At 26.8% G+C, this 57,671-nt stretch carries 62 protein-coding genes, 1 other RNA gene, 1 pseudogene and 1 other annotated feature (2 of these 65 only partly in view); of the genes and pseudogenes, 40 read left to right on the top strand and 24 right to left on the bottom strand.

Annotated elements, in window-relative coordinates:
* Window positions 1-164, bottom strand: partial view of a hypothetical protein gene (locus ACOBWH_RS08665; RefSeq protein WP_424526501.1) — the 5' portion only. 46 nt of this gene lie to the left of the window's left edge; the window shows 164 of its 210 coding nt (coding positions 1-164); its start codon is at window positions 162-164; its stop codon lies beyond the left edge, outside the window.
* Window positions 165-223: 59 nt separating this feature from the next.
* Here ACOBWH_RS08665 and ACOBWH_RS08660 point away from each other — a divergent pair, with 59 nt between their 5' ends.
* On the top strand, window positions 224-1,636 hold the full coding sequence (locus tag ACOBWH_RS08660; RefSeq protein WP_424526500.1) for a hypothetical protein: 1,413 nt from the start codon (window positions 224-226) through the stop codon (window positions 1,634-1,636).
* On the top strand, window positions 1,636-2,001 hold the full coding sequence (locus ACOBWH_RS08655) for a hypothetical protein (RefSeq protein ID WP_424526499.1): 366 nt from the start codon (window positions 1,636-1,638) through the stop codon (window positions 1,999-2,001). Before ACOBWH_RS08660 ends, ACOBWH_RS08655 begins: the two co-directional genes overlap by 1 nt.
* On the opposite strand, the gene ACOBWH_RS08650 is transcribed toward ACOBWH_RS08655, so the two are convergent.
* The 4 genes from ACOBWH_RS08650 to ACOBWH_RS08635 all read right to left on the bottom strand — a co-directional run bounded on the left by ACOBWH_RS08650 (window position 1,994) and on the right by ACOBWH_RS08635 (window position 4,431).
* A protein-coding gene (locus ACOBWH_RS08650) for an IS3 family transposase (protein ID WP_424526498.1) occupies window positions 1,994-3,102 on the bottom strand; the annotation gives its coding sequence in 2 pieces (ribosomal slippage) (window positions 1,994-2,862 and window positions 2,862-3,102; 1,110 coding nt in all). The genes ACOBWH_RS08655 and ACOBWH_RS08650 overlap by 8 nt on opposite strands.
* Before the next feature lie 151 nt (window positions 3,103-3,253).
* Window positions 3,254-3,613: a hypothetical protein gene (locus ACOBWH_RS08645; protein ID WP_424526497.1), complete on the bottom strand. Its 360-nt coding sequence runs from the start codon at window positions 3,611-3,613 to the stop codon at window positions 3,254-3,256.
* Window positions 3,614-3,624: 11 nt separating this feature from the next.
* Window positions 3,625-4,140 carry a Panacea domain-containing protein gene (locus ACOBWH_RS08640; RefSeq protein ID WP_424526496.1) on the bottom strand — a complete coding sequence of 172 codons (516 nt, stop codon included), beginning with the start codon at window positions 4,138-4,140 and terminating at the stop codon, window positions 3,625-3,627.
* 165 nt (window positions 4,141-4,305) lie between these two features.
* Window positions 4,306-4,431, bottom strand: coding sequence for a hypothetical protein (locus ACOBWH_RS08635; RefSeq protein ID WP_424526495.1), 126 nt, complete (start codon window positions 4,429-4,431; stop codon window positions 4,306-4,308).
* A 117-nt stretch (window positions 4,432-4,548) separates the two neighbouring features.
* On the opposite strand from ACOBWH_RS08635, the gene ACOBWH_RS08630 reads away from it, so the two are divergent.
* Window positions 4,549-4,887 carry a hypothetical protein gene (locus ACOBWH_RS08630; protein ID WP_424526376.1) on the top strand — a complete coding sequence of 113 codons (339 nt, stop codon included), beginning with the start codon at window positions 4,549-4,551 and terminating at the stop codon, window positions 4,885-4,887.
* A gap of 46 nt (window positions 4,888-4,933) precedes the next feature.
* The gene (locus ACOBWH_RS08625) at window positions 4,934-6,220 is read left to right on the top strand and encodes a hypothetical protein (RefSeq protein ID WP_424526494.1); all 1,287 of its coding nucleotides are present in this window, start codon (window positions 4,934-4,936) and stop codon (window positions 6,218-6,220) included.
* Window positions 6,221-6,250: 30 nt separating this feature from the next.
* Here the strand turns inward: ACOBWH_RS08625 and ACOBWH_RS08620 are convergent, their stop codons facing one another.
* From ACOBWH_RS08620 to ACOBWH_RS08565, 12 genes are all read right to left on the bottom strand, one after another.
* On the bottom strand, window positions 6,251-6,436 hold the full coding sequence (locus ACOBWH_RS08620) for a hypothetical protein (RefSeq protein ID WP_424526493.1): 186 nt from the start codon (window positions 6,434-6,436) through the stop codon (window positions 6,251-6,253).
* Complete coding sequence (locus tag ACOBWH_RS08615) at window positions 6,429-6,584, bottom strand: hypothetical protein (protein ID WP_424526492.1); 156 nt, start codon at window positions 6,582-6,584, stop codon at window positions 6,429-6,431. The genes ACOBWH_RS08620 and ACOBWH_RS08615 overlap by 8 nt, the downstream gene beginning before the upstream one ends.
* 14 nt (window positions 6,585-6,598) lie before the next feature.
* A complete protein-coding gene (locus ACOBWH_RS08610) occupies window positions 6,599-6,871 on the bottom strand; it encodes a DNA methyltransferase (RefSeq protein ID WP_424526491.1) in 273 nt (90 codons plus the stop codon).
* A 133-nt stretch (window positions 6,872-7,004) separates the two neighbouring features.
* Window positions 7,005-7,373 carry a hypothetical protein gene (locus ACOBWH_RS08605; protein WP_424526490.1) on the bottom strand — a complete coding sequence of 123 codons (369 nt, stop codon included), beginning with the start codon at window positions 7,371-7,373 and terminating at the stop codon, window positions 7,005-7,007.
* Entirely contained in the window at window positions 7,373-7,855 is a 483-nt protein-coding gene (locus tag ACOBWH_RS08600; protein WP_424526489.1) for a hypothetical protein, read from the bottom strand. Before ACOBWH_RS08600 ends, ACOBWH_RS08605 begins: the two co-directional genes overlap by 1 nt.
* Window positions 7,856-7,915: 60 nt before the next feature.
* The gene (locus tag ACOBWH_RS08595) at window positions 7,916-8,755 is read right to left on the bottom strand and encodes a recombinase RecT (RefSeq protein ID WP_424526488.1); all 840 of its coding nucleotides are present in this window, start codon (window positions 8,753-8,755) and stop codon (window positions 7,916-7,918) included.
* 3 nt (window positions 8,756-8,758) lie between these two features.
* Complete coding sequence (locus tag ACOBWH_RS08590) at window positions 8,759-8,935, bottom strand: hypothetical protein (protein WP_424526487.1); 177 nt, start codon at window positions 8,933-8,935, stop codon at window positions 8,759-8,761.
* Between the two features lie 2 nt (window positions 8,936-8,937).
* On the bottom strand, window positions 8,938-9,726 hold the full coding sequence (locus tag ACOBWH_RS08585) for a hypothetical protein (RefSeq protein ID WP_424526486.1): 789 nt from the start codon (window positions 9,724-9,726) through the stop codon (window positions 8,938-8,940).
* Entirely contained in the window at window positions 9,726-9,881 is a 156-nt protein-coding gene (locus ACOBWH_RS08580; RefSeq protein ID WP_424526485.1) for a hypothetical protein, read from the bottom strand. Before ACOBWH_RS08580 ends, ACOBWH_RS08585 begins: the two co-directional genes overlap by 1 nt.
* 28 nt (window positions 9,882-9,909) lie before the next feature.
* Window positions 9,910-10,101, bottom strand: a complete 192-nt coding sequence (locus ACOBWH_RS08575) for a hypothetical protein (RefSeq protein WP_424525577.1) — start codon at window positions 10,099-10,101, stop codon at window positions 9,910-9,912.
* Between the two features lie 2 nt (window positions 10,102-10,103).
* Window positions 10,104-10,292 carry a hypothetical protein gene (locus tag ACOBWH_RS08570; RefSeq protein ID WP_424526484.1) on the bottom strand — a complete coding sequence of 63 codons (189 nt, stop codon included), beginning with the start codon at window positions 10,290-10,292 and terminating at the stop codon, window positions 10,104-10,106.
* Window positions 10,285-10,572: a hypothetical protein gene (locus ACOBWH_RS08565; protein WP_424526483.1), complete on the bottom strand. Its 288-nt coding sequence runs from the start codon at window positions 10,570-10,572 to the stop codon at window positions 10,285-10,287. The genes ACOBWH_RS08570 and ACOBWH_RS08565 overlap by 8 nt, the downstream gene beginning before the upstream one ends.
* 1,022 nt (window positions 10,573-11,594) lie before the next feature.
* Window positions 11,595-11,702: a sequence feature (ribosomal protein L10 leader region), on the top strand.
* 73 nt (window positions 11,703-11,775) lie between these two features.
* On the opposite strand from ACOBWH_RS08565, the gene rplJ reads away from it, so the two are divergent.
* From rplJ to ACOBWH_RS08520, 9 genes are all read left to right on the top strand, one after another.
* Complete coding sequence (gene rplJ, locus ACOBWH_RS08560; RefSeq protein WP_424526482.1) at window positions 11,776-12,267, top strand: 50S ribosomal protein L10; 492 nt, start codon at window positions 11,776-11,778, stop codon at window positions 12,265-12,267.
* A 55-nt stretch (window positions 12,268-12,322) separates the two neighbouring features.
* The gene (rplL, locus tag ACOBWH_RS08555; protein WP_424526481.1) at window positions 12,323-12,688 is read left to right on the top strand and encodes a 50S ribosomal protein L7/L12; all 366 of its coding nucleotides are present in this window, start codon (window positions 12,323-12,325) and stop codon (window positions 12,686-12,688) included.
* A 90-nt stretch (window positions 12,689-12,778) separates the two neighbouring features.
* On the top strand, window positions 12,779-13,618 hold the full coding sequence (locus ACOBWH_RS08550; protein ID WP_424526480.1) for a hypothetical protein: 840 nt from the start codon (window positions 12,779-12,781) through the stop codon (window positions 13,616-13,618).
* A gap of 73 nt (window positions 13,619-13,691) precedes the next feature.
* Window positions 13,692-16,022, top strand: a complete 2,331-nt coding sequence (locus tag ACOBWH_RS08545) for a lipoprotein (RefSeq protein ID WP_424526479.1) — start codon at window positions 13,692-13,694, stop codon at window positions 16,020-16,022.
* Window positions 16,023-16,052: 30 nt separating this feature from the next.
* Window positions 16,053-20,300, top strand: a complete 4,248-nt coding sequence (locus ACOBWH_RS08540; RefSeq protein WP_424526478.1) for an ABC transporter permease — start codon at window positions 16,053-16,055, stop codon at window positions 20,298-20,300.
* A 148-nt stretch (window positions 20,301-20,448) separates the two neighbouring features.
* Window positions 20,449-20,832 carry a hypothetical protein gene (locus tag ACOBWH_RS08535; protein ID WP_424526477.1) on the top strand — a complete coding sequence of 128 codons (384 nt, stop codon included), beginning with the start codon at window positions 20,449-20,451 and terminating at the stop codon, window positions 20,830-20,832.
* Window positions 20,833-20,924: 92 nt separating this feature from the next.
* On the top strand, window positions 20,925-21,113 hold the full coding sequence (locus tag ACOBWH_RS08530) for a lipoprotein (protein WP_424526476.1): 189 nt from the start codon (window positions 20,925-20,927) through the stop codon (window positions 21,111-21,113).
* 41 nt (window positions 21,114-21,154) lie between these two features.
* The gene (locus ACOBWH_RS08525) at window positions 21,155-21,430 is read left to right on the top strand and encodes a transposase (RefSeq protein ID WP_424526475.1); all 276 of its coding nucleotides are present in this window, start codon (window positions 21,155-21,157) and stop codon (window positions 21,428-21,430) included.
* Entirely contained in the window at window positions 21,373-22,263 is an 891-nt protein-coding gene (locus ACOBWH_RS08520) for an IS3 family transposase (protein ID WP_424527461.1), read from the top strand. Before ACOBWH_RS08525 ends, ACOBWH_RS08520 begins: the two co-directional genes overlap by 58 nt.
* 468 nt (window positions 22,264-22,731) lie before the next feature.
* On the opposite strand, the gene ACOBWH_RS08515 is transcribed toward ACOBWH_RS08520, so the two are convergent.
* The 3 genes from ACOBWH_RS08515 to ACOBWH_RS08505 all read right to left on the bottom strand — a co-directional run bounded on the left by ACOBWH_RS08515 (window position 22,732) and on the right by ACOBWH_RS08505 (window position 23,682).
* Entirely contained in the window at window positions 22,732-22,977 is a 246-nt protein-coding gene (locus ACOBWH_RS08515; RefSeq protein WP_424526474.1) for a hypothetical protein, read from the bottom strand.
* 88 nt (window positions 22,978-23,065) lie between these two features.
* Window positions 23,066-23,290, bottom strand: a complete 225-nt coding sequence (locus tag ACOBWH_RS08510) for a hypothetical protein (protein WP_424526473.1) — start codon at window positions 23,288-23,290, stop codon at window positions 23,066-23,068.
* A complete protein-coding gene (locus tag ACOBWH_RS08505; RefSeq protein WP_424526472.1) occupies window positions 23,269-23,682 on the bottom strand; it encodes an ATP-binding cassette domain-containing protein in 414 nt (137 codons plus the stop codon). The genes ACOBWH_RS08510 and ACOBWH_RS08505 overlap by 22 nt, the downstream gene beginning before the upstream one ends.
* A 550-nt stretch (window positions 23,683-24,232) precedes the next feature.
* On the opposite strand from ACOBWH_RS08505, the gene ACOBWH_RS08500 reads away from it, so the two are divergent.
* The 5 genes from ACOBWH_RS08500 (at window position 24,233) to trmB (ending at window position 29,083) form a co-directional block, all read left to right on the top strand.
* Entirely contained in the window at window positions 24,233-25,363 is a 1,131-nt protein-coding gene (locus ACOBWH_RS08500; RefSeq protein ID WP_424526471.1) for an Mbov_0401 family ICE element transposase-like protein, read from the top strand.
* Between the two features lie 142 nt (window positions 25,364-25,505).
* Window positions 25,506-25,631, top strand: a complete 126-nt coding sequence (locus tag ACOBWH_RS08495; protein ID WP_424526470.1) for a hypothetical protein — start codon at window positions 25,506-25,508, stop codon at window positions 25,629-25,631.
* 245 nt (window positions 25,632-25,876) lie between these two features.
* Window positions 25,877-26,302: a transfer-messenger RNA gene (ssrA, locus tag ACOBWH_RS08490) on the top strand.
* A gap of 116 nt (window positions 26,303-26,418) precedes the next feature.
* The gene (locus ACOBWH_RS08485) at window positions 26,419-28,458 is read left to right on the top strand and encodes an EAL domain-containing protein (RefSeq protein WP_424526469.1); all 2,040 of its coding nucleotides are present in this window, start codon (window positions 26,419-26,421) and stop codon (window positions 28,456-28,458) included.
* Complete coding sequence (trmB, locus tag ACOBWH_RS08480; protein ID WP_424526468.1) at window positions 28,442-29,083, top strand: tRNA (guanosine(46)-N7)-methyltransferase TrmB; 642 nt, start codon at window positions 28,442-28,444, stop codon at window positions 29,081-29,083. Before ACOBWH_RS08485 ends, trmB begins: the two co-directional genes overlap by 17 nt.
* On the opposite strand, the gene ACOBWH_RS08475 is transcribed toward trmB, so the two are convergent.
* Window positions 29,058-29,663 (bottom strand): IMPACT family protein, encoded by a 606-nt coding sequence (locus ACOBWH_RS08475; protein ID WP_424526467.1) that lies wholly within the window; start codon window positions 29,661-29,663, stop codon window positions 29,058-29,060. The two genes, trmB and ACOBWH_RS08475, sit on opposite strands and share 26 nt — an antisense overlap.
* A gap of 155 nt (window positions 29,664-29,818) precedes the next feature.
* On the opposite strand from ACOBWH_RS08475, the gene ACOBWH_RS08470 reads away from it, so the two are divergent.
* The 11 genes and pseudogenes from ACOBWH_RS08470 to tpx all read left to right on the top strand — a co-directional run bounded on the left by ACOBWH_RS08470 (window position 29,819) and on the right by tpx (window position 44,478).
* Entirely contained in the window at window positions 29,819-30,481 is a 663-nt protein-coding gene (locus ACOBWH_RS08470; protein WP_424526466.1) for a uracil-DNA glycosylase, read from the top strand.
* Window positions 30,482-30,555: 74 nt separating this feature from the next.
* A complete protein-coding gene (locus ACOBWH_RS08465; RefSeq protein ID WP_424526465.1) occupies window positions 30,556-31,512 on the top strand; it encodes a hypothetical protein in 957 nt (318 codons plus the stop codon).
* Window positions 31,513-31,591: 79 nt separating this feature from the next.
* A pseudogene (gene glyA / locus ACOBWH_RS08460) lies at window positions 31,592-32,843 on the top strand (serine hydroxymethyltransferase).
* A gap of 110 nt (window positions 32,844-32,953) precedes the next feature.
* On the top strand, window positions 32,954-33,394 hold the full coding sequence (gene rplM, locus ACOBWH_RS08455; RefSeq protein ID WP_070407194.1) for a 50S ribosomal protein L13: 441 nt from the start codon (window positions 32,954-32,956) through the stop codon (window positions 33,392-33,394).
* An 11-nt stretch (window positions 33,395-33,405) separates the two neighbouring features.
* Window positions 33,406-33,807, top strand: coding sequence for a 30S ribosomal protein S9 (rpsI, locus tag ACOBWH_RS08450; RefSeq protein ID WP_424526464.1), 402 nt, complete (start codon window positions 33,406-33,408; stop codon window positions 33,805-33,807).
* Between the two features lie 122 nt (window positions 33,808-33,929).
* Entirely contained in the window at window positions 33,930-37,805 is a 3,876-nt protein-coding gene (locus ACOBWH_RS08445; RefSeq protein WP_424526463.1) for an AAA domain-containing protein, read from the top strand.
* 16 nt (window positions 37,806-37,821) lie between these two features.
* Complete coding sequence (locus ACOBWH_RS08440) at window positions 37,822-40,197, top strand: hypothetical protein (RefSeq protein WP_424526462.1); 2,376 nt, start codon at window positions 37,822-37,824, stop codon at window positions 40,195-40,197.
* On the top strand, window positions 40,197-41,294 hold the full coding sequence (locus ACOBWH_RS08435; RefSeq protein WP_424526461.1) for a hypothetical protein: 1,098 nt from the start codon (window positions 40,197-40,199) through the stop codon (window positions 41,292-41,294). The genes ACOBWH_RS08440 and ACOBWH_RS08435 overlap by 1 nt, the downstream gene beginning before the upstream one ends.
* A 234-nt stretch (window positions 41,295-41,528) precedes the next feature.
* A complete protein-coding gene (locus ACOBWH_RS08430) occupies window positions 41,529-43,349 on the top strand; it encodes an AAA family ATPase (RefSeq protein ID WP_424526460.1) in 1,821 nt (606 codons plus the stop codon).
* A 3-nt stretch (window positions 43,350-43,352) separates the two neighbouring features.
* Complete coding sequence (locus ACOBWH_RS08425; RefSeq protein ID WP_070407188.1) at window positions 43,353-43,976, top strand: 4Fe-4S single cluster domain-containing protein; 624 nt, start codon at window positions 43,353-43,355, stop codon at window positions 43,974-43,976.
* Window positions 43,963-44,478 carry a thiol peroxidase gene (gene tpx / locus ACOBWH_RS08420; protein WP_424526459.1) on the top strand — a complete coding sequence of 172 codons (516 nt, stop codon included), beginning with the start codon at window positions 43,963-43,965 and terminating at the stop codon, window positions 44,476-44,478. Before ACOBWH_RS08425 ends, tpx begins: the two co-directional genes overlap by 14 nt.
* A 9-nt stretch (window positions 44,479-44,487) precedes the next feature.
* Here the strand turns inward: tpx and ACOBWH_RS08415 are convergent, their stop codons facing one another.
* Window positions 44,488-44,904: an HIT family protein gene (locus ACOBWH_RS08415; RefSeq protein ID WP_424526458.1), complete on the bottom strand. Its 417-nt coding sequence runs from the start codon at window positions 44,902-44,904 to the stop codon at window positions 44,488-44,490.
* 216 nt (window positions 44,905-45,120) lie between these two features.
* Here ACOBWH_RS08415 and ACOBWH_RS08410 point away from each other — a divergent pair, with 216 nt between their 5' ends.
* Window positions 45,121-45,270, top strand: a complete 150-nt coding sequence (locus ACOBWH_RS08410; protein ID WP_424526457.1) for a hypothetical protein — start codon at window positions 45,121-45,123, stop codon at window positions 45,268-45,270.
* Between the two features lie 136 nt (window positions 45,271-45,406).
* Here ACOBWH_RS08410 and ACOBWH_RS08405 read toward each other — a convergent pair whose 3' ends face one another.
* Together ACOBWH_RS08405 and ACOBWH_RS08400 are read right to left on the bottom strand one after the other, a co-directional pair.
* The gene (locus tag ACOBWH_RS08405; RefSeq protein ID WP_424526456.1) at window positions 45,407-47,107 is read right to left on the bottom strand and encodes a lipoprotein; all 1,701 of its coding nucleotides are present in this window, start codon (window positions 47,105-47,107) and stop codon (window positions 45,407-45,409) included.
* A complete protein-coding gene (locus tag ACOBWH_RS08400) occupies window positions 47,107-49,389 on the bottom strand; it encodes a lipoprotein (RefSeq protein ID WP_424526455.1) in 2,283 nt (760 codons plus the stop codon). The genes ACOBWH_RS08405 and ACOBWH_RS08400 overlap by 1 nt, the downstream gene beginning before the upstream one ends.
* A gap of 182 nt (window positions 49,390-49,571) precedes the next feature.
* On the opposite strand from ACOBWH_RS08400, the gene sufC reads away from it, so the two are divergent.
* From sufC to ACOBWH_RS08350, 10 genes are all read left to right on the top strand, one after another.
* Window positions 49,572-50,387 carry a Fe-S cluster assembly ATPase SufC gene (gene sufC, locus ACOBWH_RS08395; RefSeq protein ID WP_070407182.1) on the top strand — a complete coding sequence of 272 codons (816 nt, stop codon included), beginning with the start codon at window positions 49,572-49,574 and terminating at the stop codon, window positions 50,385-50,387.
* Window positions 50,388-50,389: 2 nt separating this feature from the next.
* Window positions 50,390-51,220: a SufB/SufD family protein gene (locus ACOBWH_RS08390; RefSeq protein WP_424526454.1), complete on the top strand. Its 831-nt coding sequence runs from the start codon at window positions 50,390-50,392 to the stop codon at window positions 51,218-51,220.
* 2 nt (window positions 51,221-51,222) lie between these two features.
* Complete coding sequence (locus ACOBWH_RS08385; protein ID WP_424526453.1) at window positions 51,223-52,452, top strand: aminotransferase class V-fold PLP-dependent enzyme; 1,230 nt, start codon at window positions 51,223-51,225, stop codon at window positions 52,450-52,452.
* Window positions 52,453-52,908, top strand: a complete 456-nt coding sequence (gene sufU / locus ACOBWH_RS08380; RefSeq protein ID WP_424526452.1) for a Fe-S cluster assembly sulfur transfer protein SufU — start codon at window positions 52,453-52,455, stop codon at window positions 52,906-52,908. It begins immediately after the preceding gene.
* Between the two features lie 14 nt (window positions 52,909-52,922).
* Window positions 52,923-54,335 carry a Fe-S cluster assembly protein SufB gene (gene sufB / locus ACOBWH_RS08375; protein WP_070407178.1) on the top strand — a complete coding sequence of 471 codons (1,413 nt, stop codon included), beginning with the start codon at window positions 52,923-52,925 and terminating at the stop codon, window positions 54,333-54,335.
* Complete coding sequence (locus tag ACOBWH_RS08370; protein ID WP_424526451.1) at window positions 54,335-54,769, top strand: 5-formyltetrahydrofolate cyclo-ligase; 435 nt, start codon at window positions 54,335-54,337, stop codon at window positions 54,767-54,769. The genes sufB and ACOBWH_RS08370 overlap by 1 nt, the downstream gene beginning before the upstream one ends.
* 17 nt (window positions 54,770-54,786) lie before the next feature.
* The gene (locus ACOBWH_RS08365; protein ID WP_424526450.1) at window positions 54,787-55,224 is read left to right on the top strand and encodes a hypothetical protein; all 438 of its coding nucleotides are present in this window, start codon (window positions 54,787-54,789) and stop codon (window positions 55,222-55,224) included.
* A gap of 589 nt (window positions 55,225-55,813) precedes the next feature.
* Window positions 55,814-56,749, top strand: coding sequence for a hypothetical protein (locus ACOBWH_RS08360; protein WP_424526449.1), 936 nt, complete (start codon window positions 55,814-55,816; stop codon window positions 56,747-56,749).
* 89 nt (window positions 56,750-56,838) lie between these two features.
* Window positions 56,839-57,189 (top strand): hypothetical protein, encoded by a 351-nt coding sequence (locus tag ACOBWH_RS08355; RefSeq protein ID WP_070407174.1) that lies wholly within the window; start codon window positions 56,839-56,841, stop codon window positions 57,187-57,189.
* Between the two features lie 142 nt (window positions 57,190-57,331).
* A protein-coding gene (locus ACOBWH_RS08350) for a hypothetical protein (protein WP_424526448.1) crosses the window boundary here: on the top strand, window positions 57,332-57,671 show its start. The gene runs 1,199 nt beyond the window's last position; only the first 340 of its 1,539 coding nucleotides appear in the window; the start codon lies at window positions 57,332-57,334; the stop codon falls past the right edge of the window.

Below are 57,671 nucleotides of genomic sequence, written 5' to 3'. Positions count from 1 at the left end.
TTTAAATAATATTGAATTTGTGCTAATTGATGTTCAATATCTTGAATACTTTGTAAAATTGCTTTTATTTTAGAATTACCATATTTTTCTAATAATTTTATAATTCTTAATGCTATTTTGGGGTTTTCTAAAATACTAGTAATTAATGTTAATAATTTTCACATTTTTTGACACTCTCCTTATGGTGATTATATAATGGGTGATGACAAAAAGAGGTGTAAAAATGCAAGATAAACAAGAAATAAATTTTAATGAATTAATTAATAAGCCTGAATATTTAAGTTATTTAGAAACAGGAAAATATAAAATATTGCAAGAACAAAAATATTATATTGATATTCCTTGAATTATTGCTAATAGAAAAGCGGCTCCGTTAACTATTGGGCAAGGCTTAATGTTTAATTGTGATAATGATGATACGCAAGATTGAATAGAAGAATGATATGAGAAAAACTATGTTTATTCAAAATTATATCAAAATGAATTAGCAAATAGTTTATACGGGCGTAGTGTAATGTATTTATTAAAAACAGAAACTGATGATTTAACGATTGATGTTGCCCCGATTGGTTCAAATGTTCGTATTGCTAAATATTTCGAAATAGAACAATATGCGGAAATGTGAATATTACCTGCACAATCTGATTATATGTGATATCAAAGAGTACAATTTTATCCTAGAAAAGCAAAAATAACTTACTATACAGCAAAAGATTTAGAAATTGGGGTATGACAAACTTATGGTGAATTAGAAAGTAAATTAAAACCAGTTTCTACAATGGAATATGATACTGGGATTGATATATTGCCTATTGTTGAATTTATTAATTTGCCTAAATTAGTGCATGGTACAAAAACAACAATAGATGCTATCCCTGATTGTTTACCTGTATTTAATTTAATTAAAGATATACAAGATAATATTTATTATAAAAGAATTGAAAGAATTATTAATCGTACTCATTTTGTAGGGCAAAAAGATACTACTCATTCACTTGTTGACAATGGTAAAGGTGATGAAGAATTAGTAAGTGCTGATGCTATTATTACTAGTACAGTTCAACAATATGCTATGACTGGTACTACTGGTGTTGGTTTAATTCATGCTCAACAAAATTATACTGAAATAACTATTGATAGTGATTATTCTATGAAAATGATATTTAATGGTGCAGGATATGATTATGATAATTTTACTGGTGAAACTTATACTAATAAAACTCAATCTTTAATGAATGGTAAAAATGATATTCAAACTACAAAAAATAAAAGAACATTAAGATTACCAAAATTATATCGATTATTTGATTATATATTTAGAGATTATAAAAAATGAGATAACTTAAATGATGATAATCCAAATAATGATAATGTTAGACCTTATACAATAGAATTTATAGATATTGATATTGTTGATGATATTACACAAGCTGATGTTATTGAAAAACGATTAAATAATGGAACTATTACTCATATTGAGGCAATTCATAAGCAAGATAAGGTGACAACTAAAAAAGCAAGAATGATGTATGAAGAAATTAAAACAGAGCAAAAAGAACAATTAGAGCAAGAAATGAGTTATATTGTTGATGATAATCAAACAAGAGAAGAAGATATTAAAGGAGATATACAATAATGCAATTACCTAATATTAATAGTATTTTTAAAAACTTAAATGAAAGAATAATGGATAATAGTGTTCGATTTGATTTAACTAAATTAGATATTGATATTAAAAGTAATTATTTCTTTTTCCCATTTATTATTAAAACTGGTTTAGTAAATATTACTGATAAAGGTTTTCAACCTAATAATGGAGTACCACAAAACTTTACACAAATGTCACAAATATTTACAGGTAAAGAGGGAATTATAGCACAATGAAAAAATGCAATTAAAATTAGATCTAGACATATCCCTGATATTTGAAATTATGATTTTTTACAAAAAGAAAAATATTGATTTGGAATAGCAACACTTTTTAGGACACTTTTTATATAGACTTCTGATTTCTAAATTCAACTGGAGTTAAGTAATTCAAACTACCATGAATTCGAATATTGTTGTATCAATTAATGAAATTAAATAGTTCCAACTTTAATTGTTCTAAATTTTTAAATTTTCGACCATTAATAAATTCAGTTTTAAAAGCTTTATAGGTTGTTTCAGCTACTGCGTTATCGTAAGGGCAACCTTTTGCACTTAATGATCTTTTAATATTAAATGTTAATAAAATTTCTTCAATAATTTTATTTTTAAATTCATTACCACGGTCTGTATGAAACAACCTAATTTGATTTAGTGGTCGTGTTATTTTATAAAATGCCTGCTGAACTAGTTCAGCAGTTTTATTTGTTCCAGCGCTATAGCCAATTACTTCACGGTTAAATAAATCAATTAGTAAGCAAATATAATGTCATTTTGAACCAACTTGAACATAGGTTAAATCGCTCACAATAACTTCATTTTGTCTTTTATTACTAAACTCACGATTTAGAATATTACTAATTTGATCATTATTTACAGGAGATTTATGATTGCGATATTTTAATTTAGTATATTTTGATACTAAATTATTTATTGCCATAATTCTTCTAATTTTTTGTCGAGATAAAATAATGTTCTTTCTTGCTAAAATAATTTTAATTTTTCTAGCACCATAAACTTTATAGCTTTCTTTAAATGCACTGATAACTTCATTTTCATAAATATTAATTTCAGTTTTAATGATCTTATTAATTTGATAATAATACTTTGATTTTGCTATCTTTAATATTTGACACATTTTCCTCACTGAATATTTGTCTTTATTGTTAGTAATTAATATTACTTTTTGCCGATTATCAGTGCTGCTTGCTTTAAAATATCATTTTCCATTCGTAATTGTTTGTTTTCTTTTCGCAACTGAATAAGTTCATTTTCTTCAACAGAGCGATTGTCTTTAGCTTTAAAAGAACCAGAATTCTCAAATTTTTTTACTCATTGATAAAGAACTGCCTTTGAAATTTTATATTCGTTAACAATTTCAATATTACTTTTACCATTTTTATATAACATTACGATTTGTTTCTTGAATTCATCGGTGTACTGGTTTTTTGCCATTTTTATATTCCTGCTTTCCTAATAATTTTAGCTTATTTTTTACAGTCTACATAAATATGGTCCAAGTTATTGTAACCTATCCAGAACAGAAATGTTATTAATTTTTGACTTATCTGTAATTAAATTATATAAAAATATAAATAATTGTAAACTATTTTTGTGCATCTTTCTTATAATCTAAGAATAAAGCTATAAAATAATTTTTTATAAGAAGACCATACATACGTTCAATTTTACCAACTCTAAAATAAATAAATTTTTTGGGATATGTATCAATTTTATAATCCATATGTTCTTTTAAGAAAAAAATAATATCTTGTGTTAAATTAAAAGGGATATTTGAATCTTTATCACTTATATAATTAAAACCCCCATATTCTCTTGGCATTTGTTTTCATTCTTGAATTGTATGTTGAGAAACTCTATATATTTTATCTAGTATTTTTTTATTTTCTTGCTTTTTTATATTATTTTTTAAAAATGTAAAATTAAAAAATGGTTTTTTAGACATATCCTTATCTGCTAAATAAAATTCTGGATTCTGCATAATTCTTTTGAAAAATATTCTTTAATTAATTCATCTTTAATTTCTTCATTTTCATTTGTTAATTGTCAAGGACCTTCATGAGATAAATTTACTAATTGATAAACTGAAAATTTAGAATAAAAATTAAATATTTTTTTAATAAATTTAATCTCTTCTTCATTAAAATGTTTAGAAAATTTATTTATAATTTTAATAATTTCATTGTCATTAATATCAATATAAATTTTATTATTTTTATTTTCTCTTAATCAATGATATATGTGTGGTATTACAGGACCATATTTTCATGCTTCAAATTTATCACTAATTAACTTTTTACCAAATTTGGCATAATAATTTCCATTTATAAAATATAATAATTTTTGAATTTCTAAATTTGATAATCGTACAATTTCTTCTTCATTAATATTATATGATTCTTGAATTTGTTTAAATTCAGAAAGCATTCAAATTATTAAATCTTTTGTTATTGTATTTTTTATTTTCTCCATATTTTCCACCCCTTATTAATATAATTATACAATAAAAAATGCTATAATTAAATAGCAAGTGATGTTGCGAGTTATTCTAGGTTCTACTTGCAAGTTTAAATAAAGAAAAGAAACCTTGCCAGTCAATAGTCTGTGCGATACTATAAATAAAAAAAGAGAAAATTGTTATTTTTCCTCTTTTTTTGTTTCTTTTTCGTATATTTTTAGAAAATTAATAGCTTCTTCACTATTGGTGAATTCAATTTCTATTTTAATTTTATTAGTTGCATAACTATTTTTAAAAGTACTCATTTTTATTACCTCTTTTCTTGATCGTCATCATCTTAACATGTTTTTTAAATAAGTGGTGGACAAATTTTATGGTGATGTTAAGATGGTGTCGTAAAATTAAAGAAAGGAAGATAAAATATGAGTTATGAAATTTTAATTGGTATTGGCGTTGGAATTGCTTTTGGTGGTATTTTAGGTTATAAAGGATTAGAACTTTTAATTAAAAAAGTAATGAAAAATAAACTTAAATTATCTACAAATAAAGTAGTAGGACAAGAAACATTAGATGCTATTCATTTAGGTTTAATTCAAACTGCTAATACTTTGGGTCTTGGTAATACAGAATGAGCACAAACATTAGAAACAAATAAACCTATTAGTGAAGATGAGTTTAATCAAATTGTTAAAGTACAAAGAGCCAAAAAATCAATTTCTAAAAAAGATATTAAGTTATCTAATAAAACAATTAAAGTCTAAAAAAAGACTTTTTTTGTTTATAATGGTGATGCAAAGAGGTGAAATTATGGCAGATATAACAAAATTAGAAAGTTTTAAATTAATAACATTAGAAGAGTTTAAAAATTGAGAGGGTTTTGATAAATTAGTAGCACAATATGGGAAAAAACTTTATGATGATAATATTTCAAATTATTTAATTGAGGGAATTACAAGAGCAAGTTTACAATTAGATAGTATTTGTGGTTATCGTTTAGAAACGGAGTTTCTTTTACTTGATCCAAATAGTGAAATTGATAAAAAACGCATTAATTATGTAAAAATTGCTTGTTGTTTACAAACTCAATATTTAATAAGAACTGGGATTGAATATTTTAGTGGTGGTGAAAATAGTAGTGATGGTGTCGCAAGTTATACATATCCTAGTAATATGAAAATTGAATTCTCCCCTGATGTTATAAGTTTATTAGAAAAAGCAAAGTTTTATAAATCACAAACTATAACTAAAATAAATCCTGATAATTATGGTTTTAAAAATGAATATCATACTTGATTTGGTCGCCCTGATACTAATCATAAAGATAGACCAATTATGTTAAGTGAAGCAGATGCTAAATATGTTTGAAAAAATAGTATATTTAGATCTAATACTTTATCTATTATTCCTTGAGTAGATACTGAAAAAAGTGGTATATGACAAATTGAAATATCACAAGAATTATTAGCAAAATATATTGATAATTATTTTAAAAATATTAAAATTGATAATAAATCAGTGATATATAATTCTAATAATGAATTATCAGTTCCATTTGATAATTATACAATTTATAATGAAAATGGTGTTTGAAAAACAAAACAAGGTGGTCAAATTCCATCAGATGTTATTAAAGATAGTGATTTAAATAAAGATTATATTGATAAAGTTAATAATAAATATATTGTAAAAACATCACAAGATATTAATACTAAACAAGATAAATTAGTAAGCGGTACAAATATTAAAACTATTAATGGTAATTCATTATTAGGTAATGGTGATATTTCAATTAGCGGTGGTAATGATTGAGAAGTAGTTGATATTAGTGATTTTATTCCAGATGGGTCACAATATTTTATTAAAGATTTTAATAAAACAAAATATCAATATAAATTATGAGCAATTTATAAGTATCAACAGAATATTACTTTAACTACAGCTATTGAAACACCCATAAATTATATTGGTGCTATTGAATGAACAAGATATATTCCAACACAAGATAATAATTTAATCGTAAGAAATATATCATTTGGAAATTTTGGTAAAGATATACTTCAAAATATAATACTTTATAGAAAATTGGTGAGTTAATTATTAAATTTAAAAAATAACCTTAATTGGTTATTTTTTATTTGTTTTTAATATAATTAAATTCTTTTTCCCATAAGTACTTTTATAATATTCTCAATATTCAGTTGATTTAATATTTATATCTTCAATATCTGATCCAGTAATATAATTACCTAATGGTGTTTTACAAGGCCTATTACCTTGTAAGGTTTTATAGCATAAAATATAGTTATTCATTATCTTTTTTCCTTTCATTTACAATATAATAATTAATAAAATGCTGTATTTTTTGACTATTAGTATATAATTCAGGTAATTCATTTCAAACTTTTTCTTGTTTTTCATTTAAATAAACATTAATATTACGAATTATTTTTTTTGCCATTTTATTTATCTCCTTTAAATAAATAATGTAGTTTGAATATTACTTAATCTTTGTTTTGATAATTTATAATATTTTTCATTAATTTCTATACCAATTCAACGCCGATTTAATTGTTCACAAGCAATAGCAGTTGTTCCACTCCCTAAAAAACAATCTAATATAATATCTCCAACTTTACTATGTTTATTAATTTGTAATTTAATTAAATTAATATCTTTAACAGTAGGGTGTTTAATTTCACCCGCATATTGATTATTACTATTAGTAATTTGATAAACAGTTTGCATATCTTGATTTCAAACATTACTATAAGAAATTGGTTTATTATAAATATATAAACATAATTCTTTATCTTTACGATATGCATTATTACTAGGTACATCATTTGTTTTTTTATAAATTATTAATTCAAACTTTAAATTATAATTTTCAATTTCAATTAAATATTTTTTTTAATTGTTGTTTTGATAAATAAATAATCATATTTGGTTTTTTACAAATTCGCATTCATTCTTTAAAATATGACTTTATATCAATATTATTTACAAATTCGCCCTCAAGAAATTCAATTTCTCTCTTTCTAATTTGATATTGAACATTTGATGTATTTGGGTTACTAATAATTCTTTTATTATATTCAATATGTTTTTCTTTATTTTCTAATTTTTTAGCAATATCAGGGTAAAGGTAAGGTGGATCAGTTAATATTAAATCAATACTTTTATCAGGTATTGTTTTTAATATTTCTAATGAATCACCAAGTATTAATTCACCTAAATTAGTTTTCATTATTTTTTACCATCATAATTAGCAATAATAATCGCATCTCGTAAATGATTACTTATTTTTTCATTATTATATTTTCAACCTTTACCATATTCATAAGTTAAATTAACATCTTTTCCAAATTCTCATAAACAATTATCATTATATTTACTTAAATTTTCCATATTTTTAACAACTGATTTAGTATGTTTTGGTGATACTCAATTAATACTATTTCAAAATTGTTTTTCAACAACACCTAATAATCTTAATAAATCATCGCGGTCTTTTGAACCATTAGCATTTGTATATAAGCAATTTTCAATATTTATAATTTCATTTTGATATAGATATTCTCAAATAATTTCAATAATATAAATAGCATGACATTTTCAATCTTTATTATCAAACAATTCTTTTCTAATAAGTTTATTATCTTCAAAAATAGCAATAGCGGTAGTACCAGTTCCTGATGGGTCAATACCAATTTTTATCAAGTTGCTCATTCTTCATCATTGTTATTAACTGCTGGTACTACATTTGATATATCTTCTTCTTTAACTACATTATCGTTTGTGTTCGCTATTTCTGTATAAGATGGGGTAATTTATATTATTTGATAATGGTTCATCGCTCATCTGCCCCTTATTTTTGACGACAGTAATATCATTATCAATATAAATCTTTTCATCATTAGTCGTAATAACGGCTTGATCTGATTTATATGCTTGTTGTAATTCAACAGACATAATACCTCATTTTCTTAATAAACTAGTTAATACTGTTTTTAATGCCATTTCATCAAAACTAGCAATATAAAATGATTTATTTTTAGCATAAGTTTTAGAGTATTTCATAAAATGATTTTCCATTTGTTCTTTTGTCATATATAAAGTTTTTTCAAAACCATTAACCATTTTAAAATATGCTACATAACCTATAATTGATAATTTTTCTCTTTCATCTTCATCTTGTATTCAATTAAAAGTAGTACCTTTTAAACGATCATAATTTACTAATTCACCATTTCTGACATCAGATACTGACATATCTAAATATTGACCACTTCTTTGTGCTAATTGAATATAACCTTTATAACCCATTTGAAATTGTGCTTGATTAACTCATTCTTGGATTTCACGACCATTAATAATTCTTGTTATTTTAGTATTATATGGAACGACATAAGCATAACCAAATTGCTTTTCCATAGGTAAATTTAATAAAACACCTTGATAACAAGCAGTCATAATTGTTGCAGGACTTGCTTTTTGTAATAAATCATTGCTGTTAGAAATAGCTACTAAATTACTTTTAAATCTAGCAATTTCACTTTCATTAGAAAATTTACTTTTAATTCATTGAGTTGCTTTTTCTTCTTTTAAAAAATCAATCATATTTGCCATATTTTAATCCTCCTTAATTATTTCTTCTAATTGGGTAATAATATTTATAAAACTTTTATATCAACCACCAAAATCCATATCTTCTGTTGTTTCTGCATCTTCGTAATAATCAATCTCATTTTTTAAAGTATCTATATCATCAATAATATTTTTTATTTCTCTTTTAGTATCTTCTAACATATTTATTTTTCTCCTTTATTTATTTTAAAATTAATACCTTTAACTCCAATAGTATTTACATCGGCATTACTATCTCATTGGTCTTTAATTTCATTTTTAACAATTTTTTCATCAATAATTAAATAATTTTTAATTAAATTAATAAGTTCTAATTTATCTGCATTTTGTAAAAAATCATCATTAATACCAATTAATTCAATATCTTTTACTAATAATTTTTCTTTAATTATATTAATACCAACTTTTTTTAATTGTTTTGAATCAAGTGATTTATCAATTTCTTCAATTTTTTCCATTACACGAACTTGTTCATCTTGAATTTGGTCTATGTCTAAACCCATATCAACAGTTAAATTATTTGCTTTTTCAATTAATTCTTGCTTTTTTAATTCTTGTTCTTTTAAAAACTCTTGTTGTTTTTGTTTGCGAGCTTGTGTCAAATTATTATTAATTTCAACTCTGTATCTTTCAATATAATTTCTATAATTAGTAATTATTTTACCAATTCTATTATGTTCATCTAATAATTTTTGAACAGGTTCTAATCATTCTTTAAAAACAAAATTATTTTTAGTAATAGCACTTGGAATATCTTTTAAATGAACATCTTGATAACCATTTAATGCATAATGATTAATATGTCTAAAAATATACTCAGTTAATTCTTGTTTATTTTCTTCTTTAATTTTTTGAATATTATACGCTAAAAGACTTGCATTTTTAAGGAAAAAATCATCTCCTTTTAATTGAAATGTAATATTATTTACTATATTTTTAACTACATCATTCATTATTTATCATCTTCAATCAATTTTTTTAAATCATTAATTACAACTTTTAACATTTTTCGATGAGTTGGACAAAAAATATAATTTTCATTATAACTTAGATATAATCCATCTTTTGAATGTTTCTTAATTCAATCTTTATTAGCATATTTACTCATTTTTTAATCATCCTTTCTAAAATAAGTATTAATCTTCATTTACAATATAATTATTTTTGGGTTTATCAAAATATAAATGAGTAAGATTATCAATTTCTTCAGGTGTTAATTTTTTCTTTTCAACTTCAATTTCATAACGATCCATAATTGCTAAACCATAATCTTTATAACAATCTGGATAATTATCAAACATTTCATTTAATAAATCTTTTAAATTCATAATTATTTATCTCCTTGTCATTTAATATTTTCATTTTCTAAATCAATAATAGTTGTTGACCATTTTTGTTTATTTTTAAACTCAGCAGTAATTTTTGCTTCTTCTAATGTATAAAAAAATGATGTTTGAAAAATATCTTCTTCACTAAAATTATCAAATCATCTCATTACTAATAAGTATCTTTTATTCATAATTTATCACCTCATAATCTCATTCTTCATCTTCTAAATAATCACTAATTAAACCTTTAGCCTCATCAATTTCATATCATTTCAAATTCAAGTCAAAATCTGTTGGCAACGAAACATTACCCACATATCGCTCTTCATTACCAAATTTAAGATATAAATTTAATTCTCAATTTTCATCATCATTATCAACTTGTGCATAAATAATATCTTTATTACTAATTTTTAATGCTTTATTATTAATTCATTTTTCATTTAAATAATCACTAATACAATATGACATTTTTTATTCCTCCTAATTTTGTTTACCTAATGCTCAATGTTCATCAGTCATATCTTCAAATGATACTGAATAACTTTTAAGCATTAATTCATTTAATTTATTAATAGTTTTTTTATTTAACTTTTTCATATATACCTCCTGTAATTTTTGGTAATTGTTGGTATATTAACTACAATGTTCTATAATTTGTAGTTACTTGTAGTTGTAAGTACCTCCTCATCAAGCCCCCACTAGTAGATTAATTAAGAAATCCTTGCCCAGTTCTTAAAAGTTCTTCAACCTCTACGCACACGATTTTATTTTTTTCTTGTTAATTAAAAGTTATGAATACAGCACTATCTGTTTATCTTAATCAAAGTTATTAATAATTTACAAAATCGCAAAAAAAAACAAGTTAACAGCTCTAATGATTTCATACCGGCAAAATGCCTTGCTGGGGAATCTTCCCTTAAAAAATATGTAATTGTAAATTAAATAATTGTAGAGCCAATATATTTAATTTTTAAAGTTGTTTTATTTCAAATAAAAAAACAACCCTTAATAAGAGTTGTTTTGTCCTACTTCATCCTTTATTCTACAATAAAAAAGATTTAGTTAGATACATTAGTAATCATAGGCGTGGCATTGAAAACCAAAAATTAGAATACAATATTGGAGTTTCAGCTGAAAGTGATATATCTTGATTTATTAAATCAACATTGGGTTATGGCGCAAAAGCATATGGATATAAAACATATAAAAACTTACTATACTTAAAATTAGCAAAAATAAATAAAATCAATGTAATAGCAAATATTAAAAAATTTTACACTTTTGAATAATTAAAATAAATTTAAAAATTTATTACTTTTTTGTCGTCCTATTAAAATAATGTGTTAATATAAATTTAACAAATAAAGAGGGGTTGTTTCATTTAGAAACAATAATTAATCCTTAAAAGAAAAAACCCGTATTCATTTTATTCACCCTATTATTTATTTGACTTTTAAGCAAAATTATAATATAATAATTATTGGTATTGTACCTTAGTCATCAAAATACCAGAGACAGCAACGGATTTTCTTAAATCTTAATTATGTTGCCGAGGCATTATTGATATATAGAACAACTATATGTTTTTATATTATTAAAATAATGTTTCAGGCAATTAATCTATTTGGTTAATTGTCTTTGTTTTATTGAATTATTATAGGGAGGCGAAGAATGAAGCCAGCAATGAAAATTAAAACAGCAGTTGTTAGTGAAATTGCTAATAACTTTAAAACTGCGAACTCAGCAGTTATTGTTGAATATCAAAAATTAACAGTTGCTGAATTTACAGAACTAAGAAGAATGCTTACAAAAGAAGATGTAAACATTAAAATATATAAAAATAACTTAGTGAGCTTGGCTGCCAAAGAAACGGGATTTGCAGAATTGGATCAATATTTAACAGGTCCTAATGCTTTTGCGTTTGGTGTAGGAGAACAGATGGCTGCCGCAAAAACTTTGGCAAAATTTGCAAAAAAACATCCAGCTTTGAAATTAAAAGCCGGAATTTATGAGGGTAAAGTCTTGGATACAAAAGCAATTATTGAAATTGCTTTATTACCAACAAAAGACGAATTACTTGCAATGTTTGCATCAAGCTTATTATACCCATTACTTATGTTCGCAATAGCAGGTAAAGAAATTGCTAAAGTGAAAAGTGAGTAATTAATTTATTCAATATTTTATAAAAATGTAATTCTTAACGAGGAGGAAAAATATTATGGCATTATCAAAAGATGATATTATTAAAGCATTAGAAGAAATGAAATTATCAGAATTAAATGAATTAGTAAAGGCAATTGAAGATCATTTTGGAGTTGTTGCTGCTGCAGCAGTTGCAGCAGCACCAGCAGAAGGCGGGGCAGCAGCCGGACCTTCAGAAGTTGATATTGTTTTAACAGATCCAGGAGCAAGTAAAGTTGCAATTATTAAATTAGTAAAAGAAATTACTGGAAAAGAATTAATGGAAGCGAAAGCAATTGTTGATAAACTACCAGCAGTAATTAAATCAAAAGTAAAATCTGAAGAAGCTGAACAAATTAAAGGACAATTAGTAGCAGCTGGTGCTTCAGTTGAACTTAAATAGTTTAATTTTATTAAAATAAAGCATGGGTACCCCTTTGCTTTTTTTTTTTTTTTTGTAAAATTATATTATGTATAAATGGGAGCGATAGAAATGTTAATAGATTTTTTATTTAATAGTAAATTTTATAAATTTATTATCTTAATGAATAATATTTTTTCATCAATAGCATTTTGAATTTTTATTTGTTTCAGTATTAGCATTTTTATTCGTATTACTTTTTTAAAAGCAAAATCTCTTAAAACTCTTAATAATAGTTTTAATAGAATTGAAATTATTGCTTTTATTTTTACTTTTATTAGTAATATTCTAATTTTAAGTGTTCTTAATATTCTTACACAGTTTTATCTAGTTTGAGTATCAGGGTCAACACTTGTTTTATTGAATATTATTTTTATTATTACAAAAACAAAATATTTTGATATTATTGTAATTTTTAATAAGATTATTGCTGTTTTCTTCTTAGTCGCTTTCGCCCCAATTATTTTTATCTTAATTCTTCAAACAATAGTGAAAACAAAACACCATTTATTTTATTTAATATTATGAGTGTTTTCGTATGTAGCCTTAATTGGTACTATCATTATTAATAACAATACAATAGAGTTAAAACAAATTTTTCGTCGTTTGTTTTTTGGTTTTATTTTAATTTTATTAATCTTAATTTTAAATTTTCAATTTATTGAAAATACAAAAGATATTAAATTGTCAACAATTTTTAGCAATATATTTATGTTTATTTTACTTTGAATTTGAGGTTGACATGTTGTGCTGATGAAAAGTAACGATTCAGAGGTTCAAAATGAAAAACAAAGTGAAGAGAATTTAAAGTTTTTTGTATTGGCAATTAAAAATGATACTTTAATAATGAATAAAACAATTAAATACACAACAATTATTCTTAATGGTTATAAGCAGGTTCTAACAATTTAATCTTTTATATTAATTTTTAATAAATTTATTATTTTAATAATTGTAACAATTCAATAAAAAGGAGTGAATAAAAATGAAAAAATTACTTTCTATTTTAGGAGTAACAACATTAACATCAACAAGCGTTTTTAGTGTAGCTGCTTGTTCAAAAGGAAAAGCAGGAATAAATAATGATTATTTTGATAGCGAAATTAATAAAATTGATCCAACAATTAGAAATCAGGTTAAATATACTAGTACAATTGCAAAAATTTTAATTGTTTCACGTCATGAGAATATGAATACATATGCTTTTCCAACTTTACAATATTTTTTAAATAATATTGGGAAAAATTTAAAAGGTACTTTTAAAACAAAAAGTGGAAAAGAAGTTCAAATCAAAGATTATGTTGAAGAATATAAGAAATTAAATAATATTTTTTATAATCCTTGAAGTGCAAGAAATACAAGTTATGAGCCAGAGCGAAATAATTATAATTTAATGTCTTCTCTTGTTGCAATGACAAATTTTGCAAAATGAAACACGAAAGAAAATGAAGGACACCCTAATAAAGATAAAGACCCGAAAACTAATCGTTATCCTGAATTTGAAGTAAATCAAAATTTAGGATGGGCTCAATATGATACTGGGGCGTTAGCAAACATCTTATCACAAAAGTCAGATTCAGTTAAGGCTTATATTCAGAGAACCAAAGGATGAAGTAATTATTATGATTCATCAACAGGACCATATGCGTCAAATATTCTGTATCATAACTCCTTGAGTAATCCACCAACTACATCAGAATTTTCATATAAAGATGGTGGAACAGAAACTGAATTTGGAAAAGCAATCGCGAACCAGTCAAGTTCGTTATATAACTTGTTTGGTTTAAAATATTTTGATGAAGCAATTACAATGTTAGGGCAATTTGGACCAGGTTTAGAATTACAAGTTTCATATTCTTTAGCACAATTATTGCCAATTGTTCAAAATAATCGTTATGGTGAAAAAACGGCAGGGATTTTCTTAGCTGCTCCTTTTGTTATTTTAAATACCATTAAAGGTGAATTATTTGATTCTAGTACTGGAAAAGTTAAAGATGGTAGTCCATTGTTAGAAGTATTTGATCGTGATACGATTGATAAGACAATGCTAAAAGTTGAAGCACAAAGTGATGGCGAGGTTGATAATCCTACTAAAACGATTGAAAATATGAATTTATATGATATTTTATCAAGTCCTGTTATGGGAACAGCAATGAAAGTTATTACAAGCCAAGCACCACAATATTTGGATTTAACAAGTAGTAATAAAGATCACAAAAATGCCTTTTTAAAATGATACTCAGTATTAGGCAATTGATTCACAGCAGCTTTAGCAAAAGAAGGCTCAAAATTTGATGTAAAAAAATTTAATACAGTAATGTCAAAAACAGTTTATAAAGGTCTTGAAGGATTACAAAAGATAATAGGATTGTTTTCAGAAGACACTGTTGTTGCCTTAATGCGAACATTATTACAAATGTTAAATTCAAGCAATTTTGATATGTTTAATTTATTAAAAGGTGTTGCTGGATTTGCAAACTGATTCTATACTAGTGATGATGAGGGACATTATAATTTAAATGTTGAAAATGTTCAGAAGATTGATGATGTTTACAATAAAGGTCCTGAGAAAGCTGGTTATAGTGATGATTTAATGGCTGTTGATAAAAAAAGTGAATATGCTAAATTTATTTTAGAGAACTATGGTTTTGATGAACAAACAAACCAATATAAATCAGGGTCATTATTTGATATGATTAATACTTGATCACATGGGGGGAATAACACTTATCCTGACCATGAAGCCATGCATAAATTTATTACTCAAATTTTAGATTCGCAAAATGGTTATATTGGAGTACTAACAAACCAAATTAATCAAGTTATGGCGGATGATTGATTTGATAATATCTTTTTGGATCGAAAATGATATATTACAGCTTCTGGTAAAGGTGCTGATGGAAAAACATTAGGGGCAGTAATAACTGACGGACGCGTAACGGGAGTTAGATATCAGTTAGACTATTACGGTCCAAAAGACGCTTCAACCAAGTTAGCTCGTCATACGAAACCGTTAGGATATAGTGATCCAGCATCAGGAAATTCACCAGAATATGTTGCACAACAAAATGACCCAACAAAACGTCATAATATTGCGCCCGAAGGGCAAACATGAGCTGACCAAGACTGATTTGATTATGATGGGTTAGGGGATACTTATTTAGAAAATAGTGAAAATATTAAATATAGTTATGTTGTTGAATTTGATAATCAGGCCCGCTTTTTATACAATCCAGGAATTAAAGATGATTTGACAAAGAATTCATATTTATTAAGTGATTTTGCCTGATATTATAACAGCACACGTTACTATTAGTAGTTAAACGAAAGAAGGAGAGGTTAAAAAATGCTGTTATTTTGGCAAACATTAAAAAGTATGTTTAAACAAAAAGCACAGCTAACTATTTTTATAGTATTAGCTGCTCTTTTAACATTGTTAGCCACTTCATCATGAATTGTTAACACTCGGTTAACGGATGCATATTCATTTATGGGACAAGGAACTTTTAACTATGATTATTTATTAAAGTTTAATGGTAAAAAGAAAACGGGGTCTAACGTTGAAACAATTACACCCTGATTTGCTTTTAGTAATGATTATCATTTAATCACTGATGTTAATGGTGAAAAAACAACGTTACCATATGTGCATCTTGGCTTAGATGGAGCCTTAAAAGCAATAGATGATAACGATGTTGAAGTCACATTTAATTATGCATTAACAAATAAGGTTAGTAGTATTGAATTTAAAGACTTAGATTCTAAAGCACCCGTTTTTTTAAATAATGGCTTATATCGTTTTAATTATCAAAGTGAAGTTTTTCAGAAATCTTTAATTGGACAATTATATGATCAAAACGGTAATCTTTTTGACCATAATAATTTAGGTTTAATTGAAGCATTTATGAATAATTTTACACATAGTGATATTTCTCAAAATACAGTAAATTTAATTATTGATTATTTAAATCAAAAATTTATTAATCCCAAAAGTGAGGGTTCAAAAAAATTAAAACAAGCAGTTCTTAACTTTGTTAATACTGGAACGAAACAATGAAATAAGGATGTTAATTTGCAACAAGGCGATCCACTTAATATTCCAAAAAGAGAAGATATTGAACAACAATTATTTACTAACGGATTAAATGGCGATTTAAGTTTTTTAACAAAAGATACATCACAATCTTTAATTAAAATTAATCTTTATTATTCACCAACTACCAATAATAATCTTGATGTTGGATATAATAACAATGTTGGGAATGCTGTTTTTAGTGTTAATGATTTTTATAACCAAAATAATAAGAATAATCTTTTTAAAAATCAACCATATGGACCCGATGGTTTTACAAAATCTTATTATGCTTTAGCTGCAAAAGTTTCTAATTTTTCACACCAATTGCGTGAAGAATATGAATATTGAGATTTAGTTTCTAATATTAAGTATAAAATAATTAATTGACAACCATTGTTAGAGTATAATCAATTAAAAATTATTGAACAATATTCATCATTTGATCCTGCTAATCCAACTAATGATGTTTATGTTGTTATAACACCACAATTTGCACGTAGTCAAAAGTTAAAAGTTGGGGATTCAATTAAAATTGGTGAAAATTCTAATTTCTTTGTTGGAACAATTGGTGGTGATCCCGCTAACATTTATCCAACAATTTATGACACCGATATTTTTCCTGACCCAAAAACAGATGTAATTATTTATGTTTCTGAAAATATTTATCGGGGAGAAAGTATTATTGCAAATGCAGAGATTGATGAAAGTTCAACTTTGTATCTTACACATACAGGAAAAGATGAAAATACAGATGTTGCAACTTTTAAAAAATTTTTAGCAGCTGATTTTTGGAGTCTGAATGAACCAAATGATAAAAATGCCGGTTTGCAAAGCCGTGATGAAACAAAATTAGTTTATCTTCGTTATAGTTTGTTAGGGACAGCAATTAGTGTTTATCGAACAATTACCATTGTTTTATCAGCAGTTTTCTTGATTATTTTAATTTTTACCTTAGTAATTTTAATTAAAAAAATTATTAACCAGCAAAAAATTGAAAATGGAATTTTAAAAGCAAACGGTTACAGTGGTTTAACAATTGCAAATTCGTATTTGGCGCATGCAATTGTTGTTACGGGAATTGGTGTTCCTCTTGGTTGAATTATTGGTGTTGTTCTCCAATTTTCAATTATGAGTGTTTTTAATAACTATTTTGTTATTCCAACAAACTACTCGTTTTCACTAATTCCGTTTGCCATTTGTTTTGGAATAATTGGTGTGGTTAGTGCTTTATCAATTTTGACAACAGCAATTCGTCAGTTAATTATTAGTCCATTAGATTTATTAAATCCAAATAAGAATGTTAAGACTTCAAAGTTAGTTAATTCAATTAGTAATCGTTTTTCATTCAAAAAATTTACAACTAAGTTTCGATTTGTCATGATGGCAGTATCAATGAAAAAGATTGGTTGGTTCTTCTTAACATTTTTTATTGCTAGTCTTTCATTAACATTTGCAACTTTAATTCCAACCGCAATCAATAAGTTTAGTAAAGATTATTATTCTAATTTAGATTATAACAACGAATATAATTATACTAATGTTGTTGGTAACATTCCGTTTAGTCGCTATGAAATGTATGACTGAAATGGTCCAGAGTATTCTAATAGTCCAGCATATCCACTTGCAAAAAACTCTTTAGTTAGTGATTATCTGTATAATGGGAATTGACTTTCAACAGCAAATGATATTAATGCTGATAATGCGCACTTATATGCGCAACAATTAAATAATATGATTATTTTTAATTTTATGGTTGGGAAGGGAGCTAGTTTATCAATTGGGACCTTTTATGATATGTATAATCGTTATGGCCAAAATGTTGATATTGGAAATCAAATTGATACATTATTATGTTCAACAATGTCTCGTGCGTTCGGAAAACAACCAGTTCATCCAACAGATCCAAATATTGTTGATCGCTGAACTTATTGTGCTCAATATGCGACAAGTGATATTATGCCTGGAAAAATTAGGGCGATGTGATTAAAAAATGAATTAGCAAAAGAACAATTTAATTTTACTTTTGGAACTTCAACTTATAATCCTAAAAATGAGGATGTTTATACGGGATATACGGCAAAAATATTAGATTCAAGTTTTGGTCTTTCAACATATGGAATTAATGCAAATAATAAAACAATTATTTTTCCTAATCAAAAACTTAAAAAAGCATTGGATGATAGTAAAAATTTAAATGTTAAATCTGATAAGATTCCAATGATTGTTAATAAAGCTGCGCAGAGTAAATATAATTTACAAGTAAATAACATCGTTAACACCACAACCAATGTTAAACAATTACAGTACTGTGAGAATGCAAATGATTGTGTTGTTCCTATTACAGCATGATCATATGAGCTTCCAACTGGTTTTGTTGATGACAATATTAATCCGTTTACACTTGATTTAACAAAATTAACAGTTGGTAAACAAAACCGCTTTGGTTTTACCGGTAAAAATGGTACAGTGCAAGATTACTATAATATTAAAAATTTTGTGTTAAAGTTGCCAGTTAACGCCTTTAAACCAGGAGAATTTTTAAATACGACAACTTCTGTTACAACAGGGCGAACTTTACCAGGATTATTGGACCCTAACCCGGCACAAAAAGACCAGCAAGTAGTGAAACTAAGTCCGACTGGGAATTACTATATTATTCATCCATTTGATAATAAATTTGATAAGGAGATTAATGGGATTGGTGATTTAACTAGTGGTTTTCCAACTAATTGATATCGTGAAGCACTACGACAGGGCTTGTTAAAAATTGGAACTACAACTAAAAATGTTAAATATCAAATCATTGGAATTCAAAATTCCTATGATGAACCACGAGCATATGTTAATCAAGTTTTAGCTAATAACATTCTTGGCTTTGCCACAAATAGTAGTCAAATGTATGATAAAACAAATGACAATCCATTATTATGATTTAATGGCAAATTTAGTAAGTATCAAGATCAAGTTGGCCAAACAACACGCTTTAATCTTTCTTCACCAGATGGTTCCTACTCAATGATTGACTTTATGAATGATCAGTTAAGTGGCGGAGTTGGTGACACCGATTATTTAATTATTAAAGCACAAGTTATCCAAAAACTTGCTTGAATTTCAAGTATTTTATCGGTCATTTTTGTTGTAATTACAACTATTACTGCGGTTATTATTGTCTATATTATGACAGAATCTTTTGTTAATACATTTTTAAAATTTATTGCAGTAATGAAAGCATTGGGTTATTCAAACCGTGAAATTAACAGTTTAACATTAGGGATTTTTACTCCTTTTGCTTTCTTAGCATGAATGTTAGGGGTTGCTATTATGTGATTAATCTTGTGGTTGGGAGTTTATGGTTTTACTTCAATTTCCAAAATAATTATTCCGTTTGGTTTCCCATGAATAGCACTACCAATTACCTTTATTTTAATGGCAGCGATTTACTTAGTTACTTATTGGATTTCGACTTATAAAATTAATCATATGAGTATTCAAGAACAAGTTAATGCTAATGAAGTATAAATCTAAGATTTTCTTAGATTTTTTATTTTGTTATTTTTTAAGTTTTTTCTGATATTTTCCCACTTATTACAGAAAAAGCCCTTTGCCCTTGTTTTTTAAAAAATAGTTGTTATAAATATAATAAATAGTAAAAAGGGAAGAAAAACTAATGAAAAGTAAATTATTTAAAGGGTATTTAATTTTATATTTTATTTTGGTTGTTATTTATGTTGTTTACAATTCAACCGTTTTTGATGATGATTTAGCAATTGATAATCATCTTTACTATTCATCAGTTATAATGTTTCTTTTTATGTGTTGTCTTAAAACTAAGATTGAGTTTTTTACATATATTAAAAAAAGTACTGAACAATTTCAAGTTTTTTTCTTCCAATGTTTGGCGATTAGAAATCAAATAACATTAGCAATTATTTTAAATATTTTTTTATCAAGAATTTTTAAATTTCGAATTAAGTTATTATTTACTAATTTTCGCAATTCTAAGTATATTAGTCAATTTAAAAAAGGACATGCTCCACCAAGAATTAAATAATAAAAATTTAAAATTTAAGAGACAATAATTGATATTGCACCGCCAATAATTTTTTAAACTAGGTAAAAATATTTTAAAAAAGGAGAAGCAAAATGAAAAAACTATTAAGTATTTTGGGGGCAATAACATTAGTTGGAACTGTTACACCAAATGTTATTTCATGTCATAACAAAAAAGTTGTCAATAATGATGATGCTGGGACTGCTAAAAATCTTGAAGTATTAAATGAGATTCAAACTAAGGCTGGATGGGTTAAGATAAATTGGACAACAATAATGTAGAGTAAAAGATTATAATTAAGTTACAATGGAGGTGTAATTATATGGCAAAGAATCATTATACCGATGAATTTAAACAACAAATTGTTGGTCTTTATAAATCAGGCAAAACATCTGGTCAATTATCTAATGACTATCAAATTGGTAAATCCACTGTTTGAAAATGAGTGCATGAATTTAACAATTCAGGATCATTTAAAGCTAAAGACAATCGCTTTGTTGAAGAAAATGAACTTATTCAGTTGCGAAAAGAAAACAAACAATTACGAATGGAAAATGATATTTTAAAGCAAGCAACACTGATAATAGGCAAAAAATAGTAATTATAAAAAATAACAAAGAAAAGTATAAAATTACTAATTTATGTAAAACACTAAAAGTTGCTAGATCAACATTTTATTATCAATTAAAATCAAATAAACTTAGTCAAGCCCAACATATTGATAATACTATTATCAGTATTTTCTTAAAAAGTAGAAAAAACTATGGTACAAGAAAAATTAAAGTTATGTTAGCACAACAAAATATTATATTGTCACGAATAAAAATTAGTCAAATAATGCAAAAATATAATTTAATTTCAAATTATACAAAAATTAAATATAAACATCATAATAACAAAGATATCACTTACAAATATAATAATTTGTTAAATCAAGATTTTGATAATTATAAATTACATGAAGTTGTTGTCAGTGATTTAACTTATGTTTGAATTAATAATCAATGATATTATGTATGTTTATTGATTGATTTGTTTAATCGTGAAATTATTAGCTATGATGTTAGTTCTCATAAAGATGCAAAATTAGTTGAAAGTACTTTTAACAAACTTAATTTTTCTTTAGAAAATATTAAAATATTTCATACTGACCAAGGAAGTGAATTTAACAATAGTACTATTTATAAACTTTTGACTAAGAACAATGTACAAAAATCTTATAGTAAACCTGGATATCCTTATGACAATGCAGTAGCTGAATCTACTTATAAAATTTTAAAAACTGAATTAGTCAAAAATAAAAAATTTAAAAGTATTGAAGAATTTAAATTAGAATTATTTGATTATGTTAATTGATATAATAATACTCGTATTCATAGCAAATTAAATTATTTATCACCAATCCAATATAAAAATCTTTACTCTATATAAAATTTGTCCAAAAAACCCTTGCCATTCCAACTCTAATCTTGGATAACTATGTGGATTCATATCATGAATTAACAATATTATTCATGTGACTAAAATTCAAAATGTAATTAATGAATTAATTACATTTGAAATCATTGACTTTTCAATTAAGTAAATTGAAATTAAAGTATAAATTATAATTAGTAATAAAATAAATTGAAATCCATAAAGAAAAACAAAAGATAATCATTTATTAGCATCATAACTTATTCCAGAAAAAATTAAAATTAAAATTCATGAGGGAATAAAAATTATTAAATTAGATATCATTATATAACAAATTTTAGAAATTAAAATTTGATTTCTAGATAATGGTAATGTTAATCAAAAACTAATTTGTCCACCATTTACTTCTTTAATAATATTTCTATTAATTAAAACTATAGTAAAAATTGAAAAAAATACAATACTTGGACTAGCAAATAATGCTTAATTTAACATTTGCGAAATTGATATTAAGGTAGTACCAGATGTTCAAGTTCCTTCTTTTATACTTGCATCGTAATTACCAATAACTGGTACTTTAACTCCTTGAGTATGTGAAATTAAAGTTATACTAAGTAAAGATATAGTAATAATTAGTCAAAATAATCCAAAAAATAGTATTAATTTTCAATTAATTCTTAAGTGATTTTTTATAATGTTATAATTTTCATAAGAAATCTTTCCTTTCATATTTATAAAACACTCTCCTTTGCATATAATTTTATAAAATATTCTTCTAATTTATTAATATCTTTATTTTTTATTTCTAATTCCTCTATTAGTTCACCTTTTTTAATAAAACCAACTCGGTCGCAAGTTTAGTTACTTCTTCAAAAATATGTGAACAAATAACTATTGTTGTAGAATAATCATTTTTCATTTTTAAAATTAATTCATTAAATTGATTTTTCATTAATGGATCTAAACCACTTGTTGGTTCATCTAAAATTAAATTTTTTGGTTTTATCATTGTTGCTGATATTAAAGCAATTTTTTGTTTCATTCCTTTTGACATTTTTTTATTTTTGTATCTGCATCAAGATCAAAATGTGTTATTAGCTTTTCTACATAGTCTCAATCAAGATCTTTTCTAAATTTTGAAATTAATTTTAAGTATTCAATTCCTTTTAAGTTTTCATATAAACTTATTTCTCCTGCAACATATCCAGTATATTTCATAATTTCTTTACTCTTTGTTCAAGGATTTAAATCATTAATTAAAATTATGCCAGAATCTGATTTAATAAATCCCATTATTTGTCGAATTAATGTTGTTTTACCAGCTCCATTTGGTCCTAATATTCCATAAATTTCACCATTTTTAATATTAAAACTAATATTAAAATTTCCAACCTTTTGACCATAATTTTTAGTTATTTGATTTACTTTAATCATAATTGACAACTCTCCTATTAAAATTAAGCACTATTATAATTATTACTATATACCATAAAAATAAATAACATATTCATTTATTAATTATCTTTCAAATTATATTGTTCTTATCCTGTTTATAGAGTATAGGGGAGTATTTATTGAGTAAAATAATAAAATGCTATTAAATATAATTTATTATAAGATTAAATATTGATATAAGAATTTCTAAATTCAGATCATACAATAATTAATAATTTTGTTAAAATTTTATTAGGAGATGATACTAATTTATCGTTAGTAAGTACGGGAAGTTTATTCTATTATAATAAGGAGCAAGTTGCTATGAATGGAGCAAATAAATGAATAGATGGAACTTATTCAAAAGATGAATTTAATGCTATTGTTAAAGAACAAAATAAATTAATAGCAGAATGGGACAATTTGATTTAGTACGTATTAATGCCAATAAAAAGGCATTTTTTTATTGAGTTAGCCTATCCTAATTAAAAATCCAAAATGTTATAATATATATAAGCAAAAGTTAGGGTAAGTATGAGGGCATATAAATATGAATATTATTAATAAACTTGGTAGTATCAATCCATATCAATTTTTTTCTGAGATTAATGAGCAATTAATTAAAGATGGACTTATTGAAATTAAAAATCATTTATTAAAACGTGATGAGGAAATTTTTCTTAGTGATGAAACTAGAAAATTAGGTTTTAAGCCAAAAGGTTTTAAAAAAAGAAGTTTTATTACGTTACTTGGAGATATTCAAATTAGAATTAGACGCTATAAATTTTGAGATGCAAGTGTATATAATAATAAAACAAAAAATTATGGAAAATGACGATTCAAGTGTCTTTTACTAGAGGATTTAAAATTTGAAAAATATCAAAAAATTACACATGATTTAAAAGAATTAATATTAACTAATGTAGCTGATGGAAAAAGAATTAAAGACATTAATGATATGATTCCAGTTAAAAGTCTTTCATATTCTTCAATAGCTAGATTAATTGATAAATTAAATCTTAATTTAGAAAATGCAAGTAATAATTTTAGCAATAAAACATCATCAAAATATATTTATATTGTTCTAGATGATACTTTTTTATCTTTGAAAGAGAAAAATAAGAAGAAGAAATTTCGAATTCGGACAGCATTTTTTCATCAAGGTCATATGCTAGAAGATGAAAGAGTTGGAAATTCAATTTTATTAAATAAGAGAGCTTATTGCAAATTATTAAGAACTGCTACAAATATTAATACATTAGAATATAGTGAAGAACTTTTCAAAGAAATGTCAAAATATTATAATATTACACCTGAGACTCAATTTATTGTATGTGGAGATGGCGCTGATTGGATAAAAAATACTTCTCATTTTTTAAATGCAAAATATGTTTTAGATAAGTTTCATGCAATTAGAAAAATTGGAACAGTATTTAATTTAAAAAGTAAGTATGATAAATTACAGTTTAAAATTTGTAAAGGTCTTTTTAACAATGGAGAATATACAAAATTAATTACTCATTTAGAATACTTTAAAAATAAGCCTAATTTAATTACTAAACAAAATAATTTATTAAATGTAATTAAATACTTAAAAAAACGTAAAGATGGGATTATTGCATATAAACATGATTGATGTTTAAGCGTATGTGCGGAAGCATTAATATCGCATACAATATAGGCTATGGGAATAAAATATATTCGTATGATTCATTTAGGAACATTTTAACTTTACGTGTAGCAAAAATTAATGGATTAAACTTAGTTAAAGAAATGTTTAATGAACAGCTTGAAAATAAAGACATTTCATTGGAAAATATAAAATGGCTAAGTGAAATAATAATGCTAATAATTCATTATATGAGCCTAAAAAGGGAGGGATTCCTGTAATGAATTATCGTACTACTAGTATTAGTAAAGTATTAAAAGAAATAACAGCAGTAAGATAGTAGTTAAAAAACCAGTAATCTTACGGAAAAAGAATATTTTTAAAATATTCCCATTTTAGTATTCCCTTTTTTAAAGAAATGTGTTTTAATAAATGTGTAAATAAGATACTTTTAAATTAAGCGGTTTAATGATTAACTATTTTTAAAAATAGTCTAAAATTATTGTTAAACTGGTACCTAAAATAATATTCGAACCATAAGGTTTTTATTTACTGTTGACTAATTTAATAGTATAATTACATTATGGGGATGTTCTGGTTTCGACAGGAATGATCTACTAGTATCGGCAGTAGTTTGGCAGACTATAATGCTTCTAGGTTTGAAGAAACGCAAACAAAAAACAAAACGAAGACAAAGTTGAAATTCCAGCATTCATGATGAACAATCAATTTGCTGGTTCAATGTTAGCAGCTTAATTCCTCGTTGTTAGAGGATAGCTAGCCGTAATAATAGTTAATTGTAGGTTATTAACCATTATCGTATTTCAATACTTAATCTAATTGAAATTATAAATGATAATGTTAGAATTTTGAAAACAACTTATTATCTAGTTATTTAATTAGTTGTCTAGTCCTACTATTAAATAATGAAATAAAGATGATTAGACTAAACTGTAGAAGATATTAGAAAGTTATTTGTGGACGCGGGTTCAATTCCCGCCATCTCCACCATTTTTTATTTTAAGTCTTTTTTAAAACTTATTTTTAAGGTTGTAAATTTTAAAAAGTATTTAAAAGGAATGATATAATAAAAGCAATGTATATGTTTTTAAATGAGGTGAAAATAAGTGGGTAATATCTTAAATATCATTTTTGTATATTTATTCTTTATACTTATTTTTGCTCTTATTTTTGTTTTTACTTGAGGTTTAGTTCGAAATTATTTTGCACGTTTTATAATTTACTATCAAGCAGTTATTGGTGGTGTTTTTGCCATTTTAGTTATTATTGCTCAAGGTTTGATTCCGGTTTTTGTGCCACCAAAAGTAGGTGAAACAAATACAATGATTGTTATTAATATCTTTTTGCCAATAATAGTTTGTTGAATGATTGGAGTTTTTATTTCTTATCTATCAACAATTTTATATACCATTATTATTTTTACTTTCTTATTTGGAGTGTTACCACATCTACCTAATAACTATTTTTTGTCTTTAACGGGAACATCTAATATTATTATGATCTCAGTTCTTTATGGATTAAGTCTAATTATTATTTTTATTAGTTGATATTTTAAATGAACAAAATGGACGAGTTGATCATTATTGGCCTTAGCATCGTTTATTACGACATTAATTATTATTTTAACCCAATCTAGAATTATGGCTGTTTCAGCAAACTTAGTAAATGAACTATATGTTTTGGTTTGAATTACGATGAGTTATTTGGCGTATAGTATTTGTGGAATTATTGAATTAATTTATATTCATGCTTTAAAATTACAAAATATTATTGAATATGATCGTAATAGTTATGTTCGTGAAGCATTGGCCCATGATGCTATTTATAATGTTATTCATAAAAATAAAATTCGTCATGGAATTTATTTTACTTTTATGATTAATAATGTTGAAAAACTAGACCGTTTTTTAAATAGTAATATTAAAAATAAAATTATTGATTTAATTTCAAATCAAGTTTTCACTTTATGAAAGGATCAAAATGTCTTATTTTTTAAGGCAAGTTTAAATCATTTTGGGATTTTTGTGCCACTTAATCAACTTGAAAAAATTAATATTGGTAATATTTTATTACACAATAAAAGTAAGTTACGCCCAGAAGCTGATTTATTAAAAGAATTTGAAATTTTATTAAGACAGGTTAATACTAGTTTTATTTTAAAAAATTACAAAATAGTTGTTAAATTACAAGGTTATGCTTCGTTATATGGTTTACAATCAAATAATTTAGATAAGTTAAAAGAATATAATATTGCTACTGCTGATAATCGCTTAAATATTGAATATTTGAATCAAGTTATTTTTGTTGATCCGGGACATATTAAAGAGTTATCAAATCAAAAACGTAGTATTTTAGCGTTAAATGAACATACACAATTAGAAAAAATTGTTAGTTTATATTCACCAATTGTTAATGTTAATGATGATTTTAAATTAGTCTACCATTATAGTAATAATTTGGTTGATGGTGTTGATAGTGATCTAATCTTTACTAAAAATACCAGCAATTTTGGTGGTCTTGTTCATGAAACAATGTTAGTTCGTTTTAATGCGGCTTTAAATATTAAAAATTTTCGGAAGTTAGATAATTATTTAGAGCAAAAATTATTTATCATTTATCCAGCTAGTTTTATTGCTAGTGAACAATTTAACTTAAAGAAATTTGCAACAAAGTTAATTGAATTAAAAATTAAACCTTCGAATTTAATTTTAACATTTGATTTAATGGAAACTGGTTTTGATCCAGAACAGTTTAAACAAAATTTAATGGCAATTAAAAACATTGGGATTGAAGTGGCAGTTAAAAATTTTGGCGGAATTGATACTGAATTAAATAGTTTGTATTATTATGAACCTAATTATGCTATTTTTGCTCCGACAATTATTCGTGAGATGTTTATTCACTTACATTATCAAAACTTAATTAAAGAATATATTATTTTGGCAAAAAAAATTGATGTTATTTTAATTGCTCCGCAAGTTAATAGTTATTTAGGATATAGTAAATTAAAAGAGTTAAAAATTGATTATATGTTTGGTTCGTTGTTTGGTACTTATGATGAACCACAGTTTGAAGTTAGTCGTGAGATAAAATTAGCATTACTAAAGAATAAAATGAAAGGAGCACAGAATGAGATTAAGAAATAAACCTTGGGCACAGGAATATTTTGAAAGTAATCCAACTGTTGCGTTACAAAATCCAGAAAATTATCAAGGGGAATGAGTAAAAACTATCTTTAAAAATAATTATCCGTTAAATCTTGAAATTGGGACAGGGAAGGGTGATTTTATTGTTGCTTTAGCAAAAAAATATCCAGAACAGAATTTTTTAGCAATTGAGCGTTATTCTTCAATTTTAGTTTTAGCATTAAAAAAAATTGTTGCTGAAAATTTGCCAAATTTAAAAATTATTGCTTTTGATGCGGCTAAGTTATTAGATATTTTTGCACCGCAGGAAGTTAATAAAATTTATTTAAATTTTTCTGATCCATGGCCAAAGGCACGGTACGAGAAACGTCGGTTAACTAGCAAAAAATTTTTAGAATTTTACCAATTAATTTTACAATCAAACGGTGAAATTCATTTTAAAACCGATAATGATCAGTTATTTGCTTATTCATTAGAATCCTTTCAAGCAAATAACTGGAAAGTTATTGATTACACGACTGATTTATATCATAGTAAGTATCTTGAAAATAATATTCCAACTGAGTATGAACGTCGTTTTGTTCGACTTGGAAAGAATATTAACTATCTTTACGTTCGGAAATAATTAATTTAATTGCATTATTGTTTGTTCATAAGGACAAAAGAGGAATTTCTGTTGTTGCAAGACTAAAGGCATAACTAATTAATTCATTATTAAAAGTTTTTTTAATTTTAATGTTTTGATAATGATAATTTAAATATTCATTGACAAGTTTAATTTTATTAATGGGAAATTGGATAATAATTTCTTTGGTTTCTAAAAAAAGGATTAGTTCACTGTTTTTTAAATTCGTTTTAACACTATTTGCATAAGCACGGATTAATCCACCAGTTCCTAATTTAATACCCCCAAAATAGCGAATAACCAAACAAACAACATTGGTGAGATGATAATGCAATAAAATGTCTAAAATTGGTTTTCCAGCAGTATTGGTTGGTTCACCATCATCGTATTTTCGAATAATATTTTGATTTTTCCCAATAATGTAGGCATAACAATTGTGAGTTGCATTTGTTTGCTGGTTTGTTTTAATAAAGGCGAGCGCTTCTTGTTCAGAAGTAACCTTTTGAAGAAAACAAACAAAACGAGATTTTTTAATGTTTATTTCACTAACAATTATTTTGTTTTCTTTTAATTCTTGCATTTTTTCACCACTTTATTTACTACTTGTTGATAATATTATAGTAATTATATCTATTAAATTCTTAATATTATGTTGTTTTAAAAAAGTTTTTGATATAATTAACTTGCAAAAAATGGAAACTAATAATTACTAAGACAAGTAATAGGAGAAAGTTAATGTGAATAAAGTATGCGGTTGGTTGGAGAGAGTTTTTTGATAATGAAATTAAAAAACCATATTTTCAACAATTGTTAAAAAATATTAATAATGAGTATGAAAAAAATATTTGTTATCCTTTGAAAACAGATATTTTTCGGCTATTTACTTTAATTGAACCAAAAGATATTAAAGTTGTAATTATTGGTCAAGATCCATACCATGGTCCTGGGCAAGCTAATGGATTAGCTTTTAGTGTTAATAGTGGTGTTAAAAATCCACCAAGTTTAGTTAATATTTTTCATGAATTAAAAAAGGATTTAGGAGTTGACCATCATGCTAGCGGTAATTTAGATCATTGAGTTAAAGAAGGTGTTTTTTTATATAATACAATTGGTAGTGTTGTTGTTAAGACACCACTAAGTCATAAGGACATTGGTTGGACAACCTTTAGTCAAAATCTAATTATTTATTTAAATCAAATGCATGATGACATTATTTATGTTTTATGAGGTAATTATGCTAAACAATATAGTGAATATATTACTAACAAAAGTAACATTATTAAAGGGTCGCATCCATCACCTTTTAGTTATAGTTTGTTTAAGGATCAACAGTTTTTTTTAAAAATTAATAATTTACTTTTAAAAAATAAAAAAAACATAATTGAATGAAAAATGTAATGTATAATTATATTATGTAAAATATTGACTCCACAAAAGTTTTATTTTATCAACATATAGATTGCGGGGATATTATGGGTTTATTAACAACAGTTAGCGATATATCGAAAATCTTATATAGTAATAAAATGGCATATATTGCTAGTGGGGTAATAGGCGCACTTTTTGTTATTTATTGTGTTTATAATGGTTTATATTATTTAATTAATCCCAAACGTTATCATGGGATTCGTTTTACAACAAAGAATATTGCATATATTACAATGCTAGCAGCAGTATCAGCAACGGTTACAATTATTATTTCAGTAACAGTCCCAATTACTGTTTTTCCACCTGTCCGGATTGCTTTTGAAGGATTAATGGTAAAAATTAGTGGATTTATCTTTGGTCCTATTGTTGGGTTATTGTCTGGGGTAATAACCGATTTGATTGTTATGTTGTTTGTTCCTTCCTATGTTCATGTTGCTTACATTATTGTTATTGCTTCATATGGGTTTTTATCAGGATGTGCATCATCAATTAATCGTGCCGTAGGAAAACATAAATGAGTTTTATTTATGTTAACAAATATTTTTGTTGTAATTTTTGGAACTTTTGCTGGGGTAATGACTTGAAATTCACCAGTAGAAACAATTACCTTATTTGCTGGGTTAGAAGTTAGTAAGGTTGTCTTAATTTATATTATTGGTTTTGGAACAGGAGGAACAATTGTTATTATTTGAATAATAATGTTTGTTTATCGCCACTTTGATAAAACCAAAAAACGTTACTGAGATTTGGTCGCTATTATTATGCTGGCTGTTATTAATGAATATTGAGTCACCACGATAATATCTGCCTGGGGGGACATTGCCTTCTTAACAGTTTCACAAAATAAAACAAGCGGAACAGATGGTTATGGTGTGACAATGATTTCACGATTGGCAATGGCACCATTAAAAGTTTTATTTAATTCAGCGATTATTTATATTACTTATCAGGCTGTTTCGTCATTGATTCACAAAGATACTAATGCTAATTTACAATATTAAAAGATGATGAAAAAATAACTTTATTTAAGTTATTTTTTATTTATAAATATATAATGATAGTAGAAAAAAAAGAATGGAGATGAAAATAATGAAAGTAAACCCGCAAATTAAAGAATTAATTAACTTAGAATTAAAACGTCAGCAAGACCACATTGAATTAATTGCTTCGGAAAATTATGTTAGTGAAGCAGTTTTAGCTGTTACGGGTTCAATTTTAACAAATAAGTATGCTGAAGGATATCCGTTTCATCGTTATTATGGAGGATGTGAGTATATTGATCAAATTGAGCAGTTAGCAATTGATAAAGTAAAGGAACTATTTTAAGCGGAGCATGCCAATGTTCAAGCCCATTCTGGTAGTCAAGCAAATGCATCAGCTTATTTTGTGCTTTATTACAACCCCATGATACGATTTTAGCAATGGATTTAGCAGCTGGTGGGCATTTGACACATGGTCATAAAGTTAATTTTTTTGGTCGGTTATATAATTTTTGTAGTTATGGTGTTGATCCAAAAACAGAAATGTTAGATTATAATGTAATTGAAAAAATTGCGCTAGAAGTTAAACCAAAATTAATTGTTGTCGGAGCAAGTGCTTATTCGGGTGAAATTGATTTTAAAAAGTTTCGTGCTATTGCCGATAAAGTTGGGGCTTTATTAATGGTTGATATGGCCCATATTGCTGGATTAGTTGCGGCTGGTTTACACCAGTCACCAATTCCATATGCGGATGTTGTTACTTCAACAACACATAAAACATTACGCGGACCACGGGGTGGTTTAATTTTATCAAAACAAAAATGAGCAAAAAAATTGATAGTGCTGTTTTTTCTGGCAATCAAGGGGGACCATTAGAACATGTAATTGCAGCAAAAGCACAGTGTTTTTTAGAAGCATTAGAACCAGCATTTAATAAATATCAAGCTGAAATTATAAATAATGCAAAAACCTTAGCAACAACTTTAAAAGAGAAAAATCTTCGTTTAGTTGTTGATGGGACGGATAACCATTTATTGATGGTTGATGTCAAAAGTAGTTTGGGAATATCAGGGCAACAAGCAGAGGAGATTCTACAAAAAATTGGTATTATTTGTAATAAAAATATGATTCCTTTTGACCAAGAAACACCCGTTGTTACAAGTGGAATTCGATTAGGAACAGCAGCAATGACAACCCGTGGTTTTGGTAGCAAACAATTCCAACAAATTGGGGAAATAATTTATCATGTGTTAAAAGAACCAACTGATGAAAATATTGCAAAATATCAAAAAGAGGTAAATACCCTTCTACATGATTTTCCAATTTATTCAAACTGACATTTAGCAGAATAATTAATTTGGAAATATCGATTTAAATTGTTGCTTATCGCGCTCTTTTTAGTTATAATATTACTGCTTTATACATTGGACCCTGGTACGGAATAATGTTAGGAGGCAGTGGCATGAGACAAACTACTATCTTGAATTCAGCAAAAGTTGAAAAGAAATGATATGTTATTGATGCTCAGGATCTAGTTTTAGGACGTTTAGCAAGTAAAGTCGCAATGATCTTAAGAGGAAAAAATAAACCAGCGTATACGCCACATGTTGATTGTGGTGATAATGTTATTATTCTTAATGCTGATAAAGTTAATTTTTCAGGAAACAAATTAAAGGGTAAAATTTATTATCATCATTCACAACATCCAGGCGGGTTAAAACGAACAACAGCAAAAGATATGCTAGTTAAAAAACCAATTTATCCAGTTGAACACGCAATTAAAGGAATGTTACCAAAAAATAAATTAGGAAGTAAATTATTTCGTAATTTATTTGTTTATGCTGGTAATGAACATCCACACGAGGCACAACAACCAATTAAGTTAGAATTAACTAATAAATAAAAGGAGCAAGTATGGCAAAAAAACAAGAAGTTATTTATCGTGGGACAGGAAGAAGAAAATCTTCTGTTGCCCAAGTTGTATTGACTCCTGGTAAAGGAAATGTCGTTGTAAATGGGAAACCAGCATTAGAATTTTTCCCATATGCAACATTAGTGCAGGATTTGGAACAACCTTTAGAAATTACTGGTGTAAAATCAGAATTTGATATTCGTGTTAAAGTATCTGGTGGTGGTTTTACTGGGCAAGCGGGAGCAACAAGATTAGGAATCGCAAGAGCACTAATTGAAGCTTCACAAGATTATAAAATCTTATTAAGACATGTGGGGATGCTAACTCGTGATGCTCGTATTAAAGAACGTAAAAAATACGGGTTACATGGAGCAAGAAGAGCACCACAATATTCAAAAAGATAGATATTTTTATCAAGAGAATATTGCAAAAATATTCTCTTTTTTATTTTTATTGTTTTTGGTGGCTTTGATTGTTATCTAATATAAGTTTAGTATAATTATATATGAATAAGAGGGGTGGATTAATGGCGTTAACAGAATTTACAATTCAAGGAGATAAATTTAATGGTAAAAATTTATTATTAAATTTATACTTTTTAACAAATGCGAAAAGTAAATTTACTGATGATGATGTTAAGAATCTACGCTTAAAGAATATTACAACAGTGAATGGATTAGACCTTTTTTTAAAAAAAGATATTTATATTGCTGATTTTTTTGTTAGTTTAATTAATGATCAAGCAAAGATTAAAAAAGATAAAAAAGGAGAAACAAAAGAGTTGTATGATATTTTAATTCGTTTTAAATCAATTACGGGTTTTGATGATATTTTAGATCTAAATTTGTCATTAACAATCCTTGGTGATATTGATCCACAAATTGGCATTGTTAATGTTAAAAATATCTTTTTAACAGCAATGGAAAAAGAGAAACAAGAATTTGAAACAATGGCAACTACTGTTGTTTTAGAAATAGCGGATAATTTTCGGATTGATGAAGCAAAACTACAAACTATTTTTGATTCAAATGTTTTTGCTAATATGAAGTTTTTGATTTCATCTTTTTCGGAAGAAAAAGAACGTTGATTACAATATCTTCAATTTCAAAGTCAGAATTTAGAATATAAACGTAATAATTCATGTTTATATTTAACACGGAAATTAACAGAATATATAAAAATTCCAAAAACAGTTACGACCTTAGAAGCCTTCCATGATGCGCGTTTTTTGGCTCATAATTTTTGATATGTTAACAAAATGCATTTTGTCAATAAAAACATTAAAATTAATCCTTCTTTTGAGGAAGTTATTGTTATTGAGTTAGAACTAATTTTAGAGGATTTTAATAAATATCTTGTGTTAAAAGGATTAAATAATTTAAGTATTGCCGGATCGCAGATTAATCGAGCATATCAAAAAGAGACACCATTAACCTTATTTACTTTTAATTTTAGTGATAGTTATGCCCAAGATGGAACAGATATCTATGATTTAGGTTTTAATATTACAACAACAAAAGAACATCAAAATCCTAATTTTAATGTTATTAAAGAATTAATGAAATTGTATATGATTGAAAATAATATTACAAAAGAAAAAGAAATTGATTCAGAAACAATTAAATTAGCTGTTGACCATTTAAGCAAGTATCAAATCATTAGTTGCTTTTATGAAATAAAAAATGATGATGATATTTCATTAAAAGAACTAACAAACATTATTCCCCGGTATGGTTATTTAACTTATATTGGAAAAGGAGATTCAATTTTAATTCGTCGTAGTAGTGTAATTTTAGATAAAATTAGTAAAAATGATGTTGCTAACCCTTATTTAATTAACTATATTTTTAATATTGAAGATGTTAAATTAAAATCACAACATCATTTAATAACGTTAGAACAGCTACATTTTGCTTCTACTAATTTGAATTTAAATCAAAAAAAGGCATTAGTTAAAGCCCTTAATTCGCAAGATATTTTCTTATTGCAAGGGCCACCAGGAACAGGGAAAACAGAGTTTATTGTTGAATTAGTTTATCAATATGCTAAACTTGGAAAAAAAGTTTTGATGTCTTCTCAAAATCATACTGCGATTGATAATGTTTTAACGAGATTATATAAGACGCCAATGTTAGTACCATTACGGTTAACCGGCGAAGAAGTTCGAAAAAAAAATCGTTTTAATGATTTTAATCCGGATAAATTAATTTTTAATAATTATCGCTTTATTTATTCTCATTTAATGCGTCAGTACTTAACAAAATGGAATGCAATTGACTATGATTATGAAAATCAAAAAAAAGAGTTACAAAGTCTTAAAGCTCGTGCGAAGATGCTTGAACAGGAAACCAAAGATTATAATACTTGAACACAAAAGGTAAATGAGTTAGTTGCAGAACAAGAAATGCTAGGTAATCAAAAATTGGAATATCAAAAGGATAACCGAAGATTAAAAGTTGACATTAATAATATTGATAATGCAATAGAGTTTTTAGGCAACTTAAATTGAGAAGGGATTATTACTTCAACAACAGATTTAGTTGAATTATTTAATAAGTATTTTGGAACTTTAATTCAAGAAAAACTAGGTTTTCAATTTGATGAATCATATTCTTTAACAAATACCTATCAACAATTATTAACAGAATCAGGACCTGTCAATCCATTATTAGTAAAAAAAGAACAAGAATTAACAGAATTAAAGAATGTTAGTCAAGCATTTCGTGATGATGCATGAATTGAAAAACTTCAAGTGGCCCAAAATGAAATTTTAGAATTAAAACAACAACTTTCGTTAAAACAAGAAAATGTTGTTTATCAAAATTTGCAACGAGAATTTAAAAAAGACCTTTTAAAGTTAAAAGGTCAATATGAAAAACAAATTAATGATAACGAAAAATTAATAAATCAAATTGATGTTAATAAAAATAAGCGAGAAATATCATATTTAGAAAGTGACATTGCAGCATTAAATAACCGAATTAATACTTTGAAAATTGAGATTGAAAATATTGTTAATAGTATTAATCATGTTTTTAACTTAAATTTAGTTGTAAAAGATATCACGGCAACAATTAATGAAATTGATAAGGTTATTAATAGCATTGATCATGATATGAAGACTATTATTAATGAAAAAGCAACAAAGGGTAATTTTGTTAATAATATGATTACTTTCTTAGATAAAAATTATAATATTGCTGATTTCTTAAACCAAGAAGGTATTCAAAATGATCGTTTTACCTCCGCAATGGAACGTGATACCGTTAACTATGCCAATCAATTTTTACAAGATAGTGTTAATGTTGTTGCAATGACAGCAACTTCAAATCAATCATATGTCCAAAGTAAAAATAAGGTTTTACAGGATTATAATATTGCTGATATTGATATTAAAAAATTTGGGTTCGATGTTGTTGTGATTGATGAGGTAAGTAAATTAACACCAATGGAAATCTTTATGCCATTAGTTTATGGTAAAGCCGTCGTTCTAGTGGGTGATTATCGTCAGCTACCACCAATCATGCCATATCGTGAAGAAGATGTTGCTTTAGTTAATGATATTTATAACGAAAATTATAGTTATAATGATTTTTTAGAGCTAGTGACTAATTCAATGTTTAAAAAGATTATTTCGAAATGTGATGATTCAGTTAAAGAGATTTTAATTAATCAATATCGTAGTCATGAAGACATTATGCGGATTGTTAATGTTTTTTATGAAAATCAATTGCAGCTAGGAGACGAAATAAATCAAAATAATGAAAAACAGCATTATGTTACAGTTGAAAACGAGAAGGGGTTAAAAATTTTCGATAGTGAGAAAGCAATTTATTGAATTGATTCAACAAAAGATGAAAATCAAAATTTTGTTTATGAACAAGGCGAAAGTGGTAGTACCAGTCTTTTTAATTGATTAGAAATTAATTTAACGATTAAAGCGCTTCAGTTAATTGAACTAGGATATAATAATTTAACCACTAAATTAGAAAAACAGCCAAAAGTGGCGGTTATTAGTTTTTATGGATTACATGTAAAAAAATTACGGAAAACTATTAGTAATTTAAAATTTAAAAATATTAAAGTTGAAGTTTCAACTGTTGATGATTATCAAGGACGAGAAACAGAAATTGTTATTGTGAATACTGTTCGTCATCCGCAAAGACAACTTAATGCTAATAAAGAATTTATTAAAAAATATGAGCGGTTAAATGTTGCTTTTTCTCGAGCAAAGAATATGTTAATTATTATTGGGGCAGTTAATTTCTTTGCTAATATTGATGTTGAGATTTCAACGGTTATTAATCCAAATGTTACAACAACAATTAAAGCATATTATGAAATTTTGCGAATTATTAATAATTATGGTCTTATTTGATATGCAAAAGATTTGTTATCATAGAAGTTAGAGGTAGAAAATGAAATTAGGAATAGTTAAGGTCTATAAAAACTGAAAAAAATTAACAACAGTTGTTGGTTATCAAACTCCGAAGAGACCAGCTTTTTTTCAGTATGTAATTTTAAATGCTATTGCTAATTATCCGAATAAAGAAAAGTCCTTGGCCAATATTTTACAAGAAGAATTGCAGATTTTTAACCTTAAAATTTACGCTGAATGTTTAAAGGAGTTAATTGAAAAGGAAAACACGATTGAAATTAATTCGCAAGGGTCATTAAATTATTTGGCTAATAGTTATGCTGAGCAAGAATGAATTGATCGAGCAATTGGGATTTTTTATATTTCCAAAGAAGCATTACAAGCCCTAGAGAAGGGTTACTTGTTAAGTAAAAATAATAATCGTGAGGCAACAATTGATTTTCTGTTTGATATTTTTACTAACCAACGATATATTAATAATGAACATTTGATGATAACGGAAAAAATTAATAATAATGATTTAACTATTTTTCCAGAACATGAACCAAGTTTTACTGGTAGTGATTTATTTAAGTTTTTAGAAGATTATAAAACTACTCCTAATAAATATAATATGTTTAGTGATGATACAACATTTACTTCAATTCGAAAGAAACAACAGGAAATTAAGCATAACAATGAGCAAATTAATAAATTATTAACTGATGTTTATGAAGCAAAGGAAGTAGTGTTAACTTTAACTACTTTTAAAGATATTAAAATGCAAGTTATCAATGATAAAAACTTGCAAAACGTTATTGAAAATAATGTTAATTTACGAACAAAAATTTTAGATTATTTTTTGACAACAATGACAAAGGATTTAACAACGGATTTTAATTTAAATATTCAAAAGATTGTAACAAATACATTAGAAAGTGATTATCAACAAGATCCTCGTCATATTACTTCAACATTAATAAATCCTCGAATTTTAATTATTAATGCAACAAGTGTTAATCCAAAGGCCGTTTTAAATCACAAATATTATTTTGATAATAATGTTCATTGTATTATTTTTGTTAATGCTGAGCATAGTACTGAAATAAGTGATTTAACCGGTTCAATTCCAATTTTTTACTTAGATAAAACCATTTTACCAATTCATGATTATTTCTTAACATTATTTCTTAATGATAAAAATGAGACAGAAGACTATGTGTTACAGTCAACTGAATTAATAATGTTAAACCGGCAAATTATTACAGCACAAAAGTTTTTACCAGATCATAGTAAACTTTTATTTAAAAAAATTTTACAAAGTTTAGAAACCTTGTTAAAAAATGAGCAAGAAAATATTTATGAAACAATTCATAGTAATAAGGTTAATAATCTTTTTATTTATTGTTATTTAATTGACCTTTTTAATCAAAATGAAAATGCTTTTGATAATATTTTAAAAGGGATTAGTGCAAATGATTTTCAAAATAAGATTTCAATTTTATATAAATGTGAACAAATTTTAACTAATTTTATTTTAAAACCAAATTATTTTACAAAGATGCATATGCTTTTAATTACTGCAATGAAACAACAAGCAAAAGATCAACAGCATATTGTTAAAGGATATCAAGTTTTAACAAACAATGATTTGTTAGCAAGTAAAGAAGTTTTAAGTATGTTACAAGAACTTTATCATCAAGATGATGTGACATTAAAACAATTATTAGAATTAACTAATGTTGCAAGTTCAACAATTGTAGAAAAAATTTGAAATCAAAATTTATTCGCTATTTTAACCAAATTTCTTTTTGCTCTTAATAATGATAATTTACATCGTGAATTATTTGAAGAAGTCACTACAATAAATTTAAGTAAGAATATTACTTTATTGGTTAATCTGTATGGTTATGCTGAAGAGTATCTAAAGTATTTTAATGAAATGAAAAAACGGGAAACAAGTGGATTGCAGCGTCATTGGCAAGATATTTGAGCTAAGATTACAACTATTAGTGAACGTTTTAAAAATATTAACCATGGCGATGATTTAACCATTCAATTATTAGGGTCCTTGTCACAATTAGAAATTACCTACAAAGCTATTAAGTTTAAAGAAATGTTTAATTCGAAACCTAAATTTCAGGAATACCTTGATTTTTGTTATTTTGATAAAGCCGCGTTATATTTGATAAATATAATGGAAGAAAAAATTACTGCTATTTTAAAAGCAAAAGACCAACGCTTGAAAGGAATTAATAAAAAATTATTTGTTTGTAAAGAACTTTTTGATAAAAACAAGCAAAAAGAAATGATGAGAATATATCATGAATTACGACTATATTTATATTGTGAAAAAGCCCGTGATGAACAAAACGATAATAAAAATTGTGGGGCATTAAAAAAACTACAGCAAGAAATAGAAGAGGTGTTAAACTAATGAGTATGAGCGTTGAACAGGTAATGTATAATTATCAAAAAAAAATTGAAAGATTAAGTTTAAATATTAATTTTGTTAAAGAAAACTTACAATTATTATTAAAGCAACTAAAAAGTATTGATGCTAGTGGACTAAATTGCCAAGCAATTGAAACATATTTACAAGAATTAAATCAAATTCTAATTGATTTAGAAACTAATCCGTTAGTTGCAGAACTGCAAAAGGTTAAACATGTTGAGTTAGAATTAGCAAAACAAGTTAATTTTTTCTTAGAACAAAAAACATTGCGTTTAGCAGAAATTCAACAAAAAATTGAAGTGTTAAAAGTAAAAGTTATTGAGGATGAAACAAAACAACGATTAATAAATTTGAAAAATCGTACTAATTTAAATTATCAAACATTAGAACAAGAACTATTGGGGATGTTTGATGATAATATTACAAAAGCTTTTATTATGAATTTTTTCAAAACAAATAAAAACCAGCTTGTTAATTTAGACCCAAATACAATTTCAGATCTTGTGCAAGATGAAATTAATAACTATCGTGCTTCGGCAGACTTTATGAAAAATCAGTATTTAAATAGTTTTAAAGCCCAAATTGGCGACGATAAATTTATTAATGCTGAGTTAGCACCGGTACTAGAAGAATTTAGCCAAACTGGTGTTAATGATTCGGATGCTTTGAATCAAAAAGCATTGGCTTTACAAAATAAAATTATTAGTCAACAATTAGATGAATCAGCTCGAAAACATGCAATCGCCGCAATTTTACAAGCAATTCAAAAACGTGGTTTTATTGTTGATAGTAATGATATTCGAATTACGAAGGAAAACGATGATAGTCTTGTCATTGTTTATGCTAAAAAAGTAACGGGAGAAGAAGCAATTTTTAAAGTATATCTTGATGGACGGTTTACTTACAAATTTGAAGGTTATGAAGGGCATGCCCATTATGTTGATGAACAACCATTTGTTAATGATTTATCGATGTATGATGTATCATTATCAAAAGAAATAAAAAAAACATATTTAAATCCTGATAAAATTATGAATCAAGCAAAAGTGCAAATTGATCATAAAACAAAAAAGAAATAATATTAAATATGCCAAGAAAAATGGGCACATAAACTTGTTCTTTATGCGTCCATTTTATTTTAGATATTTACTGTTATAATATTTTTTAGAAATAAGGAGAATGGCATTTTAAAAATAATTTACGGGGAATAAGTAGTATAATAACTTATAGTGAGATTAATTATTTTTAGAATTAATTCCTAATTTTATTTTAAAAAAATTAGAATCAAAGTAATGATTAGAGGGAGTACATAAATGAGTGTTAAAAGTAATTTAGACAAATTAAAGAACCAAATTGGGATTAAACGTTGTGTTATTCTTGAAGGAAACGTTAATGATATTTATCAAATAAATAACAGTTATGTCGGTTTAAAAGATAAATTACGTGGTTTATTAAAGGAGAAAGGTTTTAATGACATTTTTACTTGAGATCGAATTGATGGATTAACTGGTGGAAATATTAAAAACTTAGCTCTAACAGCTGAACCACAACAAAAAAGCAAAGAAGGGGAAGCTTATGATTTTGGTCAAGAAGTAATTAATAATGCTAATAACCAAGATAATGGTCCAACTGGACAGTTTCCAACTTTAGCAGAATTTTTTGCCATTGTTCGTCGAAATATGTTAACACCAAGTCCTAAAAAAGTTGCTTTTGTTGCTGATTTTTCAGATTATTTATTTTCAAATGAACAAGCATTGAGTGAAGAGGAACGTGTTAACTTAATCTCTTTAAGTAAAGCTTTTCGCGATAAAAAATTTGATCAATCAGAAATAGTTGATTTTGATACTGCAATTATTTTTATTACCAATAGTGTTGGAAAGTTACCAACATCATTTTATTTAAATAATCCGGATGTCACAACAATTACTTTAACGAAACCAAATCGCGAGGAACGTGAGAAATTTATTTTAACTAATAAGAGCTTTTTTAAGATTACGGAAGATTTAAGTACAGATATTCTAAAATTACAAGATATTTATGATACTATGGAGGGATGAACTTTGAAAGAAGTTTATCAATTAATTAAATTCTCAAACAATATTGATGAACGATTACCGTTTGAAAAATTATTAAATTCTTATCAATATGGTGATAAGGTTTCACCATGAGAAGAAATGAATTATGAAAAATTAGCAACAATTGAAACAGAGTTAAAAAAACGGGTTATTGGTCAAGACCATGCAATTATCAAAGTGAAAAATGTTGTTTATAAAGCTTTTACGGGGTTGTCTGGCGTTCAATACTCTTCAAAACGAACAAAGCCCAAGGGAACATTATTTTTTGTTGGTCCAACGGGGGTTGGGAAAACTGAATTGGCAAAAGCATTGGCAAAATTTCTATTTGGTGATGAAAAAAATTGTATTCGCTTTGATATGTCAGAATATAATCAGGAAGCTAGTGATCAAAAATTAATTGGAGCACCGCCAGGTTATGTTGGTTATGAAGAAGGTGGGCAATTAACTAATGCAATTAAAGAAAAACCTTTTAGTGTTTTATTATTTGATGAAATTGAAAAAGCACACCCACGAATTTTAGATAAGTTTTTACAAATTTTAGAAGATGGGCGCTTAACAGATAATAAGGGGCAAACTGTTAGTTTTTCTGATTCTTTTATTATCTTTACTTCAAATATTGGTGCTAGTGAAGTTGATGATAGTTTAGAATTTTCAGAGATTGAAAAGCAATTTATTCAAAAGGTTTCTGACCATTTTCGCACCGAATTAAGACGTCCAGAGTTATTAGGGCGAATTGGGAATAATATTATTCCGTTTAATTTTATTAAGGATATTAATTTTAAAGCAAAATTAATCACACAGAAATTACGGCCAATTCAAGTGGCGGTATGAGAAAAATATAAGGTGAAATTAGAGTTTATTCAGTTGGAACAAATTTTACCAATTATTATTCAAGATGCCGATGATAAAAAAGGGGGACGTGACTTGTTAAATAGTATTGAAAAACATATTGTTGATGGGTTAAGCTCCTTTATATTTACTAATCAAACTAGTTTTAAAGCGGGTCAAACAATTTTGGCACAAGCTAATGGTCATCAAATTGAATATAGCTTAAAATAAATAATGAGTAATTTAATTAATTTTAATCGGTTTGTTTCTTTTACAACAATTGAAGGCCCGGGGAACCGTTTCGCCTTATGAATGCAAGGATGTATTATTAATTGTAAAGGATGTAGTAACCAAGAAATGATTCCGTTAATTAATCGTAATGTAATGGAAGTTAGTGAACTTTTTAAAGCAATTAAGGATGCGCAAGAGCGCTTTCAAATTGAAGGAATTACTATTTTGGGAGGCGAACCGTTTATTCAACCACGGGCATTATTGGAATTAGTAACGTTGTGTCAAGCAAACAATTTAACAGTAATTGTTTTTTCTGGCTTTTTATACGAACTATTACAAGAAAAACACCCGGCAATTTTAGCTAAAATTGATATTTTAATTGATGGGCCATTTATTATTGAAAAACTAGACAAAAAACGGCGTTTAATTGGTTCAACCAATCAACGGGTAATTAAACTAAGTGATATTTATCAAGACAATGATTATTTTGAACAAAATATTATTGAAGCTGAATTTACTGTTACTAAAAATAATAGTATGATTATTAACGGCGATGGTGCACACCTCGTCAACAATGAAGAAACGATTTTAAAAAAAGAGGAGGACAAAAAAGATGGGAGCATTTAAACTAGATGGTGATGTGTTTTCACATATTAAACAAGATATTATTAAAGTTGGGGATAAATTAGAATTTAGAGCAACAAATGGTGATATGAGTGATTTTCATATTGATGATGTTAGAGCAAACTATAAAGTTATTTCGTCAATTCCAAGTATTGATACTAGTGTTTGTTATACACAAACAGTTAAGTTTAATGAAAGTATGAAGGATTATAATAATGCTCGTTTAATTACGATTTCAAGAGATTTACCATTTGCTCAAGAAAGATGTTGTGAATCGTTTAAAGATGAAGCACATTTCTTAATTTCGGATTATAATTATCGAGACTTTGGGGCAAAATCAGGATTGGTTTTTACCGATTCACAAATTTTACCACGAGCTGTAATTATTTTAAATGAAGATAATATCGTTGAATATCTTGAAATTGTTAGTCCAATTGGTAATGAGCCAAATTATCAAGCAGTGTATGATTTTTTAAGTAGTAAAAAAATAAAAAAGTATTGATAAAATACTTTTTTATTTTAAGGTTAAAAGTTCTTTGATCTCATCAAGGTCACGTAATTTTTCTTTATCAACGTTTAGTTTAAAACCATAACCTTCTTCCTTTTTATATTTCGGGATAATATGAAGATGATAATGAAAAACTTGTTGGAAAGCTTCACTTTTTTCATTACTAACATAATTAATTCCAACGGGGTGTAAAGCTTGATACATTTTTTGGGCAACCATTTTTCCAGCTTTTGCAACAGCTGCTAAATGTTCATCATCTGTCTCACTATAATACTCAAAGTGTTTTTTTGGAATTATTAAAGTATGACCATCACTGCTTGGAAATAAATCTAAAAAAGCGTAAACAAGATCATTTTCATAAATTTTTTTACTTGGAATTTCTTGGGCAATAATTTTACAAAAGATGCAATCACTTTTGTTCATTTTTACATCAGCTCCTTATAAAATAATTATAACAAATTTATGGGGGGGGGGGGGAATTAGAGGTCTAGAAAAAACAAATATTTAAGAATTTTTAATTTTCTTTACAAATTTATTGTTTTTCTGTTATAATTAAATATTATAAGTTATCTAATACTTCCTTGAGTTTTGTGGTATAATATATTTATGTAGCAACCAGAATGAGAGGAGATGATTATAATGGAAAATAATCGTGCAAAAACAGCTCATGATGAAGCTAGGGAAATTGTTGGGCGATACCGCATGTTAGGGGAAGATATTTATGCATATCTTGAAGTTTTAAAGCATCAAATTAGCCAACGAAAAAAAGTAATGAACCTAATGATTTAGAACAAGCGGCTTACTTTGAAGATTTACTAACATCTGTAAAAAAAGTTTGAAATGAAAAATATGAAGACTAATTAAATATTTTATAAAAGCAAACTATTTTGCTTTTTTTATTTTTAAAATAAAAAAAGAAGATTTTTTAATCTTCTTTTATAATAAATGATCCGATTGCATCAAATAAAGTTTGTGAATAAACGTTTTCTGGATTATAACCAAACGCTAATGAATATAGTCTTGTTTTTGCTGCTGTTTGCAAGTTTGATTGTTGAGCAAAAGTATATTCAATTCATTTTAAGATTTGTCCTTTAACATTTGAAATCTTTGTTGGAATTCCGTCTTTATCATAAAGTGGTTTTCCAGTTTCATCATATGTTCCTAAATAACCTTTTTGATTATATAATCATGATAATGAACGTTTAGCGCCTCCTTGTTGTGCGACTCATGCTTGGTCTAGATCAGTTGGTGTTCCTCCCGACCCATATCAAGTTAATGACAATTCCTTGTTATTTGCAGCATTATTTTGGTAATTAATGTTCATATTTTTCATTAAGTCAATTGTATAAATTGGTAACACTAGCACAACTGAACCAAATCTTCGGTTAGTATCTAAAAATTGATAACTTGAAGGGCTTGTTCCTTCGCCTGATTTAATAATTCCTGGTGTTGTTCCATCAATAATTTTTTGTTTATATGCATCAGCATTATTTAGAGTTGTAAAAATGTCATTTGGATTTTTATTTTTGTCAATTCCAACGAAACCTTTAAAACCACTAAGTCCAAAGATTGGATCAATTCCTTCGTTAACCATATTTTTGAATTCATCTCCATTTTTGGCATTAAACATCTCTTTTAGGGTTGTTGTTAGAGTATCCTCTTTGTTTGTTAAATCAGTATTTAAAGTTTCCACATTTTCCAATGGGCCACCGTTAGAAAATAGGTTATTTAAAGTAGTTGTGTCTGCTTTAAATTCTCAGACCATTTTAACATATGAATTTCAACGTGAACCACCAATTGTGTCTCATGTTTGCATCGCATTAAACAAAGCCCCATTTCGGTTCAAATAAATTTCAGTCTTATCGCCACTACTATAACGTTTAACTTCGTTTTGGTGTAAATAGGTTGCAGTAATAATCTTATCAATAACAGCTGGAACTTCAACATGTTTATAATAGTCATTAAAACGAATTTTTAAAGCAATTTTCTTTTCATCTTCTGTCATTTTATTAAAATCAGTATATTTACTTCCGGCAGGCTTAATTTGAATTTCAAAGTTATTTTCACCTTGATCTTTTCGTGATTTCGTATAATCAGGAGCTGTTCCAGATGTTTTTCAGAAATATGATTGAACTCCTCCGACATATCAATTTTCTGATTGGTAATCAGGAGCATATCCTTGCCCAGAAATTGTTAACTCCAATGGTGTATAATTTGACATTCCAGTTAAATATTTAGTATACAAATTATCAAGGGCAACTTGTTCAACAAAACTAACAATTTGTTTTGCTAGTTCATTTTCTGGTTTGCTAACATCGATTGTTACGCCAGTATAACGAGCTCTTGTTGCTTCTTCTGAAGCATAGAAGAATTTTGAAATATTAGTATCCAATAATCGTACGGCCATTGTTTTTAAGTCTGCTTTTGTAAAGATATCATTAAATGAATATTTTACATAATTTGATTGATTTTCTGAATCAATTTGGGCAATAATTCAACGCTTAACTTCATCAACGATCGCTGGGTCAGTAAAACGCTCAAAGCTCTTTTTCCCACAAGCAACAGCAGTGGTGCTGGCAGAAGTAACAATTGTTATTGCACCTAAGATGCTTAGTAGTTTTTTCATTATCTTCTACCCCCTATTGTGCTAAAGTCATCACGATATCAATTTTGATTACCGTTATTATAATATTTTGTTTTATCTGTTTCGAATGATTTAAATTGGTGTAATCAAAAGGCAGTTTGGGCAGGACTAGTATGAAGGCCTGAATAGTTTACTGTAATCTGTTCGTCTCAATATTTTGCTTTGGAAATTTTATCAATAATATCTCTTGTTTTAATTTCTGCTGCAGGTCCACCAGTTTTATAACCTTGAATTGTTTTATTTTCTGCTTCAAAACTACTATATAAACGTTGAACTGCTCCACCCGACAAGTTTGTTGTCATTGCACTAATAATTGATGTAAATCAGTCAGCATTATTGTGCCCTTGACCATCTTTAAAAGTAATAAAGTTTTTTAACCATTGGTTAGGACTAGCTCCATTTTGTAAAATTTTATTATTAAAATTATTGAAGAAGTCATATGGTCAGAACCAGTGTGTTTTATCATCTGCTGAACCAGAAGATGAAGATAATGTAAAATATTTTTTAACCTCATCTAAAACTTTAAATTTAAGTTTACTAGTACTATCATTATTAACTAAACTACGGTTTCCCAAAAATCATAACAATTGAGCATTAGTAAATTGTGTATTCATTTTTTGTTGTGATTTATCTGTTGTCATAATTTGTGTTTTGTCAGTCATTGCTTTATATGAAATGTTTGAATAATTTAAACTTTTAAATTGTCAGTCACTATTATAACTAGTATATGAAGTTGCAGTTGCATCAGTTAAATATTCACGACCATCAAGATGAACTAAATTTAGTCCATTTGTGTCAAAGAACGCAACTACCATATCTTTACCAGTTCCGATTGTTCAGTTTCCACTAATTTCATCACCAGCGGCTTTTCTCCCAATAGCACTTACTACTGCATCTAAATTAGCGGCTGGTGCTGCTGCCGTAGCTCCAATACTATTATAAACACTTGCTTTTAAAATATTGGATTTAACAGCATCTGCCTGTGTATTTAGTGTTAATAAGTCTGTTGATGCTGTTGCGGTTCCTTTGCTATTGTTAATAAAGTCATTTCAACTTAATGCGTTTTTTAAAGCACCTAAATCAGTATTAATTTGATTTTGAACATTTTCATCAAAACTATCTTTTGTAAATCCTGTATCAGTTGGCGTTGCCCCCGATTTAAAGGCGTAGGTTATTTTTGATATAGCTAACGGTTTTTCATTTTGGAATCAGTTTTCAATAAAATATTTTTGAAATAATGAATATTGGCCAGGATTATATGATTGTGATAAAAATGGCTTCCCAATTGTTGTTGCAGTTGCATCAGTAAAAACAGGTGTTGCTACTGGTGGGAATTTAACCATATATTTAGTAACATCATAACCTTCTGCTTTTAGGTTTGTAGCAATTGTTTCTAAACGAGCATTTATTGCATCAATTGTTAATTGGCTTAAATCTGCCCCAAAACTTCCACCTGCATTATATCAACTAAAAGCTAAAGCTACTTGTGTTCGTGAGTTTTGATCATTAGTATTTCAATCTTTTGCTTCTCCTCCCCCTTTAAGAAAATCAGCAAACGAACTTAATTTAGTCACTGAAGTTTCAGTTGTATTAGTTTGAAATGTTCGCATATTGTTGTTTAATAGAATATTAGTTAACATTTGTGTTGCACTAATTCCTCCATCAGCACCGGTTGTCATGATAGCGGCTTTATAATTTTGTTCTTCAATCTCATATTTTTTGTTTCCACTAGCACCAGTGATATCTTTATAATTTGAGTCTAAAAAATCATGGTATTTTTTTTCTCAATTTTTTTGGTCACTGTCTTTAAAACTTTGTTTCTTTTTCTCAACAGTATTATTTGTGTTTTGAACTAATAAATTTCATTGGTCTTTTAAAATGTCTCTTAAATCTTTATAGTCTGCAATATCACCAACTGTTGTTTGTGCAGTTGGGAAAAATTTATCCGGATTGGCTAAAATTGCCACACTTAAAATTTGCATTAATTGCACTGACATTTTAATTCTTGTTGGCCCATCTCATTGTGATGGATCATTCGTTCATGTTCCATTTCCCGCATCAACAAAGGGATTTGCTAAAACACTTCAAATATCAGGGGAAGTAATTTGTTTTCCACCATAAATTCCTGGGATTCAAGCTCAAATACTATCACCGTTCTCATTTTTATGTTGGTTATTTTTTTCCTTATTGCTACATGCCACTACCCCAGAAACTGTTGCCCCGACTATTACCATACTGCTAAGTATTGATAAAAGTTTCTTCATTTTGGTTCATCCTTCCTTTTGACTTATTATCCTATTGTACTTTTTGATAAAAAAATACTAAGTATATTTTTTTAAAAATAAAGTCTACTTTTATTGTACAATAAAAGTAGACTTTATTTTTAAAAAAATAAAGATATTTCACTTGAAAATGCCACAAGAAGCTCTTAAGAGGAGGGGTAAAAATGCAAAAAATTGAGATCAAAGATTTGTTTGTTTCTGCTGATAATGAGATGATTTTAAATGGTTTAAATTTAACTGTTAATATTAATGAAATTCACGCTTTAATGGGCCCAAATGGAAATGGAAAATCAACTTTATTATCAACAATTATGGGGCATCCTAGTTACACAGTGGAAAGTGGAGATATTTTAATTGATGGTGAAAGCATTTTAAATAAAACAGTTAATGAGCGTAGTAAAATGGGTGTTTTTTTTGCAATGCAATCACCAGTTGAAATTTCTGGAGTTTTAAATTTAGATTTTTTAAAAGCAATTATTAATGCTCATCGTGATGTTCCGATTAAGTTACCACAATTATATAATGATATTAATCATAATATTAAGAATTTAAAAATTGATGATAGTATGATTCGTCGTTATTTAAATACGGGTTTTTCTGGTGGGGAGAAGAAAAAGAACGAAATTTTACAATTAAATTTATTAAGACCAACGCTAGCTCTGATTGATGAAATTGATTCGGGGTTAGATGTTGATGCTTTAAATGTTGTTAGTGCTGAATTAAATAAAATGCGTCAAGAAAATTTTTCAGCAATTATTGTTTCACATTATGATCGTTTTTTCAATTTAGTACAGCCAACTCACGCTCATGTGATTGTTAAAGGGAAAATTGTTAAAAGTGGTGATTATAGTTTAGTTAAAAAAATTAATGAAGAGGGTTATGAATGATTATTACAGGAATTAAACTTAACATTTGATAATAAAACAGCAGAGACAAAACCTTTAACAGGAATTGGCTGTGCTGCGCAAAAAGGAAAATAACAATGCGAGTTTTACTGAACCAACAAGAAGTTGTTAGTGATAATCTTTCAATTAATGGCGCAATGCAAAACTTAACAATTGAAAATACTAATCCTGGTGAAGTTATTAATCTTAATTTTGTGGCTAATGTTGTTAATAAGACTTTTTTAATTTTTTTAAATTTAACTGCCGAAGCAACAATTAACTATAATATTCCTGCTCAAAATCAAATTAACATTATTAATATTTATAAAAACCATGAATGTGAACAAGTTGCTAATCTTTTTTATAATGTTTTAGAAAAAACTCATGTTAATGTTTATCATCTAAACATTGTTAATAGTAATATTACTGAAAATGTTACGTTTAATTTACAAGGCAAGCGTAGTTCGCTTAAATATTATTTAGCAAGTTTATCAACCCATAATTATCATAAAAATGCGATTATTTATGCACATCATTTGGCACTGGGAACTGAAAGTGATATTAAAACGTATTCAATCGCAAAGGATAATTCATTACAAACAGTTAAATGTACTAGTCACATTGAAAAAACAATGAGTAAGTCAGAAGCCCACCAAGAGTTAAGATTATTAGTTTTTGATAAGAACTCAAAAGCAATTTCTGATCCAATTTTATTAATTGATGAAAATGATATTAAGGCAAGTCATGCTAATGCTGTTGGAATGTTAGACCCTAAACAAATTTTTTATTTACAAACAAGGGGTTTAACAGTCAACCAAGCACGAAAATTAATTTGTATGGGGTATTTTAAAAATGTGATTGATGCAATTGAAGATGAAACATTACAAAAAAATATTATTGATGAAATTGATAAGGAAATTGGAGAATAAGTATGATTGATTATAGAAAAATGAGAGCAGAATTCCCCTTTTTTAAAAACAATGCTGACCAAATTTATCTTGATAGTTCAGCTACTAGTTTAAAACCTCAAATTGTGATTGATGCAATTAATAATTATTATAGTCACTTTGGAACTAATCCGCATAATACCGATAGTGATTTAGGGTATGAAACACATGTCCAATATGAAATGATTCGCGATAAAATTAAACATTTTATTAATGCTAAAAAAAATAAGGAAATTATTTTTACCCCTGGAACAACGTATAGTTTAAATCAAATTGCTTTTGGTTTAAGTGACTTTCTACATGAGGGGGATGAAATTTTAATTACAAAACAAGAGCATGGGGCGAATATCTTGCCATGATATCGTTTAGCATTAGAGAAAAAAGTTCATGTTAAATTCTTAGCTGAAAAAAATTTTCGAATTGATTTAGAGCAATTGGCCAAAGTGATTACTGCTAAAACAAAAATTGTTTCTTTTGCTAATGTTCCTAATATTTTAGGTTATGAAAATGATCCAATTGCAATTATTGCAATGATTAAAAAAATCAATCCAGAAGTAATTGTTGTAGTTGATTGTGCGCAAGGAATTATTCATATGCCAACTGATGTTCAAAAATGAAATGCTGATTTTATTACTTTTTCTGCTCATAAAATTTTTGGACCAACTGGAATTGGAATTTTGTGAGGAAAAGAAGAATTATTATTGAAATTAAAACCATTGATTGTTGGTGGAGGAATGAACGCGCGGATTGAAGGTAATGGTTTAGATTATCTTTTGAAAGGTTTGCCAGAACGGTTAGAAGCGGGGTCACCTAATATTGCCGATATTTTTGGATTTGGAGCAGCAATTGATTTTGTTAATGGCCTTACATTAAAAGAAATTATTAATTATACACATCAGTTAAAACAATATGCGCTTGAACAATTTAAGGAGAAATTAAAAGACAAGGTTATTATTTATAATGCTGATGTTAAAGCAGGAACACTAGTGTTTAATGTAAAAGATGTTTTTTGTCAAGATGTTGCTACGCATTTGGGTAGTCGTAATAAGATTACAGTTCGAAGTGGTGATCATTGTGCTCGTTTAATTGGAGAAATTATTCCGGAAAAAAATACAATTCGAGTTAGTTTTTCAATCTATAACAGTTATGAAGATATTGATTCATTAGTAATAGCACTGGCTAATGAAACAGCTTTTTTAGGAAGGTTGGTTTAAATGGAATTTGATAAAAATGATCCAATGTTTTTACGACAAATTATTATGGAACATTATTCAGAACCACAGCATAAGGGATTAACTAAAAAGACAACGGCACATTCAATTCATCAAGCTTCTGAATCATGTATTGATGATATTCATTTAGAATTAATTGTGACAGACGAAAAAATTATGATGGCACGATTTGATGGTGTTGGGTGTGCAATCTCAACCGCATCAACAGATATTATGGCCCAAGAATTAGAAGGAAAAACGATTCATGAAGGATTAGCAATTATTGACAATTATCTTGCCATGGTTTTTGATAAGCCATATGATGAAACAAAGTTAAATGAATTAATCGCTTTTATTAATATTGCAAAACAACCCAATCGAATTAAATGTGCCACAATTGGTATTTGTGGTTTTCAAATTTTATTATTAAATTTATTAAATACAAACAACAAAAAATAAAGGAGGTGTTATTAATGCCAAAGTTAAAACAAGAAAAACAAATTAAAGAAATTTCTAGTTATAAGTATGGTTTTAATGACGGAGATATTTCTTACTATAATACAGGGAAAGGTCTTAATGAAGATATTATTAATGAAATTTCAGATCATAAAAAGGAACCAGCGTGAATGCGGGAATATCGTTTAAAATCATATCGTAATTTCTTAAAAATTAATAATCCAAGTTGAGGACCAAATTTAGAATTTATGAATTTTGATGATTATATCTACTATATTAAACCAACTGACCATATTGCGACAAAATGAGAAGAAGTACCAGAAAAAATTAAAAATACTTTTGATCGTTTAGGATTACCAGCAGCGGAACGAGATTATTTAGCAGGAATAAAGGCACAATATGATAGTGAGCCAGTTTATGGTAGCATGTTAAAAGAGGTTGAAGAAAAAGGGGTCATCTTTTTAGACTGTGATACCGCTCTTCGTGAACATCCGGAGTTATTTAAAAAATATTTTGGAACATTAGTTCCAAATACGGATAATAAATATGCTGCTTTAAATAGTGCGGTGTGGTCAGGAGGATCATTTATTTATGTTCCTAAGGGTGTTAAACTAGATAAACCATTACAAGCTTATTTTCGTATTAATTACCAAAATAGTGGGCAGTTTGAACGAACATTAATTATTGTTGAAGATGATGCTGAGTTACATTATATCGAAGGATGTACTGCCCCAGTTTATTCTCGTGATTCTCTTCATGCTGCAATTGTTGAAATTTTTGTTGGGAAAAATGCTAAAATGCGTTATACAACAGTTCAAAATTGAAGTGATAATGTTCTAAACTTAGTAACAAAACGAAGTATTGTTGAAGAAAATGGACAAATGGAATGAATTGATGGTAATATTGGATCAAAAATTAATATGAAATACCCCAGTGTTATTTTAAAAGGAAACAACAGTAAAGGACAGTGTATCTCAATTGCTGTGGCAAAAGAAAATGTCATTCAAGATGCTGGTTCAAAAATGATTCATTTGGGGAAAAATACTTCTTCAAAAATTATTTCAAAATCAATGACCTTTAATGGGGGAACAGCTAATTATCGTGGGTTAGTTCACATTGGACCAAAAGCACAATATTCAAAAGCACGTGTTGAATGTGACACCTTAATTTTAGATGGAAAATCACATTCAGATACAATTCCACAAAATAAAGTTTATAATAATGAATCACAAATTGAACATGAAGCGACGGTTAGCAAAGTGTCAGAAGAACAATTATTTTATTTACAAAGTCGTGGTTTATCAGAACAAGAAGCTTTAGAAATGATTATAATGGGGTTTTTAGAACCTTTTACAAGAGAATTGCCAATGGAATATGCTGTTGAACTGAATCAATTAATTAAGATGGATATGGAAGGTAGTGTTGGTTAATGGCGGTTGCTGATAAACAACAAATTTGACGAGAAAAACTAATTGTACGTCAAAACATTACTTCATTGCTGCGGTATCAGAAAGAGCAGCAAATTTTTGAATTTTTTTTACCTCGACTGGTAGGAGATGATTTGCAATTTTATCAAATCACTAATTTAACAACTGATTTAGAATTTAATCAGCGGTATGGTTTTTATGAGTCACGGTCAACACTAACTTTAATTGAGAAAGATAAAATTGATGTTATTGTTGTTCCGATTGTCGCTTTTGATCAAAATAATTTTCGTTTAGGTTATGGGAAAGGTTATTATGATCGTTTTTTAAAAAATTATCACAAGATGGCAATTGGGTTAGCTTTTATTGAACAATTGGTGACCACACCATTACCAATTGAAAAACATGATATTAAAATTAAAACAATTATTAGTGCTTAATTAGACAAGGAGGAAACATGAATTTACCATTATTACGGATTGTTAGTAAATATTGATTTACGTCATTGCATACTTATTTAATAACATTAGTTTTACCAGTGTTATTATATTTTATTAGTACGCGTGTTACTAATATGTTTAATAGTAATGCTAGTTATTTAGCATTACTAGGGTCAATTTTACTAGTTGGTGTTTTAAATGGGATTCTTGATTTATCCATTGCTTTTTATGAATTTCGAAAAACAAGTTTTGCCCGGCAATTGCATTTATTGAAAGGGTCAATTTATCAGTTAATTTTTGTTTTAATTTTAATTAATTTAATGACCAGTTTAGTGGGGTCATTGTGGTTATTTTTAATTGCTTTTTTAAGTTATGGTGAAGCAATTCATGTTGAATGAATTAATTGGTTTAGTTTTTTTGGGCGATTATTTTATGTTTTTTTATTGCTTCATTAATTGGAATTCTAATTGCACTTTGTTCAAAGGATTTAAAAGTTATTTTAGTAGCTTCAATTTCTGTTTTTTTAATTTTTGCTTTTTAGGGGGTTTATTTTTCCCATTGAGAGTTGTTCGTAGTGATAAAATTTTAAATGTTATTGGTTATTTGTTAGTACCAAGTTATTCATCATCAATTATGGGTAGTGCTTTTTTTGGTCGGTTCCGGAATGAATTTTAGATTCAAATTTATATCCAAATTTGACATATTTCCCGGAATTGCATAATATTTGATTGCCAAGTTTAATTAGTTTTGGGTGAGGTTTTACTTTTTTTAGTTTAATTTTTGTTATTAAGATATGGACGAACACCACAAGCCACTGAAAATATTTTTTGGGAAGGCGGTTAGTAGGATGAAGTTAAGCCAGTAGACCTTTCTAAATTTAATTAGTCTTATTATATAACTCCTGGGTGTGAGTCATGTAATTATTTTGCAAACAAATAATTTAATGATTGTTATATAAAAAGCATTTTGGGGATGCTTTTTTGTTTACTATAACTAGAATTAAATTGTCCATTGCTAATTTGCTAGAAAGAGTACAAAAAGAATATGAAGAAAATATTAATAGCGCTATTTAGTAGTGCATTTATTTTGTCACTAACAGCAACAATTATTGCTTGTAAAAATACTGATGAGTTTATTTCATATAAAGATCCAGATTGGATTTATCACATGAAAACTGAAGAATCAGAAGAATTTACCGTCGGCTATGATAATTATTATTTATCATCGGCAAAAAGTAGTATTCAACAAAACAATTGGTTAGACCTTAACCAAGAAAGTCATGTGTATGTTCACTTTAAGAATATTACTAATATTGATGAAGTTATCGAAAAGTTATCATTTAGTGATACTGCTGATATGAAACCTGTAACTCAGATTTATGAGCCAATAACATTTACAAAAGCCGATAATGGTATGTATATTTCTAATCCCTTTTTAACGCAAAATACACCTGTTGGTGGATATACCATGATGGCACAATATAAATGGCAAGACATTAAAAATAGCAAAAATATGAAACAGCTAAACGATCGCTTTCAACAAGAGTTTAATGAACGTGGTACAATTGCTGATTCGCATCCAGTTCAAGAAGTAAATGGAACAAAATTTGTATGATGAGATTCTAATGTTTGAAGAAACTTATTGCAAACAGATATTCAAAAGGCAATTTATGGTGTTTGAAGTAGCACTGAAAATAAGATTCAAGTGGAAATTAACATTCCATTAAGCCTTGTAAGTAAAGGTTCAATTAAAGTGTCAAAGATAGATGCCCAAAATGTATTTTGAATTGATTTAAATTATCAAGAAGATTGAATAAATAATAGTTTTAACCAAGTGAAATACCTCTTACCCCACTGAGGTTTTTACTTTAAAATCAAATGTGAAAATAATGCCCAATATATTTCACCACAACTAATTCCTGCAATTAATAAGAACTTTCGTGCTTCCGATGTTTTGACATACTTAAAATCAAAAAAATAAATTCGTTTAATACTGAAGGTTATAAAAATGCCAAGATAATTTCATAATTTTCCAGTATAATTAATGTAATTATTGAAAGGAGAAAAAATATGAAAAACTTGACATGACCAAAGATTTTAATGTTTATTGGCGCGGCTTGGATTATTATAATTGGAATTTTGTTTGCGGCAGGTGTTCCAACAAAAACTTCAATTTATGGATGAGATACAAGTTGACCAGTCTTACTGATTTTAGGGATTTTATATATTTTAATTCCGTTATCAGTTAAACCGGGATTTTGATCATTGTTATGAGCTTTAGCGATCACTGGCTTAGCAGTTATTTTCTTAATTGGATTCTTTGTTAAAGCAGATTATCAATCACCCTGAACTTATTTAGGGGCCATTCCCAATCTCTTCATTGGAGTTGGAGCATTGGGATGGATTTTTGTCCATGAATAAAATATTTTAATATTTATAAAAAATGACATTAACTTAAATAATGTCATTTTTTTTGTTAATGCTTTTGGTTTAAACATATATAATACTTTTTATATATAATCACTTCATATTCGATGAAAAACTTATGAAAGGTTTTAAAACAATGAAAAAATTATTAGTGATACTAGGGGTTTTTAATTTTAGTGTTGTTAGTCCGGGCTTGATTATTGGTTGTATTGCAAAACCAAATATTATGCAAACTGAAAATAATGATATTGATTATCAAGGAGATTTAAAAATTCTAAATGAAATTACTAAAAAAGTTAGCACTGTGTTTCAAAAATATGCAATGGAAAAAACATTAGTTGATATTAACGATTATTCAACTAAGGAACTTGAAAAGTTATTTACAATGGTTAATAGTAAACAAACACAGTGGCAACTGAATTTAGATAATGAAAATGTTGGTTCAGGATTAAACGCATTAGTAAATAGTTTTATTA

The organism is Spiroplasma endosymbiont of Glossina fuscipes fuscipes, from assembly GCF_049669535.1.
Lineage (GTDB): Bacteria > Bacillota_I > Bacilli_A > Mycoplasmatales > Mycoplasmataceae > Spiroplasma.
This window is presented reverse-complemented; position numbering and strand designations above follow the sequence as displayed.